The organism is uncultured Desulfosarcina sp. (assembly GCF_963664155.2).
Lineage (GTDB): Bacteria > Desulfobacterota > Desulfobacteria > Desulfobacterales > Desulfosarcinaceae > Desulfosarcina.
The window spans coordinates 57180-114850 of sequence record NZ_CAXXXH010000001.1; the positions used below are offsets into that span (position 1 = coordinate 57180).

The 57671-nt window shown below is 54.0% G+C and carries 58 protein-coding genes (2 of these 58 cut by a window edge); 34 read left to right on the forward strand and 24 right to left on the reverse strand.

Annotated features, from left to right (window positions below; translation table 11 throughout):
* Positions 1-126, reverse strand: the 5' end (the start) of a protein-coding gene (locus ACHZBS_RS00285) for a glycosyltransferase N-terminal domain-containing protein (RefSeq protein WP_319404537.1). The gene continues 1218 nt to the left of window position 1, outside the view; the window shows 126 of its 1344 coding nt (coding positions 1-126); its start codon is at positions 124-126; its stop codon lies beyond the left edge, outside the window.
* Positions 127-146: 20 nt separating this feature from the next.
* Positions 147-2222 carry a penicillin-binding protein activator gene (locus ACHZBS_RS00290; protein WP_319404538.1) on the reverse strand — a complete coding sequence of 692 codons (2076 nt, stop codon included), beginning with the start codon at positions 2220-2222 and terminating at the stop codon, positions 147-149.
* Between the two features lie 273 nt (positions 2223-2495).
* Here ACHZBS_RS00290 and ACHZBS_RS00295 point away from each other — a divergent pair, with 273 nt between their 5' ends.
* The 5 genes from ACHZBS_RS00295 (at position 2496) to ACHZBS_RS00315 (ending at position 6037) form a co-directional block, all read left to right on the forward strand.
* Positions 2496-3038 carry a DUF4124 domain-containing protein gene (locus ACHZBS_RS00295; protein ID WP_319404539.1) on the forward strand — a complete coding sequence of 181 codons (543 nt, stop codon included), beginning with the start codon at positions 2496-2498 and terminating at the stop codon, positions 3036-3038.
* Between the two features lie 177 nt (positions 3039-3215).
* Positions 3216-4499 (forward strand): class II fructose-bisphosphate aldolase, encoded by a 1284-nt coding sequence (locus tag ACHZBS_RS00300; protein ID WP_319404540.1) that lies wholly within the window; start codon positions 3216-3218, stop codon positions 4497-4499.
* A 130-nt stretch (positions 4500-4629) separates the two neighbouring features.
* Positions 4630-5139, forward strand: coding sequence for an NUDIX domain-containing protein (locus ACHZBS_RS00305; protein ID WP_319404541.1), 510 nt, complete (start codon positions 4630-4632; stop codon positions 5137-5139).
* Positions 5140-5242: 103 nt separating this feature from the next.
* Positions 5243-5656 carry a DVU0524 family FlgM-associated protein gene (locus ACHZBS_RS00310; protein ID WP_319404542.1) on the forward strand — a complete coding sequence of 138 codons (414 nt, stop codon included), beginning with the start codon at positions 5243-5245 and terminating at the stop codon, positions 5654-5656.
* A 96-nt stretch (positions 5657-5752) separates the two neighbouring features.
* A complete protein-coding gene (locus ACHZBS_RS00315) occupies positions 5753-6037 on the forward strand; it encodes a hypothetical protein (RefSeq protein ID WP_319404543.1) in 285 nt (94 codons plus the stop codon).
* 101 nt (positions 6038-6138) lie between these two features.
* Here ACHZBS_RS00315 and mazG read toward each other — a convergent pair whose 3' ends face one another.
* Complete coding sequence (mazG, locus tag ACHZBS_RS00320; RefSeq protein ID WP_319404544.1) at positions 6139-6954, reverse strand: nucleoside triphosphate pyrophosphohydrolase; 816 nt, start codon at positions 6952-6954, stop codon at positions 6139-6141.
* Complete coding sequence (locus ACHZBS_RS00325; RefSeq protein ID WP_319404545.1) at positions 6939-7463, reverse strand: CvpA family protein; 525 nt, start codon at positions 7461-7463, stop codon at positions 6939-6941. The genes mazG and ACHZBS_RS00325 overlap by 16 nt, the downstream gene beginning before the upstream one ends.
* A gap of 358 nt (positions 7464-7821) precedes the next feature.
* Between ACHZBS_RS00325 and ACHZBS_RS00330 the strand changes: the two genes are divergently transcribed.
* The 7 genes from ACHZBS_RS00330 (at position 7822) to ACHZBS_RS00360 (ending at position 15804) form a co-directional block, all read left to right on the forward strand.
* Positions 7822-8805 carry a PhoH family protein gene (locus tag ACHZBS_RS00330; protein WP_319404546.1) on the forward strand — a complete coding sequence of 328 codons (984 nt, stop codon included), beginning with the start codon at positions 7822-7824 and terminating at the stop codon, positions 8803-8805.
* Between the two features lie 70 nt (positions 8806-8875).
* Positions 8876-11317, forward strand: coding sequence for an HDIG domain-containing metalloprotein (locus ACHZBS_RS00335; protein WP_319404547.1), 2442 nt, complete (start codon positions 8876-8878; stop codon positions 11315-11317).
* A complete protein-coding gene (ybeY, locus tag ACHZBS_RS00340; RefSeq protein ID WP_319404548.1) occupies positions 11217-11660 on the forward strand; it encodes an rRNA maturation RNase YbeY in 444 nt (147 codons plus the stop codon). The genes ACHZBS_RS00335 and ybeY overlap by 101 nt, the downstream gene beginning before the upstream one ends.
* 2 nt (positions 11661-11662) lie before the next feature.
* A complete protein-coding gene (locus tag ACHZBS_RS00345) occupies positions 11663-12379 on the forward strand; it encodes a pyridoxine 5'-phosphate synthase (RefSeq protein WP_319404549.1) in 717 nt (238 codons plus the stop codon).
* Positions 12380-12408: 29 nt separating this feature from the next.
* Positions 12409-14025 (forward strand): NAD(P)H-hydrate dehydratase, encoded by a 1617-nt coding sequence (locus ACHZBS_RS00350; protein ID WP_319404550.1) that lies wholly within the window; start codon positions 12409-12411, stop codon positions 14023-14025.
* A gap of 2 nt (positions 14026-14027) precedes the next feature.
* Positions 14028-14537: a tRNA (adenosine(37)-N6)-threonylcarbamoyltransferase complex ATPase subunit type 1 TsaE gene (tsaE, locus tag ACHZBS_RS00355; RefSeq protein WP_319404551.1), complete on the forward strand. Its 510-nt coding sequence runs from the start codon at positions 14028-14030 to the stop codon at positions 14535-14537.
* A gap of 46 nt (positions 14538-14583) precedes the next feature.
* Positions 14584-15804: an aspartate kinase gene (locus ACHZBS_RS00360; RefSeq protein ID WP_319404552.1), complete on the forward strand. Its 1221-nt coding sequence runs from the start codon at positions 14584-14586 to the stop codon at positions 15802-15804.
* A 337-nt stretch (positions 15805-16141) separates the two neighbouring features.
* Here ACHZBS_RS00360 and pyrF read toward each other — a convergent pair whose 3' ends face one another.
* On the reverse strand, positions 16142-16873 hold the full coding sequence (pyrF, locus tag ACHZBS_RS00365) for an orotidine-5'-phosphate decarboxylase (RefSeq protein WP_319404553.1): 732 nt from the start codon (positions 16871-16873) through the stop codon (positions 16142-16144).
* Between the two features lie 458 nt (positions 16874-17331).
* Here pyrF and ACHZBS_RS00370 point away from each other — a divergent pair, with 458 nt between their 5' ends.
* Positions 17332-18072, forward strand: coding sequence for an RNA methyltransferase (locus tag ACHZBS_RS00370; RefSeq protein WP_319404554.1), 741 nt, complete (start codon positions 17332-17334; stop codon positions 18070-18072).
* A gap of 12 nt (positions 18073-18084) precedes the next feature.
* Here ACHZBS_RS00370 and ACHZBS_RS00375 read toward each other — a convergent pair whose 3' ends face one another.
* Positions 18085-18276: a hypothetical protein gene (locus tag ACHZBS_RS00375; protein ID WP_319404555.1), complete on the reverse strand. Its 192-nt coding sequence runs from the start codon at positions 18274-18276 to the stop codon at positions 18085-18087.
* Between the two features lie 177 nt (positions 18277-18453).
* Here ACHZBS_RS00375 and ACHZBS_RS00380 point away from each other — a divergent pair, with 177 nt between their 5' ends.
* On the forward strand, positions 18454-18768 hold the full coding sequence (locus ACHZBS_RS00380; RefSeq protein ID WP_319404556.1) for a DUF1232 domain-containing protein: 315 nt from the start codon (positions 18454-18456) through the stop codon (positions 18766-18768).
* Positions 18769-18792: 24 nt separating this feature from the next.
* Here the strand turns inward: ACHZBS_RS00380 and ACHZBS_RS00385 are convergent, their stop codons facing one another.
* Positions 18793-19767, reverse strand: coding sequence for a HEAT repeat domain-containing protein (locus ACHZBS_RS00385; protein ID WP_319404557.1), 975 nt, complete (start codon positions 19765-19767; stop codon positions 18793-18795).
* Positions 19764-20216, reverse strand: coding sequence for an NUDIX hydrolase (locus tag ACHZBS_RS00390; RefSeq protein WP_319404558.1), 453 nt, complete (start codon positions 20214-20216; stop codon positions 19764-19766). The genes ACHZBS_RS00385 and ACHZBS_RS00390 overlap by 4 nt, the downstream gene beginning before the upstream one ends.
* 175 nt (positions 20217-20391) lie before the next feature.
* Here ACHZBS_RS00390 and ACHZBS_RS00395 point away from each other — a divergent pair, with 175 nt between their 5' ends.
* From ACHZBS_RS00395 to ACHZBS_RS00415, 5 genes are all read left to right on the forward strand, one after another.
* Positions 20392-21537 carry an acyl-CoA dehydrogenase family protein gene (locus tag ACHZBS_RS00395; protein WP_319404559.1) on the forward strand — a complete coding sequence of 382 codons (1146 nt, stop codon included), beginning with the start codon at positions 20392-20394 and terminating at the stop codon, positions 21535-21537.
* A gap of 136 nt (positions 21538-21673) precedes the next feature.
* Positions 21674-22444, forward strand: a complete 771-nt coding sequence (locus tag ACHZBS_RS00400) for an electron transfer flavoprotein subunit beta/FixA family protein (protein ID WP_319404560.1) — start codon at positions 21674-21676, stop codon at positions 22442-22444.
* Positions 22445-22535: 91 nt separating this feature from the next.
* Positions 22536-24161 (forward strand): FAD-binding protein, encoded by a 1626-nt coding sequence (locus tag ACHZBS_RS00405; protein ID WP_319404561.1) that lies wholly within the window; start codon positions 22536-22538, stop codon positions 24159-24161.
* 70 nt (positions 24162-24231) lie between these two features.
* Positions 24232-24648 carry an NUDIX hydrolase gene (locus tag ACHZBS_RS00410; RefSeq protein WP_319404562.1) on the forward strand — a complete coding sequence of 139 codons (417 nt, stop codon included), beginning with the start codon at positions 24232-24234 and terminating at the stop codon, positions 24646-24648.
* Positions 24649-24760: 112 nt separating this feature from the next.
* The gene (locus tag ACHZBS_RS00415) at positions 24761-25612 is read left to right on the forward strand and encodes a histidinol-phosphatase (RefSeq protein ID WP_319404563.1); all 852 of its coding nucleotides are present in this window, start codon (positions 24761-24763) and stop codon (positions 25610-25612) included.
* A 49-nt stretch (positions 25613-25661) separates the two neighbouring features.
* Here ACHZBS_RS00415 and ACHZBS_RS00420 read toward each other — a convergent pair whose 3' ends face one another.
* A complete protein-coding gene (locus ACHZBS_RS00420) occupies positions 25662-25973 on the reverse strand; it encodes a hypothetical protein (protein ID WP_319404564.1) in 312 nt (103 codons plus the stop codon).
* A gap of 442 nt (positions 25974-26415) precedes the next feature.
* On the opposite strand from ACHZBS_RS00420, the gene ACHZBS_RS00425 reads away from it, so the two are divergent.
* The 3 genes from ACHZBS_RS00425 (at position 26416) to ACHZBS_RS00435 (ending at position 28054) form a co-directional block, all read left to right on the forward strand.
* Positions 26416-26931 (forward strand): DUF882 domain-containing protein, encoded by a 516-nt coding sequence (locus ACHZBS_RS00425; RefSeq protein WP_319409049.1) that lies wholly within the window; start codon positions 26416-26418, stop codon positions 26929-26931.
* Between the two features lie 430 nt (positions 26932-27361).
* Entirely contained in the window at positions 27362-27712 is a 351-nt protein-coding gene (locus tag ACHZBS_RS00430; RefSeq protein ID WP_319404565.1) for a hypothetical protein, read from the forward strand.
* Positions 27713-27850: 138 nt separating this feature from the next.
* The gene (locus tag ACHZBS_RS00435; protein WP_319404566.1) at positions 27851-28054 is read left to right on the forward strand and encodes a cold shock domain-containing protein; all 204 of its coding nucleotides are present in this window, start codon (positions 27851-27853) and stop codon (positions 28052-28054) included.
* 159 nt (positions 28055-28213) lie between these two features.
* Here ACHZBS_RS00435 and trmB read toward each other — a convergent pair whose 3' ends face one another.
* From trmB to ACHZBS_RS00450, 3 genes are all read right to left on the reverse strand, one after another.
* Positions 28214-28873 carry a tRNA (guanosine(46)-N7)-methyltransferase TrmB gene (trmB, locus tag ACHZBS_RS00440; RefSeq protein WP_319404567.1) on the reverse strand — a complete coding sequence of 220 codons (660 nt, stop codon included), beginning with the start codon at positions 28871-28873 and terminating at the stop codon, positions 28214-28216.
* A 167-nt stretch (positions 28874-29040) separates the two neighbouring features.
* On the reverse strand, positions 29041-30390 hold the full coding sequence (gdhA, locus tag ACHZBS_RS00445) for an NADP-specific glutamate dehydrogenase (RefSeq protein ID WP_319404568.1): 1350 nt from the start codon (positions 30388-30390) through the stop codon (positions 29041-29043).
* 61 nt (positions 30391-30451) lie between these two features.
* Positions 30452-33433, reverse strand: coding sequence for a PEP/pyruvate-binding domain-containing protein (locus ACHZBS_RS00450; protein ID WP_319404569.1), 2982 nt, complete (start codon positions 33431-33433; stop codon positions 30452-30454).
* 680 nt (positions 33434-34113) lie between these two features.
* On the opposite strand from ACHZBS_RS00450, the gene ACHZBS_RS00455 reads away from it, so the two are divergent.
* Positions 34114-36120: an AsmA family protein gene (locus tag ACHZBS_RS00455; protein WP_319404570.1), complete on the forward strand. Its 2007-nt coding sequence runs from the start codon at positions 34114-34116 to the stop codon at positions 36118-36120.
* Positions 36121-36267: 147 nt separating this feature from the next.
* On the opposite strand, the gene ACHZBS_RS00460 is transcribed toward ACHZBS_RS00455, so the two are convergent.
* Positions 36268-37242 (reverse strand): PHP domain-containing protein, encoded by a 975-nt coding sequence (locus ACHZBS_RS00460; protein WP_319404571.1) that lies wholly within the window; start codon positions 37240-37242, stop codon positions 36268-36270.
* Between the two features lie 577 nt (positions 37243-37819).
* Between ACHZBS_RS00460 and ACHZBS_RS00465 the strand changes: the two genes are divergently transcribed.
* The 8 genes from ACHZBS_RS00465 (at position 37820) to ACHZBS_RS00500 (ending at position 46543) form a co-directional block, all read left to right on the forward strand.
* A complete protein-coding gene (locus ACHZBS_RS00465; RefSeq protein ID WP_319404572.1) occupies positions 37820-39607 on the forward strand; it encodes an AAA family ATPase in 1788 nt (595 codons plus the stop codon).
* Positions 39608-39613: 6 nt separating this feature from the next.
* Positions 39614-40801: a 12,18-didecarboxysiroheme deacetylase gene (gene ahbC / locus ACHZBS_RS00470; RefSeq protein WP_319404573.1), complete on the forward strand. Its 1188-nt coding sequence runs from the start codon at positions 39614-39616 to the stop codon at positions 40799-40801.
* Positions 40802-40898: 97 nt separating this feature from the next.
* A complete protein-coding gene (gene hemB, locus ACHZBS_RS00475) occupies positions 40899-41873 on the forward strand; it encodes a porphobilinogen synthase (RefSeq protein ID WP_319404574.1) in 975 nt (324 codons plus the stop codon).
* A 58-nt stretch (positions 41874-41931) separates the two neighbouring features.
* Positions 41932-43044, forward strand: a complete 1113-nt coding sequence (ahbD, locus tag ACHZBS_RS00480) for a heme b synthase (protein WP_319404575.1) — start codon at positions 41932-41934, stop codon at positions 43042-43044.
* A 183-nt stretch (positions 43045-43227) separates the two neighbouring features.
* Positions 43228-44046 (forward strand): hypothetical protein, encoded by an 819-nt coding sequence (locus ACHZBS_RS00485; RefSeq protein ID WP_319404576.1) that lies wholly within the window; start codon positions 43228-43230, stop codon positions 44044-44046.
* Between the two features lie 20 nt (positions 44047-44066).
* Positions 44067-44444, forward strand: coding sequence for a hypothetical protein (locus ACHZBS_RS00490; RefSeq protein ID WP_319404577.1), 378 nt, complete (start codon positions 44067-44069; stop codon positions 44442-44444).
* Positions 44380-45546 (forward strand): cyclic nucleotide-binding domain-containing protein, encoded by a 1167-nt coding sequence (locus ACHZBS_RS00495; RefSeq protein ID WP_319404578.1) that lies wholly within the window; start codon positions 44380-44382, stop codon positions 45544-45546. Before ACHZBS_RS00490 ends, ACHZBS_RS00495 begins: the two co-directional genes overlap by 65 nt.
* Positions 45547-45568: 22 nt before the next feature.
* The gene (locus ACHZBS_RS00500; protein ID WP_319404579.1) at positions 45569-46543 is read left to right on the forward strand and encodes a P-loop NTPase; all 975 of its coding nucleotides are present in this window, start codon (positions 45569-45571) and stop codon (positions 46541-46543) included.
* 21 nt (positions 46544-46564) lie between these two features.
* Here ACHZBS_RS00500 and ACHZBS_RS00505 read toward each other — a convergent pair whose 3' ends face one another.
* Both ACHZBS_RS00505 and ACHZBS_RS00510 read right to left on the reverse strand, forming a co-directional pair.
* Positions 46565-46921, reverse strand: coding sequence for a PilZ domain-containing protein (locus ACHZBS_RS00505; protein ID WP_319404580.1), 357 nt, complete (start codon positions 46919-46921; stop codon positions 46565-46567).
* Positions 46922-47092: 171 nt separating this feature from the next.
* On the reverse strand, positions 47093-47710 hold the full coding sequence (locus ACHZBS_RS00510; protein ID WP_319404581.1) for a PilZ domain-containing protein: 618 nt from the start codon (positions 47708-47710) through the stop codon (positions 47093-47095).
* Between the two features lie 637 nt (positions 47711-48347).
* Here ACHZBS_RS00510 and ACHZBS_RS00515 point away from each other — a divergent pair.
* The 3 genes from ACHZBS_RS00515 to ACHZBS_RS00525 all read left to right on the forward strand — a co-directional run bounded on the left by ACHZBS_RS00515 (position 48348) and on the right by ACHZBS_RS00525 (position 50055).
* Positions 48348-48752, forward strand: a complete 405-nt coding sequence (locus ACHZBS_RS00515) for a roadblock/LC7 domain-containing protein (RefSeq protein WP_319404582.1) — start codon at positions 48348-48350, stop codon at positions 48750-48752.
* Between the two features lie 62 nt (positions 48753-48814).
* Complete coding sequence (locus ACHZBS_RS00520) at positions 48815-49420, forward strand: GTPase domain-containing protein (RefSeq protein WP_319404583.1); 606 nt, start codon at positions 48815-48817, stop codon at positions 49418-49420.
* Between the two features lie 11 nt (positions 49421-49431).
* On the forward strand, positions 49432-50055 hold the full coding sequence (locus ACHZBS_RS00525) for a hypothetical protein (protein ID WP_319404584.1): 624 nt from the start codon (positions 49432-49434) through the stop codon (positions 50053-50055).
* Between the two features lie 74 nt (positions 50056-50129).
* Here ACHZBS_RS00525 and ACHZBS_RS00530 read toward each other — a convergent pair whose 3' ends face one another.
* The 9 genes from ACHZBS_RS00530 to ACHZBS_RS00570 form a co-directional block, all read right to left on the reverse strand.
* Positions 50130-51176 carry an ABC transporter substrate-binding protein gene (locus tag ACHZBS_RS00530; RefSeq protein WP_319404585.1) on the reverse strand — a complete coding sequence of 349 codons (1047 nt, stop codon included), beginning with the start codon at positions 51174-51176 and terminating at the stop codon, positions 50130-50132.
* Positions 51166-51963: an ABC transporter ATP-binding protein gene (locus ACHZBS_RS00535; protein WP_319404586.1), complete on the reverse strand. Its 798-nt coding sequence runs from the start codon at positions 51961-51963 to the stop codon at positions 51166-51168. The genes ACHZBS_RS00530 and ACHZBS_RS00535 overlap by 11 nt, the downstream gene beginning before the upstream one ends.
* An 11-nt stretch (positions 51964-51974) precedes the next feature.
* The gene (locus tag ACHZBS_RS00540; protein ID WP_319404587.1) at positions 51975-52766 is read right to left on the reverse strand and encodes an ABC transporter permease; all 792 of its coding nucleotides are present in this window, start codon (positions 52764-52766) and stop codon (positions 51975-51977) included.
* A gap of 21 nt (positions 52767-52787) precedes the next feature.
* Positions 52788-53549, reverse strand: coding sequence for a sulfite exporter TauE/SafE family protein (locus ACHZBS_RS00545; protein WP_319404588.1), 762 nt, complete (start codon positions 53547-53549; stop codon positions 52788-52790).
* Positions 53537-54169, reverse strand: coding sequence for a HAMP domain-containing protein (locus ACHZBS_RS00550; protein ID WP_319404589.1), 633 nt, complete (start codon positions 54167-54169; stop codon positions 53537-53539). Before ACHZBS_RS00550 ends, ACHZBS_RS00545 begins: the two co-directional genes overlap by 13 nt.
* Complete coding sequence (locus ACHZBS_RS00555) at positions 54166-55119, reverse strand: AAA family ATPase (protein WP_319404590.1); 954 nt, start codon at positions 55117-55119, stop codon at positions 54166-54168. Before ACHZBS_RS00555 ends, ACHZBS_RS00550 begins: the two co-directional genes overlap by 4 nt.
* A 69-nt stretch (positions 55120-55188) precedes the next feature.
* Complete coding sequence (locus ACHZBS_RS00560; protein ID WP_319404591.1) at positions 55189-56376, reverse strand: response regulator; 1188 nt, start codon at positions 56374-56376, stop codon at positions 55189-55191.
* Positions 56328-56660: a DUF4388 domain-containing protein gene (locus ACHZBS_RS00565; protein WP_319404592.1), complete on the reverse strand. Its 333-nt coding sequence runs from the start codon at positions 56658-56660 to the stop codon at positions 56328-56330. Before ACHZBS_RS00565 ends, ACHZBS_RS00560 begins: the two co-directional genes overlap by 49 nt.
* Before the next feature lie 132 nt (positions 56661-56792).
* Positions 56793-57671: the final stretch of an Hpt domain-containing protein gene (locus ACHZBS_RS00570; protein ID WP_319404593.1), read on the reverse strand. Its footprint extends 2694 nt past the window's final position; 879 of the gene's 3573 nt are visible here — the last part of the coding sequence; the start codon falls outside the window, past its right edge; its stop codon occupies positions 56793-56795.

Sequence of the window (57671 nt, forward strand, 5' to 3'; positions counted from 1 at the left end):
TCCCATCCGCTGGGCGAGTGCCGCCTTTCGTTCCGGGTCTTTCTTCTCATGGCACCAGATCGCAGGAAGGACGACCAGGGAAAGCCCGGATGCTAAAAAATTATAAGCGAAGTGAAAAATATTCATGGCCGCAGGCGGAACCAGGCTTACTGACTTTCATTGGCGGGTTCTGGATCATGGGTTGGCGTGGCCTCTACAAAACGCCCCCGATTAATTCGAAGCATGTGCAGGGTTTTCTCCACCTCACCGTTTTGCGCGAAGCCGGTCCGGCCGGAAACGCCTTTGAAATCATTGATCTGCAGCAGGGCCTGTTTCAAGTCTCGCCGTGAGTCGGTGGCGGTTTGCCGCATCGTCTGAAAAGCCATCATGGCGGTATCGTAGGCGACTGCCTCGATGATGCCCGGGACCCTGCCGTATGCACTCTGGAAAGCCGCCACAAATTTTTGGACCGTTTCAGACTGGCTTTCGGCAAAAAAGCCGTCGGCGATCAGCGTATCCTTCATGTATTCGCCGGACATTTCCAAAAGTGTTCTGGAGTTCCACAGATTGGTGCCAAGCAGATACACATCGCGGACATCGTAATAGACCAGTTGCGGTATGATCAACCCCGCTTTTTTGGGCGCATCGGGAATAAATACCGCATCAAAATCGACAAGGGGATGCCATTGATCATCCTTGTCCGGATTGCGCCGGCCGAGATCCTCAATGGCCTTCCGATCCAGAGGAATGCCGCTGATCCGCTCCACTGGGTCAGCAATCACATCTCTTCCGGATCGCTCGGAATCCTCCATGAGGGGTAGCCGCGACGTCTGAATCCGGGGCAGGCCGGTTACCGCTAAATCGTTGGGGACATCATAAAAAATACCAGCCAATTTTTTAATGGGTTTGGCAAAATCCGTGCCTTCGGGGTCATACATCTCAACCGCGTTGACCACGCCCCCATATTCAATCACCTGGTCCCAGAACAGGTTCATGTAGCGCCGACCGTAATTTTCATCGGGGTATAACACGGCAAACCGTTTGGCACCCAGTTCGTCCATGGCAAATGATACCAGCGACCGCACCTGCATCTGCGGGGTGATGAAATTCCTGAATACGTATGTGCCGATATCCGGAATCCCATCCCGCTGGGTAAAAACGAGAATCGGGATCCCCCGGGCCTGTGCGCTTTCGGCGGCGGCTTCGGCGGTGGACATGGGCCCCAGGATGACCCCGACCTTTTGTTGATCGAGTTGATCCACCGCCTTCACGGCCACACCGGGATCGGACCGGGAATCCTTGACAATGATGTTGAATGGAATTCCTCCGCCCATCTCACCGGACTGGCTCAACGCCAGTTCGATGCCGTTTAAGGCCCGTTGGCCGAATATGGCATAGGAACCGGAAAGGGGCAGCAGGCAGCCGACGGTAAAGGGGGTAAAACGGGCGCGTTCCGTCAGGGAATGGATCATATCTGACGCATCCTGGTAGTCCGGGTGCTCGGGAAACCGTGCCACAAAGGCCTGGAAAACATCCAGGGCCTCGTCATAATTTTCATCCAGAATGAAAGCCATGCCGAGGCGGTAGAGCAGCAGGCCCATGAGGCGTCGATCCGTGACCTGAGAGATCAACTGCTGGAGGTCGTCTGCACTGAGCTGTTCGGCTGTCTTTTTTAATTGGGTCCAAGCGATTTCCACATCCGCACCGGAGGCCGTGTTCCACGCCCGATAGTAGGATCGGGCAGCCTCCAGATGCGAACCCATTGCCTCATAAGCCTTTGCAACAATCATAAAAAACGGCATCCGTCGAAGTGTGGGATCGGTCCGCTCGATAAAGGCAAGACCGCGGGTGATAACCGATTCAAAATTGCCGCCGTCGAATAGGATATTCAAGATTTCCATCACGGCGCCCGAAACCAGCGCACTTTCCGGGAATTCACGGTTCAGCCGCGAGAACACATCCATGGCATCTTCATCGCGGCCGGCAAGCCGGTATATCTTTCCTATTTTGAACAGGGCATCATCAGCGAAAGGGTCATCATAGGCCTCACGCAAAAACGTGTTATAACCATCCAGGGCCTCGGTGTATAGACCCTTTTCAAAGGCTCGCTCGGCGTTCTGAAAATCGGCATTGCCCGGCATTGCAGGAACCGGTCTGGGGGTGGCTATCGGCAGTGGTTTAGGCGCACAACCCGAATTGACAACGACTAAAAACAGAATCATCGTTCGAATGATCCAAGTCATTTTGTAATCTTTCTGTGAAGTTCTCCGCTGAAGGAATCCGTACATAGCGGTTCCTGATAAACCTGAGGCCGCAGTGCGGCATCGCTCAATCTACACAAGCCGATTTCATTGTCAAACAATAGTTCATCCCGCATCGGATTGTCCATGGATTGTTTTTGCCGCCGCGGTCGGCGCTTGACATCTCCCCGCCAACGACATTATAGTTGGTCATTCAGATGGTTACCATTCACCGTGGATATGTTTCACCTTCATCTCACAACAAAGGTCCTTTCCATGAAAAATCCAATTTTGGCATTTCTTCTGATCACCGCCCTGTTACTCGCAGCACCGGTGTACGCTGAAATCTACAAATACATCGATGAAAATGGTCAAAAACGCTGGACGGACGATATGAGCCAGGTTCCCAAGCAACAGCGACCCTCGGCCCAACGTATTGAGACTGAAAAAGAAAAGCCGGCCGACGCAATCGCCGCAGAATCGGAAAAAGCCCAGCCGGCGTCCACACCCGAAACCGAAGACGCGATTCCAAATACTGCTGAAGCCGGCCAAGCCGCTGAACTGGATCGGGATGCACTTGAAAGGGAAAAAGCAGACATAGACACCCAATACCAGCAACTGATAGAGGAACGAAAACAGCTGGAACAAATGCAGGCCGAGGATCTTAGTGCCGCTGCCCGGGCAGACCTGAATGAACGAATCTCCGCATACAACAGTAAGATGGACCAGTACGATAAACAGTTGAATACATTTAACGAAAAAGCAAGCGCCTATAATCAGAAAATAATTTCACAGAAGCAGCCAGCGCCGAGCGAATAGGCGACCGTAACCGTTACCGACACGTCGCCGCGACACAAAAAGGGAGCCCGTGACTGAATTCTATTGGTTTGGGGCTCTTGATTCCGTCAGTAAATGCTGACCCTAATCTCACTGCAAATTATTTACCACCAATCATAACCATCGCTATCACGACGAATGCGCGTGAGGAGGAAAAACATGACAACATCATCCAGTGAATTGGTAAAAGCGATTTCAGTGGGCCGTCCCCCCAATATCCAGAAACGGTTTCCCAATTCAAAGGCGCTGCTGGTCAGTGGAAAATTCATCGACCTGGGAATGATCAAAAAGAAAAACGCCATTTGCATGGCAGCCAACGGCAGGAATGCCTTTGTAATCAGAGGTGCGCTAAAAGCCGCCCAACGGGCAAATTCGGCACTGATCATAGAGATTGCCCGTTCCGAGGGGGGCGCCAGCGCCTATTGCGCGGTCAACTACTGGAATATGGCCCGAATTGTGGATGCCACGTGCAATGAACTGGGTATTACCGTTCCTGTGGCCCTGCATGCCGATCACTACGGCATTAAGAGCAAGGACGATATCCCGGATGCCAAGATCGAAATCCCCACGATGTTCGAAGCCGGCATCACCTCCATTGCCATTGACGCCTCCCACCTCCCGGACGACCAGAACCTGTTGGCCAATCTGGAGTTGAAGCCGTTTATTCCCGACTGGTCCGGATTGGAGACCGAGATTGGTGAAATCAAGGGGAAATTAGGACTGTCAACCCGGGCAGAGGCCCTTTTCCTGATTCAGGGACTCAACGCACACGGCATATTCCCCAACTGGATCGCTTTGAACAACGGAACCGTCCACGGCATCGAAGCCAGCGGCCAGGGAATCCAGGTGGCTCTCACCCAGGAGATCCACGATGCGCTGGCGGTTTACCATGTATCGGGTGCACAACACGGCACTTCCGGTAACAGTTCACAGCGGCTCAGGGAAATCGCCAATCGCACCAACACCACCAAAGCCAACGTCGCCACAGCCCTGCAAATGATCTCATGGGGACTTGAGGTCAATGATGACGGCAATGCCGCATTGGATGACAATGGCAATTTTATCAAGGTTGTCGATCAAGGTGTCTCCGAAGCCATGTGGGCAAAGATGGTGGCCTATGCAAATGAAAAGGGATGGAAGGGCGGCAACTATAAAAAGCTGAACCTGCCTTTTGAAAACAAGTTGCTGGGACTTCCCCGGGAAATCCGGGAAAGAATGGAACAACGGGTGGAATCGTTCGTTTTCAACATGCTCGTCAACGTATTCAATGCCCGCGACACGGCCGATTTGACCATTGAAGCGATTCTCGAAGCCAACAACTTCGATCCGGGACCCAAAGCGAAGCGGATTGAATCTCCGGAAGAATGGACAACGGAAAAAATCATCCGGAAGGCCGCTTTAATTGAAAGCAGCCAAGGTCCCGAAGGGGAGTTTGACGACTGATTGAGGTTGTGCACAGCTATTGTGCCGCGGAATAATGACCCCATTCAACAAACCACTGACACGTGTGTTGCCGGCGTCAGTGGTTTGTTTGTTTCAGCCTCACCCGCCCGTCAATAAATGCCGTGATCAAATGGAAAAAGAAACCCAAAAATACTGCCATTTTTGTGCATTGCCCCTTGAAAGCCGAAATATTGATGGAAGGATGCGCTTATACTGCCCCGGGTGCCGAAGGCCCATCTATGAGAACCCGGTACCGGCAGCCTGCGTGGTGCTTGTCGATGACCACAAGCGGCTCCTGCTCGTAAAACGGAGTGTGGCCCCCAAAAAGGGCATGTGGTGTCTGCCCGGCGGATTTGTGGAGTGCGGTGAAACCCCGGAACGGGCGGCCATTCGTGAACTCCATGAAGAAACCGGCCTGACGGGCCGGATAAACACCCTAATCGGCGTCACGACGAGTCCCGGCACCCTCTATACATCCATCCTGCTGATCGGATACCTGGTGACCTGTTTTTCAGGCTCACCGATGGCCGGTGACGATGCATCCGATGTCAATTTCTTTGATAACGACAAGTTGCCCGAAATCGCATTTGAAAGTCACCAATCATTTATTCGTCTTTATTATTCGTTACTTACCTCGTAATCCAAACCGCATCGCATTTTTCTGACCGAAACCGGAAAAACTTTTTTATTTTTTCCTAAAGGTTTTTTCAGGACCTGCCGATAAGGTTATCGGAGGAACCCTTATGTATATTCAAAGCTATCAAATCCATAACGTCTTGAATGTCTACCGAAGGCAGCTTAGTCAGGTGAAATCGGATCACCTGCAGCAGGTAGGCACCCACGACGCCAAATCTGACGCGGTGACGATTTCAAAAGAAGGAAAAAACCAGACGATAATGGAAAAAGTGGCCGCCAGCGTGCTCAAGAAGATTACCAATGTTGACCCCGGTTCAGATTTTGGCCAGGAGATGATCAAGCAGATTCAAAACACTGAAAAAGATCTGCATGGGGCCCAAAAGGATAATGCGTTTGTTTTTAACACCATCGTTGGCGACAATCAAAAGGAAACCCGATCCATCGCCATCGACAACTCGCAGGGGTTGATGAACCAGCTCGATGAACTGGCCAAAGCGGCGATTCACCGTAAAGCTGAATAAACCGGGTAAAAGGACCGGCCGGATACTGGTGTTGCGGAAAGGGCAAAATCACCGGAAACGGCAAACACATTTGTAGAAAACAAAGGGGGTGTTGCCATGTTAGATACAATTGGCGAATCAGCCGTCAGAACGACGACGCGTACGGAAAACAATCTGGTTGTGGAAAATAGGGATATCGCTCTTAAAAAGGTCGAAAAGGCCGTGGAAGAGAGACCCATCGAGAGCGCTCAAGAAAGTGCGAAACCTGAATCCGATGCGGAGAAAAAAACCGGTGGTTACAATGCGGATGATGAAGGCGTTTATTTTGAAAAATACGATAAACACGGGAATGTTGTATTTAGAACGCCGCCGGAACAAAAACCTATAGACGAACGCGTTTAACGGGTAAATTCCACGATGTCTGAAAGCCGGCTGCATAGCCGGCTTTTCGTGCTGTCAATAGCGTGGTCTGCCTGCAGACAATGGAAATATCGGCGTGGCCATCAGCCCACTTTATTTTTGGCCTCATCCCAGAGATTGTGCATTTCCCGCAAGGGAAGGCTGTCGATGTCCAGACCCGCTTCGATGGCCTTTTCTTCCATATAATGGAAGCGTTTTTCAAATTTATGAATAGATCGAATCAATGCGGTTTCCGGATGAATACGGGCAAACCGGGCGACATTGACCATTGAAAACAGGATGTCCCCGAATTCCATAGCCGCTCTGTCGCTTCCGGATTCCCCTTCAGGATGATTGACCTCCGTCGAAAACTCTCCCCACTCTTCCATGGTTTTGGCCATCACACCTGAAATGTCATCCCAGTCAAAACCAGTTTTGGCCGCCCGTTCGGAAACCATCGAGGCCCTAAGCAGGGCGGGCAGGCTCTGGGGGATCGAACTGAGGACCGAATGCCGCCCCGCGCCGCCCTTTTCTTCAAGCTTGATCTTATCCCAGTTCTGACTGACCTTTTCAGGGGTTTTTGCGGTAACATCCCCAAAAACATGGGGGTGTCGGCGAATCATCTTTTCTACATTTTTTTCAACTACGTCCATAAGGCCAAACGTCCCCGATTCGCTAAACAGATTGATGACAAAAAGAAGCTGGAAAAGCACATCTCCAGCCTCTTCGCAAACTGCATCCGCGTCTTTTGAAATTATGGCATCCACCAGTTCATAAACCTCTTCGACCAGGTAGCGTGCCATGGTTTCCGGTGTCTGTTTTTTATCCCACGGGCAGCCATTTTCACCTCTCAGGGTTTCAATCAACGCCTCGAGGCGCTCGATGGACCTTGAAGGGCCTGTTTTTACCGGGTCTGCCAAGATTTCTTCAATTCCTTTAATTTTATTATGAAATTTTCTTTCATTTCCTTTGAAATCACCGTTGCCATCACTTCAGAAACGGTTGACACATGCGGAGACAGCGTCGCATTTTTAATAATTCTCGCACCTTTGGGTAAAAAGGCGGTCAGGACAATAAATATCACGCAGATGACCAGTCCGCCTTTAAGCAACCCGAACAGGGCACCGCAGACCCGGTCCACCCATCCCAGGTAGGCGATATTGAGTAGATACTTAATGACAACGGCAAGAATTCCCACAAGAATCACCACAACTGAGAAAACGGCCATGTAGCTTACAATATTAAGATAAGCGGCATCGGAGATCCACGGCGAAATCAATTTGGCCACAGGAGGATAATAGGTATACGCGGCATAGAATCCACCCAGAACGCCGACGATTGAAGAGACCTCTCTGACCAGACCACGAAAAATACCACGAATCAACCCATAGGTCAGAATCGTGATAATCAAAATATCAAAAGGATTCATGAGTGTCCCTTAAATGCAGCCACACTGTTGCCCGGAGATAGCACCTGCCTTTGGGGTAAAAAGAATCGATTCGCATCGCAGGCATCCTCCGAAATAAGTAAAAATATCAATAAAAACAGATATTTTATAATTTTTTTAAATTGGTAACGTTAACAGAGCGGAATTTCCCAGTCAAGCACTTTCACCGGGGTAATTCAGGGGAATTTGGCGTTTGCATTCCCCTGAAAAGTCGGATATTTCAATGCCGACAAGGTTAGTAACTAAACCGGCCCGGCCAACAGTTTGACAAATGAACGGGGTCGATTCATACTGATCGGCGTCGAATCTCACCAACGATAGGGGAAACATCACAAACTTTATGGATGACTGCACACAGAGTAAACAAACCCGCCTGACCTTTTCCGATATTGAACTGGCTCGGCAGTTATTTGGTGAGCAGGATGGTCATCTCAAGCGCCTTGCGGATCTGTTAGCCGTTCATATTCATGCCCGAGGCAACACGGTGCATCTTAAAGGCGACGATGTAGCCGTCGATCTTTCGCGGCGGGTGTTGGAGCAACTTTATGGACTGCTGAAGGAAAAGTACCCGGTCTATCCCAATGATATTGACTATGCCTTACGCATATTGAAAGAAAACCACACCGCAGACCTGAAAAAGATATTTCTGGACACCGTTTACATCACCTCCAAAAAACGGGCTATTACCCCCAGAAACCAGAACCAGAAGGCCTACATTGAAGCGATCCGCAACTATGATATCGTCCTTGGTATCGGCCCTGCCGGTACGGGAAAAACTTACCTGGCCATGGCCATGGCCGTATCCGCACTCTCCAAAGGCACGGTCAGCCGGATCATCCTGACCCGGCCGGCTGTGGAAGCCGGCGAATCGTTGGGCTTCCTGCCGGGAGACCTGACCGACAAGGTCGATCCCTATCTCAGGCCGCTGTATGATGCGCTTCATGACATGATGCGATTTGAAAAAGTGGCCGCACTGATGCAAAACGGGGTGATCGAAGTCGCGCCTCTGGCCTTTATGAGGGGAAGAACGCTCAACGAAGCGTTTATCATCCTGGATGAAGCCCAAAACACCACCACAGAACAGATGAAAATGTTCCTAACCCGGATCGGTTTTAATTCCAAGGCTGTGGTTACGGGAGATATCACCCAGATCGACCTCCCTGCCGGCAAGTCTTCAGGGCTTGTTGAGGCCAAAGCGATTTTAACACCCATAACCGGCATACAGTTTATCCACTTTTCCAAGCAGGATGTCGTTCGTCACCGGTTGGTCCAGGATATCATCAACGCCTATGAGATACTGGAAGCCAGCCGCATAAAAAAATAAGCGTAGCGATCGATCCAATCGATGGTTCCGTCGGCAAATGGGTTAACCGACAGCACCAAGTGACCAGAAAATGATTCGTGACCGGAAAAAAAAATCCGTCGACCGTTTTTTCAACCTGAACCCCCATATCCGTTGGGCATTGCTGGTGCTCATCGTTGTCGTCTTCACAACCGGTTTGTACCCCAGCCTTGTTATCAAAAAACGTCACTATAATATCGGTGACGTCGTTAAAACCGATATCAAGGCCACCGAAGATTTTATTATTGAAGACCATGCCGCCACCGAAGCCCTTCGCCGCCAGGCAGTAGACAATGTGGTCCCCGTCTATGACCTCAATCCGAAGATCCTTAAAGGCACGGTTACCCGCCTGAACGATGCCTTCGAGCAACTGCGGTTGATATACGAGCAGGAAACCAAAAAACTGGAAACGGAATCGCGGACCTCGCCCGTCCTTCCGTCGACGCCAGCCGAGGCGCCGGTTAAACCCGCCGATGTCCCGGACCTTCCGCAGGTATCGCTTGCAGAGCGAATGCTGGCCAAGAAAAATCTACTGGAAAAAGCAATCGGCATCGAAATCAGCAGCGGGGCGTTTTCCATCCTCACCGAAAATGGGTTCGCAAAAGACATCCCCAGACTCTTGACCACCATTATTACCCAGGTCCTCTCCACCGGTGTGGCCGCGAACAAAGAGATCCTGCTGAAGGAATCGGACAGGGGTATCACTCTGCGCAATGTGGAGACCTTGACAGAAACCCATGTATTGAACCTGAAGCAGTTTTACGGCCCGGATCAGGCCAAAACCATGGTCCGGGTTGTCGCGGACCCGCTGCTTAAAGGGATGAACTATGCCCTGTTAAATCTCATGGTGGATTTTTCCCAACAATTGATCCAGCCCAATGTCACCTTGAACAGCCACGAAACGGAAGCTCGCAAAGAAGTCGCCGCCCAGCAGATCAAACCGGTCCTTTACATGATTAAAAAAGGGGAAATGCTGCTTCGGGAAGGTGAGCGGGTCACCCCCCTGCAGCTTCGCAAACTCGTGGCAATGGAAGCTCAGGCCGATGCCCACCAGGTACCTCTTGCCGGGTCCGGCGCCGTGGCTCTGCTGACCGCTATATTGATCATTCAATACCACGTCCGGCTCAAACGGCGGATGGAATTTGCCAACACCGGCAACAAGGACCTGCTCTTTCTCTCGTGCATCATGGTGTCATTTATCATCGTGGTGAAAATTTCCACCACCCTTCCTGATGCATGGTTTCTCGGCCTGCCCCTATCCCGCCCGGCATCTGCAGTGGGCTTCGGCATCCCCCTTGCCGCCGGCGCCATGATCGTCTGTCTGTTCATGGGCCGGGAAACCGCTCTGATCTTTGCCCTGGCCCTGGCGCTATGCACATCCATGCTGCTTCAAGGAGGCCTGGAGACGTTCATCTATTTCATCTTGAGCTGCACCATGGCATCCTGGTGGCTTCAGGATTGCCGGGAGAGAAAAATCATCATCAAGACCGGCGCCAAACTGGGACTACTCAATGCCTTTCTGGCTGTTGTCATTGATGTTTACCTGGGTACCGCCTCATGGGCTGTGCTGCCCTTTGACGTGACCGTGGCCTTTTTAGGAGGAATCGGTGCCGGAATCATCACCGCGGGCATGGCACCGGTGGTGGAAATGGTGTTTCACTACACCACCGACATCACCCTGCTGGAACTGGCTAACCTGGACCGGCCCATCCTGCGCCGGCTGATGCTGGAGGCGCCGGGTACCTACCACCACTCCATGATTGTCGGATCGCTGGTGGAAGCAGCCGCCGCCGAAATTGGTGCCAACCCCATCCTTGCCAAAGTGTGCGGGTACTATCATGACATCGGCAAGTTGAAACAGCCCCTTTATTTCATTGAAAATCAATCGGACGGCAGGAACAAACACGACAAGCTGGCCCCGTCCATGTCTGCCCTGATCCTGATCGCCCACGTAAAAAACGGTGTTGAAATCGCCCGTGAGCACAAACTGGGGCAAGTGATTATCGACACCACCCAGCAGCACCACGGTACCAGCCTGATCAGTTATTTTTATGAAAAAGCGAAATCCGTTAAAGGAGAGGATGCGGTCAACATCGACGATTTCAGATATCCAGGACCACGTCCCCAGACCCGTGAGGCCGGCCTGGTCATGCTGGCGGATGTCGTGGAAGCGGCTTCACGCACCCTTGAAAACCCGACCCCGTCACGAATTCAGGGACTGGTGCAGAACCTGATCAACAAAATTTTTTCCGATGGCCAATTGGACTATTGTGAACTGACTTTAAAGGACCTTCACCGGATCGCCAGAAGCTTCAACAAGATCTTGAATGGCATCCACCACCACCGGGTAGAATACCAGGACAGCGCCTATATGACTTCCGGAAAGGCAAAAAATGGAAGTGCTGATCGAAAACCGGCAAAACCGCCACAGGCTGCCAAAGCAAAAGATTCAGAGGACAGCCAGGCGCATTTTAAACGCCTTGGGCTATCCTGATGCCCAACTGTCCATTCTGATCGTTGATGACGATCAAATTGCGGAATTAAACGCGGCCTATTTGGATCACCCAGGCCCAACCAACGTCATCTCCTTTCCCATGCAGGAGGGCCCGTTCTCCGGCATTACCCCGGACCTTCTGGGCGATGTGGTGATTTCTGCGGACACGGCCCATTTGGAAGCCATTGAAGCCGGCATGGAAATGGCGGAGCGTTTCAACCAACTATTGATTCATGGAATTCTTCATCTGACAGGCTACGATCACGTCAATTCGGAGGAAGAGGCGGCAATGATGGAACAGAAGAGCAACGAACTCATTGAACTGATTCGCAAGGAGGATTGAACATGGCCGGTCTGGCAGTGAATATCGATCATATCGCCACGTTGAGGGAAGCCAGAAAAACGAACTATCCGGATCCGATTGCAGCCGCCGTAATAGCTGAACTGGCTGGAGCCGACGGCATCGTCTGCCATTTGCGGGAAGACCGGCGGCATGTTCAGGACCGCGATGTCCGGCTGCTTCGCAAGGTGGTCCAATCCAAGCTGATCCTGGAGATGGCAGCCACCTCGGAGATGGTGGGTATTGCCCTGGATGTGCGGCCCGATTTAGTTACCCTGGTTCCCGAAACCCGCGAGGAGGTCACCACCGAAGGCGGGATGGACCTGATTGTTCACAACAACATTGGCGAGACCATTGGCGCCCTGCAGAATAATGGTATCCCCGTGAGCATCTTCATCGATCCGGAGCCGGAGCAGATCAAGCTGGCTCACCAGGCCGGTGCAAACATGATCGAAATCCATACCGGGGTATTCTGTGAAGCCACCGGCAGCGCCAAACGCAGGCAGGCCTTCGCGAAGATCGTGGATGCCGCCAAACTGGCCAAAAAGCTCAAACTGGGCGTCAATGCCGGTCATGGCCTATGCTACCAGACCATCAAGGTCTTTACAGGGTTGTCGGAAATCGATGAGTACAGCATTGGCCACAGCATTGTTTCACGAGCCGCCCTGGTAGGAATGGACCGGGCGGTAAGGGAAATGCGCGAAATGATCAACCACCTTTAGAAGCTTCGCAGAAGCATCAGGGAGAAAAAATGTATCTGGTCACTGCAGATGAAATGCAGCGGATGGATCGAGCAACCATCGAATCGTTCGGTATTCCGGGCCGCGTATTGATGGAAAATGCCGGCCGGGGGGCGACGGATTTTTTTCTGGAAGCGGTTTACCGAGACCATCCCGGCAACGTGGGCATTGCCGCCGGTCGCGGTAACAACGGCGGCGACGGATTTGTCATGGCTCGGTATCTTCGCCAGAAAGGCATCCCGGCAACCGTGTTCCTGCTTTCGGAAAGGGACCGGATCAAAGGGGATGCCGCTGCCAACCTGAAACTGCTGGACGCCATGGGCGTGCCGGTGGTGGAATTGGTCGAGACTGCGGCATTGGAATCCCGACAGTCGCTGATGCGCCACCAACACACATGGATCGATGCAATCCTGGGGACGGGTCTCACATCGGAGGTAAGGGGATTTTTCAGAACGGCAATCGATTTCATTAACCAGCAGCGCCGACCTGTTTTTGCCGTGGATATCGCCTCGGGTCTCAACGCAGACACCGGGCAGGTCTGCGGCGTCTGTATCGAGGCCGCCGCCACCGCCACCTTTGGTTTTCCCAAGATCGGCCACCTGTGCTATCCGGGAAGAATCCTCACCGGTCGGTTGAACATCATCGATATCGGCATCCCCCCGCACGTTGCCGCGACGATAAGCTGCCGGCAGCGGCTCATCACGCCGGGCACATTGAAAAAAGAAATACCTCAACGGTCGGCAGCGGCCCACAAAGGTCACACCGGCCATCTGTTGATCCTTGCCGGTTCTCCCGGAAAAACAGGGGCCGCCGCCATGACCGCCATGGCAGCCATGCGCGCGGGCGCGGGATTGGTGACGCTGGGGATACCAAAATCGCTGAACCCGGTGCTGGAAACCATGGTCACGGAAGCCATGACCGTCGGAATGCCTGAAACAGCGGAAGGTGCCCTGAATGAATCGGCCCACGAAGCCGTCATCTCTCTGATTAAGGGAAAGCACTGCCTGGCCATAGGACCGGGGTTAGGGATCCACGGATCGACGGGCCGGTTGGTGAAGCGATTGATCCAGGAAAGCCCGGTTCCCATGGTTATCGACGCGGACGGCCTTAACCTGATCGCCGAAGATCCAACCGTGCTTTCCAAACGACGGTCTCCCATCGTACTCACACCCCACCCCGGAGAGATGGCCCGGCTCAGCGGCCATTCACCCGCTGACATCCAAAAAGACCGTGTCGGCCACGCACGATCCTTTGCCGAACGCCATCAGGTACACATCGCGCTCAAGGGGGCGGCCACGGTGGTCGCCCGGCCAGACGGAACCGTATTCGTCAATTCCACCGGCAACCCGGGTATGGCCGCCGGCGGGATGGGAGATGTACTCACCGGTCTGATTGCCGGTCTGATTACCCAGGGGATGGAAGCCGGCGCTGCCGCCCAAACCGGGGTGTATCTCCATGGATTGGCTGCAGACCGGCTGGCCCAAAATAAGGCGCCGGTTGGCTATTTGGCCAGTGAAGTAATGAATGCCCTTCCTGAGGCGATGGACGAACTTCTCACCGGTGGAGACAACCTTCACTGGCCCAAATGGGATCACCTGTTCAACCCGACAGACCCTATCAGGAAATGATGGTGACCCCCGCAAGCCAAACTGACGGGAACGTCCGAAAGGTTGAAACCCAGGCACGCGACGAAACCGTCGCTCTGGGCCACACGCTGGGCCGACGATTGAATCACGGTCTTGTCATTTTATTGTTCGGTGATCTGGGCAGCGGAAAAACGGCTTTTGCCCAGGGTCTTGCCCGAGGGCTGGAGGTTCCCGCATCCTTCGTCGTTACCAGCCCCACATATACCCTGGTCAACGAATACCCCGGCAGGCTGCCTTTTTATCATGTGGACCTCTACCGCTTGCCGGAACCTGCGGACCCGGATGAAATCGGGCTTCTCGATCTTTTCGGCGAAGACGGCATCGTCGCGGTCGAATGGGCCCAGCGGCTTCACCCGGCAGACCGGCCGACCTGCCGTCTGGAGCTGTTCTTTACCGTCACCGGCGATACCGTCCGGTCAATCCGTATAATTGCATATGGACTTGACCCATCGGATCTGCTAAAGGACATCGACATTTGCTCATTCCCTCCATAGAGACTTGATATTGATACCGATTGTTAACCGGTGAAGGTGAAAAATTATGGCATTGATCGTTCAGAAATTCGGCGGCACGTCGGTAGCCGACACCCAGAGAATCCGCAACGTCGCCAATCGTGTGGTAAAAACCCATGATCAGGGAAACGATGTGGTGGTAATCCTGTCCGCCATGGCCGGAGTAACCGATCGCCTTATCGGTCTGGCCAACGAAGCGACGGAAATACCGGACCGGCGTGAGCTGGATGTGCTGCTGGCCACCGGCGAGCAGACAACCGCTGCGCTGCTGGCCATGATGCTTAAAGGCATGGGCTACCCGGCACAGTCACTTCTGGGGCACCAGGCCGAAGTGGTCACTGACTGCGAATACGGTAACGCCCGCATCCTTGAAATCGGGACCAACCGGATCAAGCGCCTGCTGGCGGACAGGAACATCGTCGTTGTGGCCGGCTTCCAAGGGACCGACATCAAGGGCAACATCACCACGCTGGGCCGCGGCGGGTCGGATACGTCGGCGGTGGCCATCGCTGCCGCATTGAACGCCGATGTTTGTGAGATTTATACGGATGTGGACGGCATTTACACGGCGGATCCGAATATCTGCCCGCGGGCGAGGAAAATAAAAGAGATCTCATACGATGAGATGCTGAACATGGCCAGCCTCGGTGCAAAAGTTCTGCAGATCCGCTCGGTGGGATTTGCCAAGAAGTACAATATCCCTGTGCATGTCCGATCATCATTTTCAGAGGAGGAAGGCACCATGGTTGTACAGGAAGATTCCGTCATGGAGCAGCTGGTTGTTTCCGGAGTAACCCATGATCTTAGCCAGGCCCGCATTACCCTGAAAAAGGTTCCGGACCAGCCTGGAATCGCGGCAAAGATATTCTCACCCATCGCCGAAGCCGGCATTCTGGTGGACATGATCATCCAGAACACCCGTGCCGCCGGTCAGACGGACCTGACCTTCACCGTACCCAAGGCGGATTATAAACGGGCCTTGGAGATGCAGCAGCGATTGGCGGAAAAAATCGGGACGGAGGATGTGCTTGGCGATCCCAACATTGCCAAGGTATCCGTCATCGGTGTGGGCATGAAAAACCATTCCGGTGTGGCCTCGCTGATGTTCAATGCCCTGGCCCGGGAGAACATCAACATCATCATGATCAGCACCTCCGAGATCCGCATCTCCTGCGTCATCGAAGAGAAGTACGCCGAACTGGCGGTCAGGGTCCTGCATACGGCCTTCGGACTGGACAGAGAAGATTAGCAGCCAACACGCAACCGGAACAACAGCGACTGAATGAAGCGCTTCTCACCCGATCAGATCCGTTTTGTTATCGTGGCCTGCACCGTGGTGCTGGCTATTGCCTTGTGGCGGTATTCAGCTGTTTAGGCAGAAGGCCGTTTTCCCGAATGGTCAGTTACGCCCGTAGTGCAACCTGGCCGACAGACTATATTTGGACGCACACCCACGACTGTTCATTCAGAAATGTTGGCTTGTGGCCCAGATCGAGGCCGCAGGTTTTTAGAAACCGCAGGCGTAGCAGCGCTACGTCGAGGATTTCCAAAATACGAGAACACAGAGCCGGGCTGCAAAATGACATTTATGGGTGGACAGTCAATGCCTCCTGAATCTCCGCAGCTATGGCCCGTGCAGCTGCCCGGGGATCAGCAGCATCCCGTATAGGCCTGCCGATAACCAGATAATCGGAACCCCGGAGAATGGCCATGGCCGGCGTGACGATTCGTGACTGGTCGTCAGCTATGACCCCACCGTCAACCGGGCGGATGCCGGGCGTCACCGCCTGGAAGCCATCGCCAAAAACCGCCTTGATGCCTTGGACTTCCCGGCCGGAGCAGACAATTCCGCCGCAGCCGGCGTCCCTGGCCATAGCCGCCTTTTTCATCACCAACTGCTGAAGATCCTTTGAATACGGCTCCCGGTAGCCTGCCTCGGCCACATCGGCCGGAGAAACGCTGGTCAGCACGGTGACCCCGAGCACATTGACGCGTCCTCCGGCCCCTTCCACGGCGGCCTCGAGCATCGCCCGGCTCTCCCCGCAGTGGACCGTAGCGAAAAAAACACCCAACTCGGCCACCTGGGCCATGGCCCGCTTGACGGTAATCGGGATATCGTGAAGCTTCAAGTCCAGAAACACCTTTGCGCTGCCCGTCTGCAGAATCCAGCGGACCAGTTCCGGTCCCGATCGGATGAACAGTTCAAGGCCGACCTTGAACATGCCCACATCGTCTGCAAGACAGGAAACCAGCGTCTTGGCCGCCTCGGGACTGGGTACATCGAGGGGAAAAACAATATAATCTTTGGCTGCTTTCATACTTTTTCCTTAGGCCCGCCCCCGTTGCAGGATTATGGCTGGGGATGGTGCCCGCGCCACCTTAACGATCAACCCGCCTGCACCATCTTCACCGCAGCTCATTTATTAGTCGCCTGACGAGTTTTTAAAATTCGGCAGGTGATCATCTGATTCCCAGACAATTAATGTATTTTTGGTTAGTGTTCATTACCTGAAAATCGCCAAACGTTAAAGGCTTTGTTGCCCAATCCGGCAAAAGCTGTCCATGCACAGCGAACGACCAGCCGTGGAGAGATTGTCATCCTCTTCCCGGGCAGCCCCACCTCTCCAGCTTTTTCCGGGTTCATGTGGCGTTGACACGCGGCCGTGAACTATGCCATTTTCATCGCCAGCTTTTTGACGAATCGTCGAAAACGAGCCGGTGAAAAAAATAGCCGTTTGCGGCCGTGGAGTCGGCTTTCGTATCATCGAGGAACGGAATGGATAATATCAGCATTGTTCTCGTGGAACCCCAGGGGCCGATCAATGTGGGGTCGGTGTGCCGCTGCATGATGAATTTCGGCTGCTCAGACCTTCGTCTGGTAACCCCCTGCTGCGCATACCGGTCACTGGAGGCCCGGCGGATGGCACTTAAGGCGGAATCGATGTTAAGCCGTGCGCCGGTTTTCCCGAACCTGCAACGGGCTCTGGCCGACTGCCACCTGGCCTTCGGCACCACCCGCCGGTTCGGAAAATATCGTGAGGATTTTTTAACCCCGGAACAGGGGGCCGCTCATGCGCTGTCTCAATCGCCAAACAGCCGGGTAGCCTTCGTATTCGGTCGGGAAGATCGGGGCCTTCACACCAGCGAACTGGACCTGTGCCAGTTTTTCGTGACCATTCCCACCGACAACGCCTATCCCTCCATGAATCTGTCGCATGCGGTCTCTCTGTTGCTTTACGAACTTCGCAAAGGGACAATGGATGTCGCCAGGGTTTCCAATGACGACCAGATACCGGCACAGGCCGTCGATGTGGAGAATATGTTTCAGCACATGCGCCGGACACTGCTGGCGGCCGAGTACCTGGACCCCCAGAACCCGGACCATGTCCTGCGGACGTTTCGGCGGCTGTTCGGCCGAACCGGCCTCAATGACCGGGAGGTACGCATCCTGCAAGGGCTATGGAGCCGGATTGACTGGATCGAAGGGGAACGGAAGCGGCTGTCAGGAAGAACGTAAAAATGGTATCGATCATGCCAGTTTGAAGGCCACCACCACCAGACCCACAACGATACTGATGATAAAGAAAAAGGTTTCATTGTTGCGCATGGCGTCCACCAGGGTTCCCCCGGTGCGTTTCACTTCAGAGTATGCAGACAAAAAGGCCAGGCCCATGATCAGCCAGAAAACCAGAACGGTCAGTATCAGCGTCTGTGTGTTCATCCCTTCGACCTCCTGAAACGGTTTGGATATCAAAAGCCCCATTTAAAAGGAAAGTCGGCCGATTGTCAAAATGAAAAGGGACCCCCGCAATGAAGGGATGAAAGAAGGGAAAACCATGGTTCCGAAACGAAGATCCAACGAATAGAGCGGGACAAAAGCCATTCTTCAGGTGTTCACATGCAAAGCCCCACGTCCTCCAAAATAAACCTGCTCAAACGCATCGCCGAAGACCTGCGCCTGCTGGCGATGCTTATCCGTGATTACGGAAGGGGGCGCTACCGCAACGTTTCCCCGGTTTCAGGCATCATCTTTTTCCTGGCAGTGGCCTACCTGCTGATTCCCGTCGATCTGATCAGCGATTTCATCCCCGGTCTGGGGCAGTTGGACGATGCGGCATTTCTCCTGGCCTGCCTTTATTTTCTTGAAAAGGATCTCTACCGCTATAAGGAGTGGAAGGACAGGCTCCCCCGCGATGAAGGGCATTCGGATTGACCGCCACCCTATTCGTAAAGGGTATCAGTTGAGTTTTTCGATGGCTTCCAAGGCCGCCGATCGAACTTCTTCGTCGTAGTCACCTGCAGCCACGGTCGATAAAAACGGCAGTGCCGCCTTGTTTCCCGACTCTCCCATCACATGAATCAGATCCCCTTTGACCATGTCATCCGCATCCGCAAAAAGCGCCATCAACGGTTCGACAACCCCGACGGCCAGGCCCGGAGCAAGCCCTGCCAGGGTTTCGAATGACACCATGGCCCCCAATCGCACGGACCATCGCGGGTGGACCAGCAGGTCGACAAAGGAGGGGAAAATCTTTCCGCGTTCGGCCATCATCCTGGCCACGCCCTCGGCATCGCCGGCTTCGATCATGCTTCTCAGGGCCTCGGCACCCAGGCCGACCGGATCCCGGTCCAGCATCAGGGTGACCAACTCACCGGCATCCACAGATCCGGTCCAACGGAACTGGTCGTCCAGGATCACCGTGGGTGCGGCAGTGACGCGGTCCTTTTGGGCTGCGTCAGGGAACAGTTCGCCGTCGATGACGGTTACCCGGACTCGGTCGCTGCAACCGGCAAGGCCCAGCAGGATGGATACGGCCGTCGGACAGAAGGGGCAGTGGGGGGTGGTATAAATCTTGACCAAGGCCGGGGCTCGCAGCTGCGCCAGCCGCTGCCGTACGTCCGGGGCGATGCGATCCGCGAACGCGCTGTCATCGCCCAATACGGCCAGAAACGGCTCCAGTTCCCGGTCCAACGGCAGGGCCTGATAGCCCACATGGCTGCCAATGAACAGGGTAGGCAGGGAAACCATCGCATCGCCGTCTTTTTTCGTCCGGACACGGGGTACCAGATCGCCCACCTGGTCGAGAAAAGATTGGAATCTGTCATCCATCGAATGACCGGTTGTCGCATATCGGAGTGTGATGTCGCCATCACCTTCCCTGCCCCATTGCCGTATCCGTTCTTTGTCGTTGTCAGTAATGGCTGTCATCATACCTGTTTTCCAAAATTGAATTTTTCCGCAAGCAGGCGGCGGGTGGCAGGATTCACCGGCAACCGCCCCAACTCCGACTCTTTTATCCACCGGGCATCAGCGGCATCGTCTCCTGCCCGGGGCACACCGCTCACATAGTCGGCAGCCAGATCCACGATCACATAATGAAACCTCACCGCGCCGTGGCTGTCGCGTTCAATGGCATCAAAGACAAGAATCGGATCTCCGGCCCGGATCATCACGCCGGTCTCCTCGAGAATCTCCCGTTCGGCCGCCGCCTGAAGTGTTTCCCCCAGACGCACACTACCGCCGGGGATAGCCCACGTGCCCCGGGAGGGAGAATGGCCTCGCAGAACCAGCAGCACGGCATCGTCCTTGAAAACCACCGCTCCCACGGCCGGTCGGGGCGCGTCAGGATATTTTCGGGATCTCGCAGGCTGATTTTTCATGATCTCTCTGCCGGTGAATGCCATTACGTAAAACCGGTGGTATCACCATTTGCCGGTTCCTTCAATTTGAAATTGGGCTGCCGGACGATGGGGGGTCATTGACGCACCCGGCAAATTCTGATAGCTGCAACAGCGTCCATCAACCCAAGGGTTGTCAACCAGGATCAGACATCTTATGGAAATGCTGCTGGAAGAAAAACATCGCACCCTTCGGCAGTCAGTACGCCGGTTCTGCGATCGGGAGCTTCGACCGATTGCCGCGCAGATCGATCAGGAGGCCCGCTTCCCCTGGGAAGTGATCCAAAAAATGGGTGCGCTGGGCTATTTCGGCATCCAGGTCCCAAAAACGCTGGGCGGCGCCGGCCTGGACGCCGTCAGCTATGCCATCGCCATCGAAGAAATTTCGAGGGTCAGCGCCGCCATCGGCTTGTGCCTCTCCGTCCACAACAGCGTAGCCGTCTACCCCATCATGGCCTTCGGCAGCCAGGCGCAGATCGACCAATGGGTTCCTCCCCTGGCCCGGGGAGAAAAAATCGGTGCTTTCTGCCTCACCGAGCCCAATGCCGGCTCCGATGCCGGCGGAATCGAAGCCACGGCTCGGTCCGATGGGGATACTTACGTGGTCAACGCCAATAAAGTTTTTGTGACCAACGGCGGCATCGCCGACGTCTGCCTGATTTTCTGCCGAACGGATCCGGCGGCAGGACGACGGGGCATCAGCGTGGTGGTGGCCGAGCGGGGTACAGACGGTTTTGTGGTGGGAGACCTGGAAGACCTTTGCGGCATGCGGGCCAACCCGGTTTGCTCCATCCGCCTGAACGACTGCCGGGTGCCCAGAGCAAACCTGCTGGCCAGGGAAGGCATGGGCCTCAAAATAGGCCTGGCCGCGCTGGACACCGGGCGCATGGGCATCGGCGCACAGGCGGTGGGAATTGCCCAGGCGGCTCTGGAAGAAGCGGTACGCTATGCCCGGCAGCGGCAGCAGTTCGGAGTGCCCATCGAACGTCACCAGGCGATCCAGACCATGATCGCCGACATGGCCACCGGGGTGGATGCCGCCCGGCTCATGGTTTATCGGGCTGCAGCACGTAAAGACAGGCGTCTGCCCTTTTCCAGGGAGTCGGCCATGGCCAAGCTGTTCGCCTCCGAAACGGCCACCCGCGTAACGGATATGGCAGTCCAGATCCACGGCGGCTATGGATACAGCAAATCCTACCCCGTAGAGCGCTACTACCGGGATGCACGGGTCACCCGTATCTATGAAGGCACATCAGAGATTCATCGCATGGTCATTGCCAAAAGCGTATTGGATGGCGTTTAACGGGAAAAACCATGACGGAAGCTGAATGGTCCCGTTAAAATGCCAGGCGAGGGATGAAAACAGGCCCTCAATCCAAAGAACTAGCAATTCCGGGATAATCGCTTGTCATCCAGGCGCTACGCATAGGAGAATCCCGTTGCACATCATCGTCTGCATCAAATCCGTGGTTACCGACGCACCCCGGGGGAAAATTGTCCGCAGGGCGGATAAATGTGCCCTCAATCCCTTTGACCGGCCGGCACTGGAGGTGGCCCTTCAATTGAAGGAAAAGCATGGCGGTTCGGTAACCGTTCTGACCATGGGACCGCCCAGCGCCAACGCAACCCTGCGGGAAGCATTGGCCATCGGGGCGCATCGCGCCGTGCTGCTGTGTGATCCGGCCCTGGCCGGATCAGACACCCTGGCGACATCGACGGCGTTAAGCGCCGCAGTGAACTATTTGGCGCCTTTTGACCTGATCCTGTTCGGATCACGGACCCTGGACAGCGACACCGGCCAGGTCGGCCCCCAGACCGCCGTGCGCTTAGATATCCCAATGGTGACCGGCGCTGTCAAGATCGACGGGTTCCCCGGATATCTAACCGTGGAGCGCAAGGTGGACGGGTTCCTGGAAACCTACGAGCTGGACCTGCCCGCGGGACTCACCACCCACCCGGCATCAGCCGCACTACGCGACCCGGCGCTGGGAGGCATTGCCGCGGCTTTCGATGAAATGCCCATTGAGACTCTCTCCATCAGGCAAGTGGGCCTCGATCCGAATCAGGTGGGGGATGCCGGTTCGCCCACGCGAGTGCTTTCCATGAAACCGGTCAAAAAAAACAGGACCTGCCAGTGGATCGAAGGGACGCCGGCAACGCAGGCCGATGCCCTGGTCAGACAGCTGGTAAATGCGGGTTTGATTGGTTGATCCACCCCGGGAACAGGATCAGGCCGTCTGTACAGCGATTACAATCACAATTTTCCTCAAACGGTGAAAGCACAGCATACAAGCAACGATCATGGTCGAGACGACAACCAACGATATCTGGGTATTCGGCGATCTTCGGAACCGCCATCTGCTGGACTTGAGCCTCAAGGTGGTGGCCAAGGCGGCGGGACTGGCCCGCAAAACGGGAGATCGGGTCGTCATGTTCTCGCTGACACCGGCGGAAACCAACCTGTTGACCGGTTCAGAAGACGAGGCGTGTGCGATCCAGGAAACCTTGGAAAAAGAGGCCATCGCCTGGGGAGCGAATGTCATCTATCTGTTAGAAAACGACCGTTTTTCAACGCCGACCCCCCATTTATTTGCCGCTGCCCTGGCCCCGGTATTCAAGGAACAATGCCCCCGGCTGGTGCTGTTTCCCCTCACCGATTTCGGCAGGGACCTGGCCGCCCGGACCGCAGCATCCGCGCGGGCGGGACTGATGGCGGACTGTGTGGACCTTAAACCGGGAGAAGCCGGCACCGTCGTTGGCCTCTGTCCGGCCTGGGGCGGGGAGATCCTGGCCGAAATCACCTATGCTGCCGGACGCGGAACCGGTTTTGCCACCGTTCAACCCCACGGAGAACCCGGTGAAAAGGATACGACGCGCAGCGGCCGGATCGAACGCGTGGCCCTGACGGACGTTCCTGAAGCAAAAGGAGTCCGGATGATTTCCAGCCGACCGGCGCCGAAGACCGGTAACGATGTCGAAAGCGCCCAGACTGTTGTAGTGGGTGGTGCCGGACTGGGAAGCATGGAGAACTTCGGACAGGTTAGGCAATTGGCTGCCGCCTTAGCCGGACAGGCAGCCGCCACACGGCCACCGGTTCTCAACCACTGGATCGCAGAGGATCGACTCATCGGCCAGACGGGAAAAACCGTAAGCCCAAACCTGCTGTTTTCCGTCGGCACCTCGGGGGCAATCCAGTATACCGCCGGCATCATGGGGTCGGGAACCATCGTAGCCATCAATCGGGATCCTGCCGCACCCATCTTTCGGCTGGCGGACATCGGTGTGGTTGCCGACGCTCCGACTTTTCTGCCCATGCTGATCTCGCGAATACGGCAAACGGTCATGCGCCGATTGGCCGACGACATCTGCACGGACATGCCGGTGCAGTTGAAAAAAAGCAGCTTTGGAGAAAAGATCAGGACCCTTCGCGAGGCGCAGGGCTGGTCGCAGGAACAGCTGGCTGAGACGACCGGCCAGACGCCGGAGTTCATTGCCGGTGTGGAGTCCGGTGAAATCTCTCCGCCGGTGGCATTTTTCCTGCGCCTGTCCGGCGCTTACGGCGTGGATCCGGGAACATTTCTGCGAGAGGAAGAAAAAGAGCGGTTCCGGGATCAACGGACCCAGGCCTATGTCAACCGCACCCGCAACTACTCCTATGAGACCCTTACATCCGGTGCAGAACATGACCACTTGAGGGCCTTCATGGTAACCATCGAGCCCCACCACGATCACAAGCCGGTAGCCTACAAGCATGAAGGCGAAGAGTTCATCTTCGTCATGGAAGGCGAATTGGAATTCACCTTAGGCAATCGTGTGCATTCCCTGAAAGAAGGGGAATCCATCCATTTCAATTCCAATATCCCCCACAAGCTAAAAAGCCTGTCCGCGGAAATGACACGATGTCTGGTAATTCTGTACACGATATGAAAACCGGCGTTGGAAACCAGAAACGGCGATCCGAAGATCGCTTTCAACCATACGCAGATCGACGGATGCTATGACTGAGAAAAAAAGACCCTATATCGGAGTGGCCGTCATCGTTGTCCGGGATGGACGGGTGCTGCTGGGCAAACGCAAAAATGCCCACGGTGCCGGCACCTGGCAGTTCCCCGGCGGCCATCTCGAATATGGTGAATCCATAGACGCCTGTGCCCGGCGGGAACTTTTTGAAGAAACGGGTCTGTCCATCGTGAACCTGCGGTTGGGGCCATTCACCAACGACGTCTTTGAGCAGGAGAAAAAACACTACGTAACCCTGTTTGTCATTGCCGATCCAACGCCTGGCGATGCCCGGGTCAACGAGCCGGACAAATGCGAACGCTGGGACTGGTTCCGATGGTCCGAAATGCCTGACCCCCTTTTCCTCCCCATCGTCAATCTGCTCCGGCAACATTTCACGATTACCGGCGGATAGCGCGAACCCTGTTGCGCTATGCCATCGACCGGTTCCCCAAAACGCGTCGATGGTCGATTTTAAATAGCATTTTAGACATCCGATTAGCAAACCACCGAAAGGAGATAAACCGATGAACGTCCCGAATCCGGTGTCGGTTCACGGAGGACACAGCGGCCAGTTCTGCGGCCATGCCAAAGATTCTCTCGAAGAGATTGTCAAGGCATATATCGATCACGGGTTCCTCTGGGTGGGCATCACCGAACACATGCCACCGGTGTCGGATGCCTTTGTATATCCTGAAGAGAAAAGTGCCGGACTGGACGCCAACGCGATCAAGAAACGGTTTGCCGGCTACATGATTACCTGCCGACACCTTCAGGCAAAATATGCCGACGACATTCGGATCTATGTCGGGTTCGAAACGGAATTTTACAGTGGAAGCCTCGACTTTGCCAAAACGTTGATCAACACCTTTTCACCCGACTACGTGGTGGGTTCCGTTCATCATGTCAAAGACATCCCCTTTGACTACAGCCAACGCTGCTATGACGAGGCGGCCGATTGCTGCGGCGGACTGGACGGGCTTTATGCCGCCTATTTCGATCAGCAGTACGAAATGATTCGGGAGTTGAAGCCACGCGTAGTGGGCCACCTGGATATCATTCGCATATACGATCCCGGCTACCGGTCACAACTGGTCAAACCGGTGATCTGGGAAAAAATCGTCAGGAATCTCAAATTGGTCAGGCAGTTGAACCTGATCCTGGATTTTAATCTGCGCCCGCTGTCAAGAGGTGAAACCGAGCCCTATCTGTCGGCGCCAATCCTGCAAAAGGCGAATGAAATGGGCATCGACATCGTTCCGGGCGATGATTCCCACGGAGTGGATACGATCGGGGCATACATGTTCAACGCAATCGACATGCTGAAAGCAGCCGGAGTCTGCACGACCTGGCGAAAACCCGCCGATGAACCTCAGTAGCAAGTGACCGTCCACAAATGGCGGGCTGCAGGGAGACCCGAAAAGCAGGTCATCCGCCCTCTGAAACATCCTTTTCAGTAGCCGCTTCCCGAGGCGCGGAAAACCCTTTTTCATCAAATGAAAAGGGGGCGTCCGTCATTTCAGGCCTGCTTGTCGGGAATTTGATTTCGGGAAACAGTTTTCGGGTTTCCTCTGTACCATTCAACTCAAAGGGCTCCAGAAAAGATCGATTGCCAATCGTCCGTCTGTCCCTGCTTCGCCGTCGTTCCGGCTGATGATTGGCGGAGGGGATCCAACGCCGGTCGATTCCGGTTCTGCGGGAGATTGTGGTGCTGGGGGTATTGGGTTTATCCTTTTTCATGATCTGTCCTGTTCGTGCGTTGGATCATCCATGCCGCTGTCAATCTGTTTTAATTGCCACACACCGTTCCCCGGCTTTCGGTGGGGATCGAATGAATGGTCACAGACTGCTCATCATATCTTATCGGCTGAATTGACCCGAACTTTATTTCCTCGCAAATGGATCAGACATCAGGCTTCCCACCGGGCAGCGTGGATGGCACCCGCTTTCGTACAACCCACTTGACAGGCAAATTGTTTTTTCCTAAACTTTTTATGCGTTATTACCCTACTGCCGATTGAACCGTCAAAATAAAAAAATCGCGATAGACCGTTTCCCGGAGGGACTGGATGAAACCATCACTTGCCGGAAATATTCAAAAAGCAGACTTTTATAAACGCAGAGGATCTTGAGGATGAGCGACATCTCCTCTTTTTGTACCCACCGCAGGACTTTTTTAAAAATGGGTGTGTCAGCGTTCCTGACAACCGTCTTCGCACACCCGGTGCTCGCCGCTGCAAATTCCAAAAGCCGGAATCACCACGTATTGTCCTTTTATAATATTCACACCGGGGAGACCTTAACAACCTGCTACCGGTCAGGCGGGAAATTAATCCACCGTGCAGTAAATCGGATCAGTCATATCATGCGCGACCACCGCACCGGAGAGATCAAGCCGGTGGACTCCAACCTTTTGGATCTGCTCCATCGCATCGTGATGGAGGGGAAACCCCGCTCTCCCCTCAGCATCATTTCCGGCTTCCGGTCCCCGAGCACGAATGCAGCGCTGAGAAAAGTCACTACAGGCGTTGCCCCAAATAGCCTGCACATGGAAGGCCGTGCCATCGACATCCGTATCCCCGGATACCAGACCACCGCACTTCGCCAACTGGCTGTAAATCTCCACTGCGGCGGTGTCGGCTACTATCCCGAATCGGATTTCGTTCATCTGGATACCGGACCCGTGAAGGTCTGGTAGCACCGATTCCCTGCCTGCCATGTTGTAAACCGTATTATCCATCCGCTGTAAAGGAGTGTTGTTCTCATTCAAGAATCGCCGTGCCAACCCCTATGCCGATCATTTTTTAGTGATATTCTGGGAGCTTGACATTTGACAACCGATCCATTATGGTTATTCTCATGGTGCGTTGCAGCGCCTGCACCTCCTGTTCTCGGAGATACCTTCGGGAGGCTTTTGATTCACCCGCGATTATTCTCAGTTCGGCAACGCCGCAAGGGCCGGGGATCAACCGGCATTTAGGCTATCGGAAACAAGGAAAATCAACCGAGCTGCTGCTCACGTGATTCGTTGAGTTGTTTGCCTGCAGAGCAGTGACTCGTACTTTCTCAATATAAATCGTTGTAGGAGGAAAGTGATTGTACACCCCTTTACATGGAGGACTCCGGCTATGAAAAAATTTTCCAAAGATCTAAAAACCGTCGCCAGACAGTTAAATACGTTAGCTAAGAAAACCGAAACCATGGCAAAGGCGTTTGAAAAAACACCGACTGCCCCTGCCCCGAAGAAAAAAGCGGTACCGGCCGCGAAAAAAAAGGCAGCGCCAAAGGGAAAAGCCCTCACCCCCACGGATCAGGTGCTCACCATCATGAAACGATTTAAAAAAGGTATCTCAGTGGAGGCATTGAGAGGCAAATCCGGTTTTACCGAAAAACAGATCAGCAATATTGTCCATCGCGCCTGTAAAAAAGGTAAAATGAAACGGGCGGGACGGGGAATTTACTCGGTATACGATCTGTAATTCAAGGGTTGTAGGTATAAGTCAGTCTGATTGGACCGGCATTCAAGCCTTGGTTCATTGGGTTGTCATGCGTGTATTCCAGGCATCTCACCGGTGACGCTTGATTCAACATGTTTACTTTTTAAGGAGGCTGCAGAAATGGCAAACGGTGTGGTAAAATGGTTCAGTGACAAAAAAGGGTTTGGTTTCATCGAACAGGAAGAAGGTCAGGGCGATATCTTCGTTCATTTTTCTTCTATTCAGGCCGAGGGGTTCAAAACCCTTGCAGAAGGAGATCGGGTAACCTTCGACGTAGAGCAAACCAACCGTGGCCCCGCTGCCGCCAATGTAATAAAAATTTAGCCAACAGAGAGAACCATCAAGTGATAAACGGCGTCCTGAAACACAGGGTGCCGTTTTTTTGTAGAATGAAAATGGCAGGATCACCACTCCCGGTGGGGTATCCGTTCGTGATCCTTTCTCACTGCTTAACGGTCCTTTGAGATGAATGAGGGTAACGCGTCAGTTTAATGTGAATACCATGTATTTGATGCTCGCCCCCCGGGAACGTGCAGCTGCTTCGTAAGCGGAGACCACCCCCTGGGGATTTATCGAGCCGGAATCGGTCCGATGAATATTATCCGACGCCGCAACCACCCGCCCGCCCCATCGGTCAACAGATTCACAGGTGTAATGGTAGAGCAGATCACTGTCAGTTTTCAGATGCACGGTGCCGCCGGGCAGGAGCAGGTTTGCGTATGCGTCTAAAAAAGGGGAGGCGGACAGCCGACACTTAATCGCCCGAGTTTTTAGGTGCGGGTCAGGAAAGGTCAGCCAGATCTCTCGTATCGAGTCTTTTACAAAAAACTCCCTGATGCGCTCAACCCGCGCACGCAGGAAGTGAACATTCTCAAGGCCATCGGCAATCGCCTTCTCTGCGCCGACACACAAGCGATGACTCTTGCAGTCGATCCCCACATAAAATTGGTGAGGATTGGCGACGGCGAATGCAAGACTATGCTCTCCTTTGCCGCAGCCCAGTTCGAGAACCTTTTCCATGCTCTCAAAACGCTCCTCGTACCAGGGATATGATATAGGCGGAAGCGATTTACCGAACACGGAAAATGTCACATTGGGCAAATGCTTGACCCGTTCGTACTTTTGAAGTTTATTCTTGGGCATGGTGACAATATTCACCTTGCAATTGAAGCGGCAAGGGCCGATCTTTCCTTCGTCTACGATGGTCAACCTATCGAAATGCGCTCTGGGGGAATCCGGTGAACCGCCAACGGCGCGACTGCCCTGGCAGTCGCGCCGTTGTTTTTGGAAGGGATGGCCAGGGGTAAGTCCTACACCACACCCTGGTCGATCATGGCGTCCACTACCTTGACGAAGCCGGCGATGTTGGCCCCGTTCATGTAGTTGCCCGGGGTGCCATATTGCTCGGCCGCATTCAAACAGGTCTGGTGGATGCTCTTCATGATCATCTGCAGCCGGTTGTCCACCTCTTCGCGGGTCCAGGAGAGGCGCATGCTGTTCTGGGTCATCTCCAGGCCCGACACCGATACCCCGCCTGCATTGGCCGCCTTGCCCGGACCGTAGAGCAGTTTGTTCTCGATGAAGATATCTATGCCCTCGGGCACCGTTGGCATGTTGGCCCCCTCGCACACCACCGCAATGCCGTTGCCCACCAGATGCTTCGCATCGGCGGCGTTGATCTCGTTCTGGGTGGCCGACGGAAAGGCGCAGTCGGCCTTGTGGTTCCACAGCGGGTTGAAGGCCTGGTCCGGCGTCACCTCGGTATACACGGCTGACGGATATTTTTCCGTATACGCCTTCACCCGGCCCCGGCGCACGTTCTTCAGGTTCATCAGAAAGGCCAGCTTCTCCCGATCGATGCCTGCCTCGTCATAGATGTATCCCGACGAATCCGAGCAGGTCACCGGTTTGGCCTCAAGGTCCAGCAGCTTCTCGATGGTGTACTGGGCCACGTTGCCCGAGCCGGATACCAGGCAGGTCTTGCCCGCCAGCGTCTCCCCACGCGTGGCCAGCATCTCGGCGGCAAAGTAGACCGAGCCGTAACCCGTGGCCTCGGGCCGGATAAGGCTGCCGCCCCAGTTGAGGCTCTTGCCAGTGAGCACGCCGGTGAACTCGTTTCTCAGTTTCTTGTACATGCCGAACAGGTAACCGATCTCCCGGGCGCCTACGCCGATATCGCCCGCCGGTACATCCGTGTCGGGACCGATATGGCGGAACAGCTCGGCCATGAAGCTCTGGCAGAAACGCATCACCTCGAGATCCGACTTGCCCTTGGGGTTGAAGTCGGACCCACCCTTGCCGCCGCCCATGGGCAACGTGGTCAGGGCGTTCTTGAAGACCTGCTCGAAAGCCAGAAACTTGAGGATGCCGAGATTCACCGAGGGGTGAAAGCGCAGCCCGCCCTTGTAGGGGCCGATGGCGCTGTTCATCTCGATGCGAAATCCCCGGTTGACCTGCACCTCGCCCTGGTCATCCACCCAGGGCACCCGGAACAGGATCACCCGCTCGGGTTCCACCAGGCGCTCTAAAATCTTGGCCGCCCGGTATTCGGGGTTGCGGTCCATCACCGGCTTGATGGAGGCCATCACCTCCATGACCGCCTGGTGGAACTCGCGCTGTCCGGGGTCCTTGTCTTTTACCAGTTGAAGAATATCCGACATGTTTCACTCCTCCCTAATAGATTTATTTGACGCCCCTGCGTGGAACGGAGACGCCTTCCAATTAATGTGTACCGATGTCGTTGCCTTTTAGAATCACACACTGGGATCGCCGGCCGTCAACCTTAAGCGTCACCGGCGCCTGAAGCCGCGCATGGGCAACAAAGGTGGCATCGTTCAACCGCGGCAGTGCGGTCAACCAGTCCCAGTCTATCCTGCCGCCGTCAGCGCTGGCAACGGTAATGTAGTTGATTCCCAACGTAGTGATGTTGTGGAAAAAATGCGACCCCTGCGACGGTTCGGCAACCAGTTTATCTGATTCCGTCTCGATCATGGCACCGACTCCCGAAATGTCGGCCCATGAAACGGGAATGCCCAGCCACCGGTCTGCCGATCCCCATCGTCCCGGACCGATAAGCAGGTATTTCCGGTCCTCTTTGACCAAGCCGGCGTTGATCCTGGCAATCTCCATGGCAATCTCCCTGGTCTTACCCGGGTCGAAGGCCTCCGGCTTTACCATAATAATGTCGGCCATGTCCTGCTTCATGGCATTGCCCAATGCCTTGCCGGAAAAACAGAAAGCGTTCTCGATTTCTTCCGGCGATATAGTCACCTGTTCCAGTTCGGCCCGGGCCGTCATGGGCCGGAGTTGAAGAAAGGCGAATTGTGGCAGATGGTGGCCTTCGGCGGTCAGGTTGACGGAGAACTCCATCTCCACCGGGCAACCCATCCCCTGCTCTCCCAGTTCGAGCATATCCTTGAGAATATCGGCCAGGGGAAACTCCCGGTATTTGAGGATGTGGGCAAAAGTAAGGACCCGCTGACCCGGGATATGAACGGTATCGCGAATGCGATGCTCATCCGGTACGTATGTGCTGGCAAGAAACTGCATGGGCAGTTCGTTTTCGGCCTCGGTCACCTCACGGTGCCACAGGTTCGCACCATCATTGGTTCCCAGGTAATGGCAGGATCTTTCCATTTTCAGCGCATAAAAATGGCGTTGGGCGTTTTCAAGGATATCTTCCACCGTCGAGCGCTGGGGAAGCAGCTGGGGGTGGGCCGGTGAAAACCGGAGCGTTTTTTCGCCTTCGACCACGGTTTTCCCCAATCCCATGGCAATGGTGACGATGCCCTCTTCGGGTTTCATCCGGGCGAATGGATAGTAATTGTGGGACTGGGCAACCCCGGAGATAGCGGGGTAAAAGCTGTCACCATACTGTGATCCCACCAGTTTTTGGATGATCACGGCCATCTGTTCTTCTTCCGTCCGGTGGCCCACCCGTTTTGAAAATGCCTTGGGGCCTTTGTAGTAGGTCGAGGCATAAACCAGCTTGATGGCATGAATCAGATGCTTTAAACGCAGTTCCAGATCAGGACAGTCATTGGTGATCATGTAGGTGCGGTAAAGTCCGGCATAGGCTCTGAACTGGGCGTCCTCCAGCAGGCTGGAGGACCGGACGGCCAGTGGATAGGTTACCTGGCTCAGGTAGTCCCGCAGTTTCTCTTCGATCCAGCCGGGGAATCGACTGGTGAGGAAAAGGTCGGCGATCTTCTCATCCGGCAGGTCGGTTTTGGACAGGTAGCGCAGTTGGTTGTCCTCTACAAAAGACTCGAACCCGTCGGTGGTGATCACCAGGGTCTGGGGAACGATAATATCCACCCCCTTGTAGGTGACACAGAAATCCGGGTTCTGACGAAGCAGGGTGGCGACGAACGCCAAGCCCCGTGCTTTTCCCCCCAAAGAACCTTTGCCTATTTTGAAAAATTCGGTATCGAAATCCGCGTCCGCCGGATCGAAATCGGCAACAACCCCCTTCTGGCGGCGTTTACGCCGGTCGGCAATGATTTCCACCAGGTGGCGACGGTGGCTCTCCACATCCGAAAAGTCATCGTCGCTGATGGGGCGGACTTCTGCGGCCAAGGCCATCTCGGTGCGAGCGAACAGCCAGCGGGAAAAGTCGTTGCGGTTGCAATGGTACCTGAAGGACGCCTCCGGAATGGAAAGCATATGGCTTTCCAGCGCCTTCAGGTTGGAGGCACGACCGATTTCCGTTCCGTCGGGCAACCGAAAAACGAAATCACCGAATCCCAGTCGTTCCTTGAAAAACCGGCGCACATCCTGGTGCAGCGTGTCTGAATTCTTGTCCACAAAGGCGGCGGGAATGGAAGCCGCCTTCAGGGCATTGGCCGGTTCTGAGCTGGTAAGCAGCAGCGGAATATCGAACCGCCGCTCCCGTACGTGCTTGAGAAAATCCACCCCGGCATTTCCGTTCAAAATGCCGTTTCGGGAAAAGCGCACATCGGAGATAACCCCGAGCACGTTGGCTTCGAAGCGCTCGTAAAGGGCCAGGGCTTCCTCGTAGTTTCCGGCAACCAGAATTTTCGGGCGTGCCCGCATGGTTACCAGCCGGTGCTCTTCGTTAAGGGTTCCTTCCATCACTGCCTGGGTCTGGCCGACCAGTTCCCGGTAAAGAATAGGCAGCAGCGAAGACAGATAATAGGGCGAATCCTCTACAAACAGAATCACCCGGATGCCCGCCGACTCGGTATCCTTCTCCACATTCATCCGGTCTTCGGTACTTTTGGTCAACGCCACCAGGATATCTGTATTACCGGACCAGACAAAGGTTCGGTCGATACCCGGGGCATTGTCCGGCTCCTTGATTTCCGGTGAAGGGATCGTGTCGTGGGTAAGCAGGATAACCGGCAGGTCGGGTGCCTTTTTCTTTATTTTATGGCCCAACGCGGCCGCACCCATGTCAGACAACCGCGGCATGGTGATAACCATGTCGAACGGTTTGTTATCGAGGGCGGCAAGGGCCTGTTCGGCAGAAGAGACCCATGTCAGACGCGGCGGCTGGCTTAGGTTGAGGCCTCGATACTCGTTGACGATACGCTCCGAAAGCCGGCAGTCCTCTTCCATGATCCAAGCGTCATAGGGGGTGGATACCAGCAGAATATTGCGCACCTTGCGGGCCATCAGTTCGTGGAAAAGCTTGAACCGGGAATCGGACTCGTTGAAAAAGGGTCGGGTGTTCAATGCCATGGATCATTTACCTTCCACGCGGAATCAGGGTCCGCAGGTGGAGTCCGCTTGACCTGTTCCGGTCATGCAACAACTGCCGGCTGGAGGTGAAGGCACGCTGCGATGTCAAGACTCTTATCATCGTCATCTCATACCGGAAATCAAGGCAAAAGAAAACCGTCGGATCGTTTTGAAAATCACAATAGCGATTGTTTGCGCACCACCGGTCTGACAAACTATCCGATATGCTGCAAAAATAATGGTAATGATCTCCCCTCATGATCGCTTCGTGTAAAAATCGAAGATGCATATTCCGGCGGTGGATCAAGCCCAGTCTACTTCCGGACGGGGTCGTGTTCATTGCACCGGGAAAGCAGATCTTGCACAAAGCAGATGTCTCTTGATATTATCCGGACAAGCATTTACCCGGCCCTCCCCTTTCATGCCGCCGCCGGGCTTTACATCTATTCAGGCATACTTAAGTTTCAGACACTGAAGGGGTCGGGAAGCAACGCAACCAATCCAGGCAACGGATGGGGCTGGTGGTTCAGACGGACGTCGCCGCAGAACAGATGGCAAACATCATCCTTTAATTTCTCCCGTATGACACGGCCCGTACTTACGCAACCGTATTAGGGGAAATGCAGATAAACGCCTGACGAACACAACCCAGATCCAGGTCAATAAAGAGGAGGCTCGACATGAACAAAGCCGTGAAATGGATGCTTGTTATTGCCGGTTCACTGGTGGCGCTGATCGTCATCGCAGTAGCCGTTCTGCCAATGGTTATCGACGTCGAAAAATACAAACCCCAGATCGAGCAGCAGGTCATCAAGGCCACCGGTCGACCTTTTAAGCTGGGCGGCGATCTGAAACCATCCTTTTTTCCCTGGATCGGTGTCCGGCTGTCTGACCTGCACCTGGGAAACCCTTCCGGTTTCAAGGAAAAAGATTTTGTTTCTGTGGAATCTTTTGAAGTCCGCGTCAAACTTCTGCCCCTGCTGTCACGCAACATAGAAGTCAAACGTTTCGTGATGAACAAACCGGTAATTGTGTTGGAGAAACGAAAGGACGGCAAAGGCGGCTGGGAAGACCTGGGGCAGCCCGCGGGAAAATCACCGGGGCAGGCTAAAGAAAAGCCGGCACCCGCATCAACCGGAGAGCTGCCCATCAAAGGGCTGCTGGTGGGAGAATTTTCCATTACCAACGGAATGATCGTATGGATAGACGAGGCTGGCGGCGTACGCAAAGAGGTCAAGGATATCGATCTGGTCATGACGGACGTCTCTTTTGACAAACCTATCGGGGTTGCGTTCTCGGCGCTGGCGGATCAAAAGCCAGTTAAACTTAACGGCTCAATCGGGCCGCTGGGTGCTCAGCCAGGCAAAATACCGGTGCCCCTGGAACTGGCCATTCGACTTTTCAATGAACTGGATGTCAAGCTGACCGGCCGTATCGACCCATCCGTGACCCCGGCGAAATTTGATCTGGCCGTGAATGTGGCCGAATTTTCTCCTCGTAAGATAATGGACCAGCTGGGCCGGAAACTGCCCCTTGAAACAGCAGACGACAAGGTGCTTGACGCCGTCGCCGTGTCACTCAAACTCAAGGGCACCCCGGAAAACGTGGTCGTGTCCGAAGGCAAATTGAAACTGGACGACTCCCAGGCCACTTTTTCCGTCCAGGCCAGTGAGTTCGACAAACCCAATCTCAAGGTTGACCTGACGCTGGATCGTATCGATCTGGACCGCTACCTGCCGCCTCCTGCCAAAGACAAGGCCGGTGCTGACACCTCAAAGCAAACACCGACAGATGCGGCTTCGCAAAAAACCGATTACACCCCCCTTCGCCGTCTGGTGATGGATGCACGCTTCAAGGCCGGTGAATTGAAAGTCAAAAAAGCCAGCATGCAGAACCTTGAGGTCAGGGTCAGGGCCCGCAACGGTATCATCCAGATGGATCCCCTGAAAGTGGACCTGTACAAGGGAAATATTGCCGGCACCGGGACGGTCAATGTTCAGAAGGACAAACCCGCAACGGCCATGGAGGTGGCGATTAACGGCATTCAGGCCGGCCAGTTGATCAAGGATGTGATGGCCAAAGAACTGATCGAAGGCGCTCTGGCCGCCGAAATCGGCCTGAATTTTACCGGCGACGCCCCCGATCTGATTCGTCATACCCTCAGTGGCAAGGGCGATCTGCGGTTCAACGATGGTGCCATTGTCGGCATTGACCTGGCGTCCATGGTGCGCAATGTGCAAACTGCCTTTGGCCTGGCCCAAACCCCCTCGGAAAAACCGCGGACCGACTTCGCGGAACTGCAGGTACCGTTTACGATCACCAGCGGGCTGTTTAAAACCGATGCCTCCAGACTGGCCTCACCCCTGATTCGTGTGCTGGCAACCGGCAGCGCCGACCTGGCCAAAGAGACTCTTAATTTTCGCGTTGAACCCAAATTTGTGGCCACGATCCAGGGACAGGGCGACACCACGGCCCAGCGCTCGGGGATCATCGTACCGGTGATGGTGTCGGGCAGCTTTGCATCGCCGACATTCAAGCCGGATCTTCAAAGCATACTGGGGCAGCAGCTTGACCAGCCCTTGCCGGACAAAGAGACCCTGAAAAAAATGGTGCCTTCAAAAGAAGAAACAAATAAATTGTTGCAGGATGGCGTGAAAGGCCTCCTGAAGGGGTTGGGAAACCAGTAACCTTAGAAAGGGTGTTGAAAAACGTCATGAACGCAGGCCAGACAAGGCAAAATTCGGCGAAAAAGAGGAATTTATGGGTGATAAATGAGCATTTTGAACCGAATTTTAACGCCGTAGGGCCAAGCGCAATAGTTTTTCAACATCCTGTTAGGTGATCAAGGAGAACAAGATCAACGGCAGGGCGTTGTAGTTGATCTTCAGGAAGGTCATCCCGGCAACGAAATAGAATGCCTTTCTCAAATGTCTGTCGTTGATCCGTTGCCAGATTTGCTCAGCGGCTTTGCGGGTACGGAAGCGGATCACACTTTTTCCGAAACGGATATTTTTTTCCACCATGTCGGGATAGTTGTTGATACTGTTTTTCAGTTTGGCGCCATTGGACTGGATTTTTTTCAACAGTTTCGATTCGGTCCCCATCACCTTGGCCTCTTTGCGGTTCACGGCATCCAAAAAGGCTTTTCGGCTGCGACCACAAGCGGCATAGGTCACCACACTGCCCATTTCCTGAAGGCTGTGTCCATCGCTGCCGCCGGTAATGGCACGGTTCAGGTTAAAGCCCAGCAGGGCACTTTTCAGGTTCCAGCGCTTCAGGTTTTCTGAATTGATCACTTCCACCCCATCGGCCATCCGGAGCAGTCGGTCCAGCTGTACATCCGAAAAACTGTGGTTACAGATGCCGGTGAAGGCGGCCGAGTAAGGATGCGGAAAAATAACGACACTGTTGTATTTCCTGGCACGCCGAACGATGGATTCCACATCCAGGTCGATCGATGACATCACAGTCGGTCCCCTATGGGGTTTGACATCGTCGGCGAAAAAAGCCTTGAGGTCATCGATCCGATAAAAATAGACCAGTACGTGGGTCCCTTCCCGGGAGGTAACTTCGATGCCGGGAATGCTGAACACATCGCCGTGGCCGTCGAGTTCCACGGCCCCGTCAATGGCGTTGTGGTCGGTGATGGCAATACCGATCCCCAACTGGCGGGCCCGTTGGGCAATGTCAGTCACCGTATCGGCACCGTCTGAAAAACGGGAATGGAAATGAAGATCAACCACTGTATTGCAACGGGTCAACGCAGTCAGATTGGGAGCTTCAAATTGGATTCGATTAAAATTGTCCATATATCCTGTTCGACCACCGGGTTCTATTTACAAGTGAAAGATCCAACTGATAAAATTAATCTAACTAAATCCTGTGTCAACAATTATTTTCAGTTTGGCCTGTCAGCAGCATTTTACCCGGCGCCTGCTGAAACATCCGCCAACCTTTATTATCGGCAGTTGATCAGAGTTCTAAAGCCCCTTTTACAGACTGCCTCCATCCATAAATTACTTTTTTACGTGACTTCAAGGTGGGCCGCCATGATTTAAGGCTTCACCATCACCGGCTATTTCTGCGGTTCACACCTGTCATCCGCTTTGAACCCACCCAGATTCATTCATCTGCAGACGGGATACCCGTAGGCAACGATTTTTCTGTAGACCGTTTCCCCTTGGATAAACTTGAATTTTCAGGACCAGGTGCTTATTATCACGCAGTGATAGAGACGACTTGGTAAAATGCCCAACGTATAAGGTTGTTCGGCATGCATAACCGCTGTGACGGTCGATACCTACGCCTCACTGCTTGGACATGGTAAGCCTTGACGTTAAAGTTCTTTCAAAGCCGTCAAAACGTAAACCAATTTACGAGTGTATCATGAGCGAATACAGCGAAAAAATTCCCGACCCCAAAGAATTAGAGAAAGAACTCAGTGATTTTCTGGCCAAAAAATTCGGTAGCAGCGTGAAACTGGCAACCCCCATTGTCATGCCCCAGACCGCTAAAAGCGATGAGGTTGAGGCGCCACCGAAAAACCGGAAAACGATTAATTTTGATCTAAAGCCCCAGGATCTGGTTGCCTATCTGGATCAGTATATTGTCAAGCAGACGGCAGCCAAAGACACGCTGGCCACAAAAATTTGTACCCATTTCAACCGGATCAAGCATGTTCAAAGCGCCCCCGACGACTTTGTGGACATGGTCGGTATTATCAAGAACAACGTGCTGATGCTTGGCTCTACCGGTGTGGGAAAAACCTATATGGTGCGGCTCATCGCCAAAAAAATAGGCGTTCCCTTTGTCAAAGGAGATGCTACCAAATTCAGTGAGACGGGATATGTCGGCGGTGATGTGGAGGATCTGGTTCGCGACCTGGTTAAAGAGGCTGACGGAGATATCGAACTGGCCCAATATGGCATTGTCTATATCGATGAAATCGACAAAATTGCCTCCAGCCACAATTTGATCGGCGCGGACGTTTCCCGAACCGGTGTCCAGCGGGCGCTTCTTAAACCCATGGAAGAGACCGAAGTGGATCTTAAAGTCCCCCACGATCCGGTATCCATGCTGCAGGAGATCGACCGGTTCAGAAAAACCGGCAAAAAAGAAAAAAGCAGTATCAACACCAAGCACATTTTGTTTATCATGAGCGGCGCCTTTTCCGGCCTGGACAAAATTATTTCCCGGCGCATCGCCGACCAGAAAATCGGTTTCGGAGCCTCGATTTCCGACCCGTCCAAGGATGGGGACATTTTGACCAAGTTAAAATCAGAGGATCTCGTCGAATACGGATTTGAATCCGAGTTTGTCGGTCGACTACCCGTTCGCACCATATTCGAACGACTGACCGAGTCGGATCTCTGCGACATCCTAAAAAATCCCAACAACCCCATCATTCTGGGCAAAAAACTGGATTTTGCCGCTTACGGCATCGATGTCAAGTTTCAGGCCGAAGCCCTGGAAGAACTGGCCCGGCGGGCCTATGACGAAAACACCGGCGCACGCGGATTGGTCAGCGCCGTAGAGAGCGCCTTGTTGCCTTTTGAAAAAACCCTGCCCTCAACCACCATCACCCGGTTTGCCGCCACCCGCCAAGTGATTGATCGACCGCACGAAAGCCTGGACGACCTGCTTGAGCGGCCCGAAGACGAGACATTCACACAGGCATTCAACCAACTGGCGGGAGAAGAGATTCAACGCATCGTAGAATATGTGACGGCGAACCGGAAAACCTTTGGTGACAAATACGGTATCCAACTGACCGATTCACGCATTGAACTGGCCGCCAACGCCTACTGCCGCCTAGTGACCGACATTGAAAAAGTGCTTAAAAAAATTAAATCTTATTATGAAGAAACCAAAAGCATAGAGCTTTACTTTATCAAAAATCATGGTATTAACATTGTCTTGGAAGAAGAGGCCATCGATCACATCATCGGGCAATGCTTCAGCGCCCGAGGCACCCCGGAAAATTATTACCGGAAGTTGACCGCTGATTTCGAACATGGTCTGAAGCTGGTTCGTGAGAAGACAGGACGAACCCGCTTTTTTATCACCCGGGAAGCGCTGGAAAAACCGGACGACTACATCGCTGACCTTCTCCGGAAAACCGGCGACGATCACCTCCACCTCTCCCCGAAACCCGAAAATCTGCTGAGAGACTGACCCCCTATGATCGGAATATCCAAGCTTTACTGCGGAACCGTTGAGCCCTCCGATGCCCTGCGTTATGGGCGTCATTCATCCAGCCTGCCCTCTCACCTGCTGCAGTTCTCCAAGGATAAACGGCCGGTGGTGGTCTGGAATGTGACCCGGAAATGCAACCTGAAGTGTGTTCACTGCTATGCCCAGGCCACGGAAGAATCCGTTGCCAACGAGCTTTCCACGGACGAAGGCAAGGCGCTGATCGATGATTTGGCCCGGTTCGGCGCCCCGGTCATGCTGTTCTCCGGTGGTGAGCCTATGGTCAGAAAAGATCTTCCCGAACTGGCCGCCTATGCCGTCGAAAAAGGCATGCGCGCGGTAATTTCCACCAACGGCACCCTGATCACCGCCGGCCTGGCCAAAACACTCAAATCCATCGGTCTCTCCTACGTAGGCATCAGTCTGGACGGTATGCAGGGGATCAACGATAAGTTCAGGGGTGTCCCCGGCGCCTATGACAAGGCCCTGGAGGGCATCCGCAACTGCCAGGAAGCGGGCATCAAAGTGGGATTGCGCTTCACCATCAATAAATTCAATGTGGGTGACATCCCGGCCATTTTCGATCTGCTCGAGGAGATGGATATCCCCCGGATCTGCTTTTACCACCTGGTCTACGCCGGCCGGGGATCCAAGATGGTGGAAGAAGACCTCAGCCTGGAAGGCACCCGCAAGGCAGTGGACCTGATCATCGATCGCACCAAGGCGCTCCACGCCAAAGGCATCGCCAAGGAAGTGCTTACGGTGGACAACCACGCCGACGGGCCCTATCTCTACCTGCGACTGCTCAAGGAAGACCCCGAAAGGGCCGCTGAAGTTCTTGAACTGCTTAAAATGAACGAGGGCAACAACTCGGGCCGGGGCATCGGCTGCGTCAGCTGGGACGGCGAGGTGTATGCCGACCAGTTCTGGCGCCACCACAGCTTCGGCAACGTGCGCCAGCGCCCATTTTCCCAGATCTGGACCCAGCCGGAAGACGACCTTCTGCTAAAGCTCAAGGAAAAAAAGATCCACGTGAAGGGCCGCTGTTCCACGTGCGCGTGGCTGGATGTCTGCGGCGGCAATTTCCGGGTGCGCGCAGAGGCGATCCACGACGATGTGTGGGCTCCGGATCCGGCCTGCTATCTCACCGATGAGGAGATTGCCCAAACCATATAACCACCTACCGCAATAGAGACAATATGTGTTGATCCGCAACCGCACGCGCGGCCGCCCGGATTCATTTCACCTTACCCGACCACCACCAGGAGCTGACATGCTGTTTCCTGATTACCGTCCTCGTAGAATGCGCCAGAATGAAGCGTTTCGCAAAATGGTCCGCGAAACGGCCCTTTCCGTCAACGATCTGATATTGCCGCTGTTCGCCATTGACGGGAAAGGGGTGAAAAACCCCATAGAGTCAATGCCCGGACACCACCAGCTCTCCATCGACAACCTGGTCAAGGTGGCCAGGCAGGCCTTCGACCTGGGTATCCCGGCAATCATTCTTTTCGGCATTCCGTCGAAAAAGGACCCGCTGGGCACTCAGGCCTACGCCAAGGACGGTATCATTCAGCGAACCGTCAAGGCCGTGAAAAACAAGGTTCCTGAACTGGTGGTCATCACCGATGTCTGCCTGTGTGAATACACGGATCACGGCCACTGCGGGTTTGTGGATGGCCATACTGTGGATAACGATGCCTCATTGGACCTTCTGGCCAGGACCGCCCTGTCTCATGCCAAGGCGGGCGCCGACATGGTGGCCCCTTCTGACATGATGGACGGCCGGGTGGCTGAAATCCGGTCCATCCTGGATGAAAACGATTTTTCTCAAATTCCAATCATGTCCTATGCAGCCAAATACTGTTCTGCCTTTTACGGCCCCTTCCGCCAGGCGGCACAGAGTGCACCGACGTTCGGTGACCGCCGCACCTACCAGATGGATCCGGCCAATGCCAGGGAGGCCATCCGCGAAGCTACCATGGACGTGGAGGAAGGGGCCGATATCATCATGGTAAAACCGGCCTTGCCTTACCTGGACATCATTTGCCGGCTCCGTGACGAAGTGGATCTGCCAATGGCGGCATACAATGTCAGCGGCGAGTATGCCATGATCAAGGCTGCCGAAAAAATGGGCTGGATCGATGGCCAGAAGGTCATGATGGAATCTCTTACCGCCATCAAGCGGGCCGGTGCCGACATGATCCTGACCTACTTTGCCATGGAGGCCGCCGCCCTGATCAACGGGTAACGGTGATTTTTTGCCATCACCCTTGTTAAACAGTGCCGTCAAAGGATAGATGCGACTGATGAATCCTCATCCCCACACCGAAAAAGGAAATCCGCCCCACGGTCACGGCAAGGGTAGCACGCTTCGCCTAGTGGCCTGGGAGACGACCCGGAACTGCAACCTCTCGTGCGTTCACTGCCGTGCCGCCGCCACTAAAGGCCCCTACGAGGGAGAGTTGAATACCGACCAGGGGTTCAAATTACTGGATGAAATCGCTGAAGCGGGAAAGCCTATCATCATCCTTACCGGCGGTGAACCCCTGCTCCGGGATGACATCTTCGACCTCGCCAAGCATGGAGACCATCTGGGGTTGAGGATGGTGATGGCCCCCAACGGGACCCTGATCACTCCGGCGGTAGCCGAAAAAATGGCGGCCTCCGGCATTCGGCGGATCAGCGCCAGCATTGACGGCGCCACCAAAGCGTTCCATGACAAATTCCGTGGCGTTGACGGGGCCTTCAATGCCGCCATCCGCGGCATCGAATATGTTAAGGCCGCGGGAATCGAATTTCAGATCAACACCACCATTACCAAAAGCAACCTGGATCAGATTCCCCGGATTCTCGAACTGGCCGAACGGCTGGGCGCGGCAGCCCATCATATTTTTCTCCTGGTACCCACCGGCAGGGGAAAATATATCGTGGATCAGGCCATCGACGCTAAAGAATACGAAACCACTCTGAACTGGTTTTATGACCAACGCGAAAAAACACCACTGCAACTCAAAGCCACCTGTGCGCCCCACTACTACCGGATATTGCGTCAGCGGGCGAAAGCAGAGGGAAAAACCATCTCCTTTGAAACCCATGGACTCGATGCCGTAACCCGGGGCTGCCTGGCCGGCACGGGGTTCTGTTTCATTTCCCACACCGGTATCGTGCAACCCTGCGGCTATACGGATGTCAAATGTGGAGACATCACCAAATCCACCTTCGGCGAGGTCTGGAACCAGTCACCGGTGTTTCTGAAACTTCGGGACTTCAAACAACTGGAAGGGAAATGCGGTGTCTGTGAATACCGGGCGGTCTGCGGTGGATGCCGGGCCAGGGCTTTTGAAGCCACCGGCAACTACATGGCTGAGGAGCCGTTGTGCGCCTTTCAGCCGGAGAAAGCTTCTCCTCCTCCTGATTAAGCGGATCATCTTCTTTTTCGACCCGGTCACTCCACGAGCGTCAACATTGATTGGGAAGCCCCACCACGGGCCTTGACATCAAGCTGTTTTTCTTCTAATTTTTTCAGACAAAAGTCCGCCCGACAAACCGTTTTTAAACCTGACCGGGAAAGCATCCGATCTCGACCACCCTGCAGCATAACGATGACTGAGTTCAAAAAAGGAGCTGTGCTGAAAGCGACGCCGCTACTGATCATGATCCTTTCCATGCTCTTTGCGCCTACCCTGCGGGCGGAAGCAACGGTTATCAAGGACCTACGCTTTGGCGACAATAAAGGGTACGTGCGCATGGTGCTGGAATTTAACCGGCCCCTGATCTTGCCCCCGTCGTTTTCCATCAACCGCGACACCCTGCAGGTCGTCCTGACAGGGGTCGTCAACGACCCGTCCGCCCTTCAAAACGGAGAACACCTCGGCAACATCGTCAGCGTCGAGGTTTCCAAAACGTTGGACGCCACACGTATTGATGTACGCTTTTCCTTCGTGCCGGCAGATGTCAAAACCTTCTCACTCACCGGTCCTCACCGGTTCATCATCGATGCTTACCGTCCCCTTTCTCCGGCCGGCGCCGAACTGCCCGTTGGAAAAGCGCGCCAGATTGGATTGATTGATGAAGCCATGTCTTCACCGGAACCTTGCAGCAAACCGGAAAAACCGATATCGGATGGAAAGTCGCCGGCCATCGACAATGCATCCATCAAGGACTACGACTCCGCTTCTCCACATTACGGCAACGCGGGTGATTCTCACCGGAACCGGTTCCAGCAGCAATTGATCGCCGCCCTGATCGGGGTTACGTCAATCATCGTTGTCCTGCTTTTTTTTCTGCTGTGGATGGGTAGCCGCCGAAAAAAACCGATAACGCCATCCTGGACAGGCGAGCTTCCATCAACAAAGGATCGGAATATCGAAAACATTGATTCGATGATCGTCAACCATCTGAAAAGCCATGACTACCGATGAAAAAGCAGACCAGGTACACCATGTCACAAGAGAAAGGCGATACGTTCACGGTCGGCCTGTCGGAGGCCGAAAAGAATGACCTTGAAAAAATGATCGGCGAATTCCGCCGGTTCCGTCCGAATGATGCCCGCCGGGAGGCCGAAGAGCCAATCCAGGGCCAGGTGGACAGCCTCGCCCGGAAACTGGCCGATTTGACCGAAATGGTTTTAACGGCCGACCGTCAGATGGCAACCCTGATGGAGGTCATCCGACTGTCACACCAAAAAAGCGAATTGCTGAACCAACGCCTGGACGCTGTCATTGCGGCACTTAAAAAAGGACGATGCTCTGACAATGAATGGAACCAAACAGTACACGAACCCGGACCAGGAAAGTATCATCGAACAGATCCTCGATGACCAAATCGATATCAATTCGGAGGAGGAGTTTGAAAACCTTCTTGAAGTCTTTCCCGACAATCCGGATCTGTATCGCAAGTTTGCAGACCTGTTGGCCGGAAGAAAGCATTTGGATGCGGCGCTGTTGGCTTACCACAAAGCGGCCACGCTCTACCTGGACGCCGGTATGGTGCTCCAGTCCATTGTGGCTAAGATTCTAGAGTGGAGTATCGTCAAGCCTTCCCATCGCGAAGGACTCGAGTTCCACGCCATGGTCCGACGCAAGGGAGGCGGCGATATGCCGTCACAGGTCCTTTTTTCCCAACTAAACTACGAGGAGGTGGTGGCCCTGATGCTTCGCCTGACCCGTGTTCGTCTGTCACCTGGCGAGGCGGTATACGACACCGGTCAGGTGTCTACGGGCATATATTTCATTGTATCGGGTGAATTGACCGAAACACTGCCGCAAGCAAACGGCGCTGAACCACCCTCCGCCATTACGCTGGCGGAAAACGACATCTTCGGGGACATTTTCCCCCTGGAAGAGGAATCGCGCTGCCTCGCACGCATCACGGCAACCACCGCCGTGGAACTGGTTAAGATTTCAAAGCCTGTGCTCAAGGCCACCTGCTACCGCTATCCGCGAATCCGCGAACTCCTCGAACGATTGAGCCGGATCCGAAAGCCCCAGGGCAGCGACCGAGTCTGGCAGACGGTTCGCAGATCCTGTCGGTACTGCCTGCCTGCGGACGTCAGAATCGAATTTACCCCGGAGGATACTATCCATAAGCGGGAGGTTTACGGCACTACCAGAGACCTTTCAACCGGCGGTATTGGTGTTGTCCTGAAAAATGATACCGCCCGCTCCGATATTGAAGCGTTGCTCAAACAAAAAACGACCCTAACCATCCTTGAAGGGAATCGAGCGGTGCTCGACGGGTTGAACGGCATGGTGACCTGGCAGAAAACGGTCGGCAGGACAAACCACCCGACACACATTGTCGGCATCCGGTTCGATGCGATGGCTGAAGAAACGGTAATGGCCCTGAATGCATTTTGTACCATATCCAACGACGAACAGGACATGATCTGGAATCTGTGGAATCATCTGGTGCGACACTGACTTTTAAGGGATAAAAAAACAGATGCAAAAACAGCACACTGAAAAAGAGCGGGGCCAATCACCGCAAATCTGGGCGGTCGGTGGCGGTAAAGGGGGCATTGGCAAGAGCGTTCTCAGCATTTTGATTTCCATGGCACTGGCCGAAAAAGGCAAAGATACAGTGGTCATCGACGGAGATTTGGGCGGAGCCAATCTTCACACCTTCATGGGCATCCGTACACCCAGCAGAACCTTGAATGATTTCATCAGCCGCCACTATGCGACATTGGATGACGTCTGCATGGGCACAGAGCAAAAGGGTCTTCGAATCATCTGCGGCGCCAGCGAGGTGCTGACCCTTGCCAATCTTCAATTTGCCCAGAAAACGAAAATCCTTCAGGCCATCTCCAAAATCGATGCCGACCATGTCATCCTGGACCTGGGAGCCGGCACCGGATTCAATACCCTTGACTTTTTCCTATCCGCCCACCGTCAGATTGTGGTGATGACTCCCCAGCCCGTAGCGATTCAAAATGCGTATGCCTTCATCAGAAACGCTGTTTATCGCACCTTGAGCCGGCTGACGAGCCGCCGCCCCTCTCTGGGAGGTCTGGTAAAAGCCGCCATGGACCCCAGAAACGACATGCGGGTAAGAACAGTGAGGACTCTGCTCGACCGGGTAGCCGCAAACGGGGAGCCGGCGGATGCAACCGAAATGGAAACCCACCTGAAGCGGATTCGCCCCACGCTGATCACCAATATGGCCAGGGAACCGCGGGATAAAAATGCCGGGCGAATTATCCAGATGGTGTCGCAAAAGCATCTGATGATTCAAGCATACAACGGGGGCGGCATCTATTTCGATCCTCAGATCAATGCCATGGTTTCGGCCATGGAACCGCTCACGCGGGTAGACCGCGAATGCAATGCCATCCAGTCCGCGTTGGCCATCGTGTCGCATCTGGAAAGCTCCGGGAAAGGTAATGATGAGGAAGAGGAATCCGGCAAATGGGGATAAACCGTCTTCCGGGGGCAAGGGTCAACGAAGGGGCAAGGTGTCACGGAAGGTTTCGAAACAGTTTTTTATGGCCTCAAAATTTCTGGGAACAAGATCTACAAAATGACATCCCACGCCCCGTTTATTGACATTGGCGATTTTCGCCTTCAGAAGGACCGCTTTTTCCTCGGTGGGAAACTTAATCGCAAGGCTGACCAGGCGCCCCGGATCAAGGCCTGATTTGTCCGCCACCTCCACAAACAGGCCACTCAGGCTCAAATCGGTTACCTTGAGCACATCCTTCAGGTGACCGAAAAGAGCCGTACAGCGAAATTCCAGTCTGGGATGTTGCCGCCGTTCCCGACTGACTTCGAGGTGCTGGCTTCGAACATCAATCATTTCCAGTTAAACTCCTTTGTTAACCCACTCCGCAGATTCACCATAGATAATATAGCACGGTGAGATCCAATTTCAATGGCCCATCTTCAGGAAAAACGGATAAAGTCGACCCCAAGCATCCGTTCCGTCAGGCGGGTGGTACTCGATTCGATGACACCCGGGAAAAAATTTTCAGTCTATAGGAAATCGCGAGCTGACCTGACGATGGAGACGGTCAATCATATTCTTCATGATTTCTATCTGATAACTGGTCAGGGATTCGTATTTGATTCCGATGCCACCATGCTCCAAGCGGACAACACGGCCTTTGAGTTTGAGGGCCAGTTGGTTATTGACCACTGAAAAGCAGATAGAGACGAGCTGATTCATGGTAAAGGGCTCACAGCTTTCCACAAACATCCCACCGGCACTGATATCCATGGCGGAACAGTTGATGGCACGCCCATCAGCGGCCAGATCCAGGGTAATATTGCAAGGAACCCGAGGAAATTCCCGAAGCATTGAAAACCGTTTTTGCTCATACCGGTTCATGAACTTCAGCAGATCCGCTTCGGACAATTGATTGATCAGCAGAAAAAACCGCGCGATGAGCAGCTGCCTGTCTCTGGCAGCGACAACGCCGTCTGAATGGGACTTCGGCATCTCCAGAAGTTTATCGTTATCCTTGAGTTTCAAGTCTTTGAACAGATGCAACAGGGAGATCAGTTGTTCGTCGGTCATTTTGTATATGGCAATGGAAAGACGGGTCAGAATTTTCTTTTTTTCCGCTTGCCAGATGGAATCTTGCATCGGTGTCGTCTCCTGCGTGTGTCGACCACAGATCGCTCCGGGTTCCTACAAGCATGGAAAAATTTTCCCTCAGGGTTGTCCCGATCGACGTATAGGTGTACCCAAGCATACTCAGGACGTGGTGGTATCAAGCCACGGCAAACAAAACGACACCCTGAGGTGGTACTTGGCGAGAATCGTCAGCGATACTGTATCTCTTTTTCAAGTGAAAAATCAAGTCTCTATTCATGGCAATAATGTCGAATCACCAACAGTTACAGGATATTAGCAAAATAGTGGACAAAACGGATATTGAGGCGCCCCCGTCCGGCAGAAAAGTGGGGGTATGGCCTGTATGGGTATGCGGCAATCCAGCGGAAAAAGGCCATACGAAAAAAAGGTACTTAAAATCATAGAAAAAACTTGAAAACTCAAAGCAAAAAAGGGTATTAGACGCACTTGAATCGGTAAACTCGTTTCCGAATGATCGAACCTGCGGCTGCCACTAAAGCGAATCTTTCTGCATCCGCTCTACGGGCAGCGGAATCGCCACCGCAGCGGTGAACTATTGTTTAATTTCCCGCACCCTTTCGGTTCGGGAGTTTTCAAAATGGCTGACAGCCTGGGAAAGCGCTGATTTATCAAGGAGGAAGAGACATTGTCTTATATCCTGGATCAAGAACAACTGGACGGTTTGGAAGAAGCGTTGACGACTGACCTGATGACGCTGGGCATACAATCCGTGATCCTCATCGACATGGCCGGTAATGTCATCGTCAACCTCGATGACGGAAAAGTTCGCCACGATGTCTATTCTCTGGCAGCCTTGGCCGCCGGGAATTTCGGGGCGGTGAGCGCGATGGCCTCCATCATCGGTGAAGAGGAGTTTTCGCTGCTGTTCCACAAAGGCAAGAGCGAGAACATCAATTTCACCAAAATCATGGATGATTTTCTGCTGGTGTCCATTTTCGGAAACGACGTATCACTGGGCTACCTCAGGCTGAAGATCGACGAGGTAATCAAAAAAATCAAAGTGCTGATTGAACAGACGCGATCGACGTAGACAGTCGGCCTGCGCTTTAACGGTCTGGTCCACCCGAACTTATCGACAAGTGAAACGGTAGCATGGCCTTTATCAATACCAAAACCAAAGAAGTTCAGGTCAAACTTGTTTTTGTCGGCCCCGGCAGAGGCGGGAAAACGACCAATCTGGAATATATCTTCAGCCGAATCCGGCACCGTATCGAATCCGACATGGTCAGCATCAAAACCCAGGGCGATCGGACCCTGTTTTTCGATTTTCTGCCGTTCGAACTGGGGGCGATAAAGGGATACAATGTTAAAACCCAACTTTACACGGTTCCCGGCCAGGTCAAATATAACGCCACCCGCAAGCTGGTGCTCAAAGGTGTGGATGGAATTGTCTTTGTCGCTGACTCCATGGTCGACCGAAGGGAAAACAATATTAGTGCGTTGAACAATCTCACGGAAAATCTTAAATTTTACGATATTGACATAGCCGACATCCCCCTTGTGTTCCAATACAATAAGCGGGACCTGGCAACCGAGGGAATTCCCATTCTCGACGTTGAAAGCATGGAAAAAGATCTCAACGCACAGCTCAAGGCCCCCAGTTTCACAGCCAGTGCGCTAAAGGGAGATAATGTGATCCCCACCGTTAAAAAGGCCATTTCGATAACGCTTGTGGGTATTCGAGATAAGCTTCTATAGGAGGTGCCGCCGTGGACAAGAAAGCGAATGATACGTTCGCCTTTGATTTGGAAAACCGTCTCGATGATTTTTTCAGTGATTCATTGCCTCCCCAAAATGAACCGCCTGCGGATGGGCCTCAGACATCAAAACCCGACCTTCCGTTAAAAGATTTGAAATCCACAATCCTGGCCATTGACTGGGAAATCACCGACGATGTCCTCGAAACCTTAATTGGCCAACTTAACGGACTCCTGGAGCGATTTCAAGACGACAAGGTGATCCACACCCTGCTCAAGCTCTTAAAATCACTGGGCAAATATGTCCGTATGCACAAGTCCAATGCCCATCCGGATACCATCAAGCGAATCATGGCGGTCTACTCGGCTTTGGAGGAGGCAGTCACCAACCAGGAAATGGGCCGGGACGTAAAAGAAAAAATGGTAATGGAAGAGGTCAGGCAGTTCCAGCGTTTGAAGGCAAAAATAGTGGCATCCACTCCCCCCTACCTGCCCGGCGCCTTGCAGAAACCGATAAAATCAGGTGAAATGTCCGGCATTGATGCAGTTATCAGCGCCATTGATGAACTGAAATTAATGATGGCGAGGGAACTTGGCGCCATTCGGGAAGAACTTGGGAAGCTGCGCAGGAAGTAGGACTGCGGTCCCGGCTACCGGGTCATAATAAAACCACAATCGTCAAGCCTCCGTGGGGTTCCCGCGGGGGCTTTTCATTTGCTCAAGACGATGCTGTCCAGGTCGTCGATGCCGTCAACGGACGCAGCCAAAGCAAAACGGTCGTCCACCAGACCAGTGATGTCGGCCTGTCGAGCCAGATTATAACGGACCATGAGATCTGCCAGGGTCTGGATTTCCGCTGTCTTCGGAATAAATCGATCATAGACCACCCGCCCCTTTGGGGTTGTCAGGGCGTAGCGAACCAATTCAACGGACTGGTTCCAGTAACCGGAAACGATCCGGGCTGCCTCATCGGGATGGCGTCCGGCCCAGAGTCCGGAACGGGCGGCCATTTCTGCCAGTTTTCGTGCAACGGACGGATCGGCATCAATCCAGCTGTTTTTCACCAGCACGAGATTACAAATAAAGTTGGGCCACAGTGACTCCACATAAGCCACCACGTCGGCATCATCGCTCAGCACGGTCTGGGCGGCAAACGGTTCACCGACAAAATAGGCATCCAGTGCACCCGAGGTCAGCGCCGACGCCATGTCCGGTGGGTTCATCTCGACCACGCGTATTTTTCCGCCAAGGCCCTTTTCCTCGATCATCTTCAGCAGACAGAGGTTGTGGCCGGAATATCGCATGGGTACTGCGATGGTGCGGCCGGATAGATCTTCAAGCCTTTTCGCATTCAGGGTTTTTCTCGCCACCAGGGTACTTTCATGCCTGCTGCCGATCAGTACCACCTTCACGTCGACCCCTTGCTGACGCAGTACCACCGCCAGCGGTGCAATGATGAACGCCGCCTGAATACTGTCGTTTCTCAAGGCTTCGGCCATTTCAGCAAATGAAGAAAACTTCACGGCTTCGAAATGGACACCGGCGCCATGGCGGGTAACGTAGTCCAAAAGCGGTGCCGCCACGTTTGTCACCACCGGCATATATCCCATGCGGACGACCTTCTGGCTCACCTGCCGGTAGTTCAACCGGTAATGAAGCCACGAGATCAACACCAGCCAGAAAAGGAAAAAAAGTCCCAGTTTCATGCGCAGCGTCAAGGGACGGGAACCGGCCAGTGGTTTTAGGCTAAACCGCATAATTGACCCCCATCATCAGGAACAACTCACTTCTCAACAAACTCAATTCAGGGGATTTCTCAAAATCGCGGGGTCGGGGAAAGTCCAGTGTTCGATCCATGATCACCCGGGTCGGACTGTCCCCTAAAATAACGATCCGGTCACCCATGATCAATGCGTCATCGATGTTATGGGTCACCAGCAGGATCGTCTTTTGAATGAAGGCATGCATATTGACCACTTCTTCACGCATCTTCATATGCGTGAGAAAGTCAAGCCCGCTGAAAGGCTCATCCATGATCATGATATCCGGATTCACGGCAAGGGCGCGGGCCAGTTCCGCCCGGCGCTGCATCCCGCCGGACAGCTGCCGGGGATAGTGCTGCTCAAAGCCATCCAGTTCAACCATCTCGATAAATTCCGATACATGCTCCTGCCTGTCCCGGCGGTTTTTCAGATGACGGAGTCCCAGGCCGACATTCTCGGCAACGGTCATCCATGGGAACAGGCCGCTGTGCTGAAACACGAAAATGTGGTCGGCCGAAGGCCCCCTGACCGTTTTCCCGTTAATCTGCACACGGCCATCGGAAGGCGCCTCGAACCCGGCAATGATTCTGAGCAGCGTTGATTTACCGCAGCCTGACGGCCCCAGAAAACACACCATTTCACCATCCATGATATTCAGATTGATATCAAAAAGGACGGTCACCCGGTCCCCTTGGCGCAGCAACGGGTCATCATCGCTGCGGGGATCCTTGCGGCGATTGGCGTAGGTTTTGTTAAGTCTTTCGATGGCAATGCGGCCCACCGCGCTACTCCTTAATGAGTCATTTTGCGCCAACTGGCGGCTTCCAGGGCGCCCAGTTGGCGCATCAGGTAATCCAGGATCAGTCCTACCAGGCCAATGGCGATCATTCCATCCATGACGTAATCCATGCGAAGGGCATTTCTCGAATCCAAGATCAAAAACCCCAGGCCGGATTGCACCGCAATCATCTCGGCAGCCACAACGACCAGCCAGGAAATGGTCACCGTCATCCGCAAGGCCGTCACGACCTCCGGGATAATGGCGGGGATCACCAGTCGGGTAATGATCTCGGTCCGGGAGAAATTGAAGTTGGCCGCCACATGAAAATAAGTGGGATTTATACCATCAACGGCAATGGTGGTGGAAACCACTAAGGAGAAGAAACTGGACAGAAAAATAAGGAAGATGGCCGGCGGATCGCCGATGCCGAACCAAAGCATGGCCAGGGGGATCCAGGCCAACGGCGATATGGGCCGCAAAAATTGAATCAGCGGATTGACCAGGGCCCTGGTGGCCTTCATCATACCCAGGGCGATGCCCAGGGGGATACCCAAAGCGGCGGCCAGGTAAAACCCCACGGTAACCCTGAACAGGCTGGCCACGGTATGCCTGATAAGGGTGCCGTCGGCCATCAGTTCCCCCATGCTCACCAGCACCACCACAGGACCCGGAAACACCTCCCGGCTCCAGCCGCTGAAACGGGCCAATACGTCCCAAACCAGCAGCAGGGCGAAAAAGCCCAGAAACGGCATCAGGTAGGCATAGGGTTGTTTCTCCCCTTTTTTCCGAACCGTTGTGCTCAAGCCAGGTCACAATCCTTGGGATTAATAGCTGTTGTAGATCAAATGAATGCCGATGAGCGTAAGCAGGAATATAAAAACCTCTTTGAGCATTCTTTCATTGATCTTCTCGGTAAACCACGGGCCGATCTGTCCCCCGATGATAACGCCGGGCACGGCCCAGGCCAGGGCCATCAGATCGGCCGATGACCCTAATATCACATGGAACGCAGAACCGGCAACACAGGTACCGAAAATGGTGACAATACTGGTAGCGACGGCGACACGCATTCGCAACTTCAGCTGACTGCGCATGAGAGGAACCAGCCACTCGCCGATGCTCACGCTGAGCATACCGCTGGCCACGGCCATTACCGACACGATCCACCCATAACGACGGGCTTGTTTTACCGGCACTCGGTCCTGGCCCGTATCGGTGTATTTCTGGGTCGCCGACACGAAAATAAAGGCCGTGGTCAGCGTCAGTACCCCCAAGGCCAACTCCAGGTTGGCCGATGACAGCAACCGGGTTAGCAGCGCGCCCAGGCCGAGTCCGGGAAGAGCCAGCAGCAGGAAAAAGCCGGATAGGCGAAGGTCCGTCGCTTTCTTTTTGATGTAAGCGCTGCTGCCCGATCCCATGCCTGCCGTTTGCACCAGCAACGAGGTGACCACCGCCGTCTCCGGCGGAAGCTTTAAAAAAATAATAAAAAAGGGCATCCACAGAATGCCGCCGCCGATGCCGACCGCCGATGCCAGCGAAGCGATGATCACCCCTGCCGGGAAAGCCAGAAGATTCAGCCCGGCCATGGCTGGTTTTCCACCGAATAGAGTTTGAAAAAATCAATGACCTGGCCAAGCATGGTCAGTTCGGATTCAAGGCGGGCGAGCTGCTGTTCCATTGCATCCGACTTTCCATGATCCAACTGCTCATCTTTCATCAACCCCATGGTGTTGGTGGTCACTCGATTGGCAGAGTCGCATACCGACCGGGAAAGCATGATGATCTCCTGCAAGTTGGTGGACATGTCGTCGATGGCGGCGGATAACTGGGAAAGTTCGTTTTTGGACTCTACCCCCGTTGTCTGGCTCAGGTCTCCGGCGGATATGGCTTTGGACACCTCCACCATATGCTGCAGGGGTTCAGTGATGGTTTTGATGAACATCGTCAGCACGATGACCACCACCGCCAGGATCACCCCCACCATCATCATGGCCTTGTTGCGGATTTTCACCAGGGGCTCGTAAACCTGATCCTCAGCCAGTTCCCCGCTGGCATACTGTTGGAAATTTCGTGTCAGCTCCAGTTTCAGCGCGGTTGAATGAGTATCCAACACAAACTCGGAAGCCACCAGCAGGGCGGCAAACCCGATTAAAAGAATATAAATAATCATGGTACGCTGGAGCGAATAGCTGTTGGGGGGTGTCATGGCGCTGACGGCACCGAATCATCCAGGTTTGAAATGATCTCCTTGGCCAGTTCAAGATACTGGGTGCCGGCCACACTTTTCTGGCTGTAATGGATGGCCGGCATACTCAGAATCTGGGCATCTTTAAGGGCTCCATCCATCTCAATGACCGTATGGAAGGTCTGACCCTGGTAAAGATCTTTGATTTTGGAAAGTATCAGCTGGGATGAACGGCTGGCCCGATCCATCATGGTGAACAGGATGCGGGACTGAATGTGGGAATTGGAGTTTTTGCGAATCAGCGAAATCAACCGCATCACCTGGTCCACCCCATGGGTGGACAAGTAATCGCACTGGCAGGGAATCAGCACCCGGTTCGACGCGGTAAGGGCATTTAACGTATAAAATTCGATGGAAGGAGGGGTGTCGATCAGAATAAAATCAAATTGATCTTTGACGCTTTTAAGCCGGTCCTTGAGCATGTATTCGAAATGCTGTGCCCCGAAATACAATTTGTTGAGTAGAACCATGTTCCGGCCGGAGGGCAGTAGCCAGAGATTGGGATATTGGGTCGCGATGATGAAATCGTCCAGCGGTTTGCCGAATGCTTTCTGGGCATCATAAAACGTGGGCAGCTGCTTTTGCCCCAAAGAAAGGGTCAGATTGGCCTGGGCATCGAAGTCCACAAGCAATACCTTCTTATCGTGCAGGGCCAGGGAAACCCCAAGGTTCAGGCAAGTGGTGGTTTTGGCGACCCCGCCTTTCCGGTTGCTGATGGTCATTACATGATCGCTGGCGTCATCCCGCCGGGTCTTTTCAAGATCGAGAAACGTGATTTCCTGGACACGGTTAGGTTTGTATGCGGAAAAGAGATGACCGCAAACCGTGCAGCGCGCCACGAAGGATGATTTGTCGGTCGCATCGTCATCGAGATGAAAGCGGGTTCTGCATTTCTGACATACAATGATCATTATTTATTTTCCTCGGGCAAATAGCCATAGAAGGCAGCTTGCCGGCCTGCAGCGCGGCAGCATACCGGGTCAAGGTTTCAGGTCAAACCCGTTTAAAACCGTTTTTATGAGGTCGGCGGGGTTCACCTCTTCATCGCCCAGACCGGCCTCAATCACCTGATCGAGGGGCTCGGCAACCATGCCGGCTGACCGCGTTCGAAGAATAATCCGCCCCCCGTTTTCATGCACGGCCCTTAACCCCGATTGTTCCCCCGTGTTGGCACCGGACAGCAAAACAACCGCCAAGCGTTGCCTGAAAACCGATGCGGCGGTTAACAGGAGCCTGTCCACATGGAGCCCCCCATTTTCAGGGATGTCGGGTGCGATGACCGGTTGTTGGCCATTCAATTTCACCGTGAGGGGACAACCGTGAATGCCCACATAACAGTGCCCTGCAGAAAGCGACATCTCCTGATCGATGGGCGACGCCTGGCATCCGCACCGTTCGAACAGATACCGGGCAAAGGCCTCGCTAAAAGATGGCGGAAGACTCTGAAGGGCCACAACAGCACCATCTCCGTCGGCCATGGCCGGCACCAAACCGGACAGCAGGCTCATCTGCTCCGGGTGTCCACCGGGACCGGAGATCACAATGACCAGACGGCGACACGCACTGTCTTTCAGGCTGCTGGCCGGGTTGACTGCTTTTACCTTAGGGATCCGTGCAATCCTGAAATTGCCGACCTTTGCCGTGGCGGCTATCCTTATCCGTTCGATAATTTTCTGCTGTTGAACAAGGATATCCTGGTTCTTGGTGGGCTTGCTCATAAAATCAACAGCGCCCAGTTCGAGAAAATTGAAAATCGCTTTCGGGGATCCGTCACCGGGGTTGGACGTGATCACCACCGGGCAAGGCTTTTTGATCATGATGTGCTTGATGGTACTGGTGCCGTCCATCACCGGCATATTCACATCCAGCGTCACCAAGTCCGGAGAGAGGTCGTCGATCAGGGAGATCGCCTCTTCGCCGTTGCTGGCCATGCCCACCACCTTGACCCGGTTGCTGGTGGTCAACATGCTGGATAGAATTTTACGCATCATGGGTGAATCATCGACGATGAGCACCCGCAGTCGGTCATCGGCTGCATCTTCGGATTGGCGATGCTCGCTTTCATATTGCTCCGATTCGATTTCGGCTTTCTCATCGACACGCCGGGCCGCCTCCATAATCAGATAATGGTAGTTATTCTGGATGGTCCGTTGCGGAACCGTCGACACTTCGATGGACTCAAAATGGACTCAAAACTACCGGTCTGCCAGCCCAAAATCCGATAAAACGCCTCCTCTCCCACGATGTCCTCGCAGGCGGCATGAACGATCTCGCCGTCAACGATAAAGATCGTACCTATACGCTCGTCCTTGGTCACCCGCATACAGATACTGGAAGCCGACAGACAGCACATCTGAATCAGGTCGTTGAGCTGGATGTTCTTCAGCGTCCCGGCAAATCCACAATCCGCTTCCGGAGGATGATTTAAGGAAGAAGGGTCTTTGGTTCCCATGTTCCGCGTGTCAGTCCATTTCTAATCACAGTTCGCATCCAAACTCGAGATCGTTGCCGTCAATGCCGTGGGATTCGCCTTACCGCTCGGTATCATGTTGAATACGAAATGAAATTAATTTTCGTTGAGCGATCACAGCACGGCAGCGGCCAGTCTTCTTTCGGATTCCCGGTCCTTGGCCATAACCACCAGTTCATCCACATTGAGGATCAGTGAAATACTTCCGTCACCCAAAATGGTCGCCCCGGAAAATCCGCTGTTTTCCTGCAGGTAATCCTCCAGGGGTTTGATCACCACCTCCTGCCGTCCAAGCAGCTTATCCACAATAAAGCCAATTCGACCGTTAGCGGCTTTGACCACCACTACGAAAAACCGGCCATCCGATTTGGCCGGTGTCTGGGCCGGCATGTTCAGCAGGTCGGTCAGCCTGACCAGCGACAGGGGCTCATCATGCAGATGCATCATCTCGCTGCCGTCCACGGTAAAAATCTCTCCCCGGTCCAGCCGAAAGGTCTCCTGTACAGCGCTCAGGGGCACCGTGATGTGACTGCCGCCGCATTGAATCATCAGGGCCGGTATGATAGCCAGGGTCAGCGGGATTTTAATCCTGATGCGGGTGCCTACATCCTGTCGGGTATCGACAATCAGGGTCCCATTGATCTTTTCGATGTTGCGTTTGACGACATCCATGCCGACCCCGCGTCCGGAGGTATGGGTTACCTGATCGGTGGTGGAGAAACCGGGTAGCATGATCATGTCGATCAGCGCCTGCTGATCCATCCGCTCCAGGGTCTCCCGGTCGGCCAGCTGTTTTTCGACGGCTTTTTGGCGGATACGTGAAAGATCAATGCCTTTCCCGTCATCGGTCACCTCGATGATTACGTTGCTGCCTTCATGGTAAGCCTCCAGCAGAAGCACACCACTTTCCGGTTTTCCTTTTCGCTTTCTGTCGTCACGGGATTCGATGCCGTGATCCACGGCGTTTCGAATGATATGGATCATGGGATCGGC

Bases quoted from the DNA above. Each gene is read 5' to 3' on its own strand.
- ACHZBS_RS00315 (WP_319404543.1), top strand. From the start codon at position 5,753: ATGTTAGATACAATTGGCGAATCAGCCGTCAGAACGACGACGCGTACG.
- ACHZBS_RS00350 (WP_319404550.1), top strand. From the start codon at position 12,409: ATGTATCTGGTCACTGCAGATGAAATGCAGCGGATGGATCGAGCAACC.
- ACHZBS_RS00410 (WP_319404562.1), top strand. From the start codon at position 24,232: ATGACTGAGAAAAAAAGACCCTATATCGGAGTGGCCGTCATCGTTGTC.
- ACHZBS_RS00520 (WP_319404583.1), top strand. From the start codon at position 48,815: ATGGCCTTTATCAATACCAAAACCAAAGAAGTTCAGGTCAAACTTGTT.
- ACHZBS_RS00495 (WP_319404578.1), top strand. From the start codon at position 44,380: ATGAATGGAACCAAACAGTACACGAACCCGGACCAGGAAAGTATCATC.
- ACHZBS_RS00360 (WP_319404552.1), top strand. From the start codon at position 14,584: ATGGCATTGATCGTTCAGAAATTCGGCGGCACGTCGGTAGCCGACACC.
- ACHZBS_RS00375 (WP_319404555.1), bottom strand. From the start codon at position 18,276: ATGAACACACAGACGCTGATACTGACCGTTCTGGTTTTCTGGCTGATC.
- ACHZBS_RS00405 (WP_319404561.1), top strand. From the start codon at position 22,536: ATGGTCGAGACGACAACCAACGATATCTGGGTATTCGGCGATCTTCGG.
- ACHZBS_RS00510 (WP_319404581.1), bottom strand. From the start codon at position 47,710: ATGCAAGATTCCATCTGGCAAGCGGAAAAAAAGAAAATTCTGACCCGT.
- ACHZBS_RS00305 (WP_319404541.1), top strand. From the start codon at position 4,630: ATGGAAAAAGAAACCCAAAAATACTGCCATTTTTGTGCATTGCCCCTT.
- ACHZBS_RS00370 (WP_319404554.1), top strand. From the start codon at position 17,332: ATGGATAATATCAGCATTGTTCTCGTGGAACCCCAGGGGCCGATCAAT.
- ACHZBS_RS00550 (WP_319404589.1), bottom strand. From the start codon at position 54,169: ATGACACCCCCCAACAGCTATTCGCTCCAGCGTACCATGATTATTTAT.
- ACHZBS_RS00390 (WP_319404558.1), bottom strand. From the start codon at position 20,216: ATGAAAAATCAGCCTGCGAGATCCCGAAAATATCCTGACGCGCCCCGA.
- ACHZBS_RS00425 (WP_319409049.1), top strand. From the start codon at position 26,416: ATGGGTGTGTCAGCGTTCCTGACAACCGTCTTCGCACACCCGGTGCTC.
- ACHZBS_RS00290 (WP_319404538.1), bottom strand. From the start codon at position 2,222: ATGACTTGGATCATTCGAACGATGATTCTGTTTTTAGTCGTTGTCAAT.
- ACHZBS_RS00330 (WP_319404546.1), top strand. From the start codon at position 7,822: ATGGATGACTGCACACAGAGTAAACAAACCCGCCTGACCTTTTCCGAT.
- ACHZBS_RS00345 (WP_319404549.1), top strand. From the start codon at position 11,663: ATGGCCGGTCTGGCAGTGAATATCGATCATATCGCCACGTTGAGGGAA.
- ACHZBS_RS00310 (WP_319404542.1), top strand. From the start codon at position 5,243: ATGTATATTCAAAGCTATCAAATCCATAACGTCTTGAATGTCTACCGA.
- ACHZBS_RS00295 (WP_319404539.1), top strand. From the start codon at position 2,496: ATGAAAAATCCAATTTTGGCATTTCTTCTGATCACCGCCCTGTTACTC.
- ACHZBS_RS00460 (WP_319404571.1), bottom strand. From the start codon at position 37,242: ATGGACAATTTTAATCGAATCCAATTTGAAGCTCCCAATCTGACTGCG.
- trmB (WP_319404567.1), bottom strand. From the start codon at position 28,873: ATGCCCAAGAATAAACTTCAAAAGTACGAACGGGTCAAGCATTTGCCC.
- ybeY (WP_319404548.1), top strand. From the start codon at position 11,217: ATGGAAGTGCTGATCGAAAACCGGCAAAACCGCCACAGGCTGCCAAAG.
- ACHZBS_RS00545 (WP_319404588.1), bottom strand. From the start codon at position 53,549: ATGGCCGGGCTGAATCTTCTGGCTTTCCCGGCAGGGGTGATCATCGCT.
- ACHZBS_RS00555 (WP_319404590.1), bottom strand. From the start codon at position 55,119: ATGATCATTGTATGTCAGAAATGCAGAACCCGCTTTCATCTCGATGAC.
- ACHZBS_RS00500 (WP_319404579.1), top strand. From the start codon at position 45,569: ATGCAAAAACAGCACACTGAAAAAGAGCGGGGCCAATCACCGCAAATC.
- ACHZBS_RS00455 (WP_319404570.1), top strand. From the start codon at position 34,114: ATGAACAAAGCCGTGAAATGGATGCTTGTTATTGCCGGTTCACTGGTG.
- ACHZBS_RS00335 (WP_319404547.1), top strand. From the start codon at position 8,876: ATGATTCGTGACCGGAAAAAAAAATCCGTCGACCGTTTTTTCAACCTG.
- ACHZBS_RS00415 (WP_319404563.1), top strand. From the start codon at position 24,761: ATGAACGTCCCGAATCCGGTGTCGGTTCACGGAGGACACAGCGGCCAG.
- ahbD (WP_319404575.1), top strand. From the start codon at position 41,932: ATGAATCCTCATCCCCACACCGAAAAAGGAAATCCGCCCCACGGTCAC.
- ACHZBS_RS00430 (WP_319404565.1), top strand. From the start codon at position 27,362: ATGAAAAAATTTTCCAAAGATCTAAAAACCGTCGCCAGACAGTTAAAT.
- ACHZBS_RS00435 (WP_319404566.1), top strand. From the start codon at position 27,851: ATGGCAAACGGTGTGGTAAAATGGTTCAGTGACAAAAAAGGGTTTGGT.
- ACHZBS_RS00380 (WP_319404556.1), top strand. From the start codon at position 18,454: ATGCAAAGCCCCACGTCCTCCAAAATAAACCTGCTCAAACGCATCGCC.
- pyrF (WP_319404553.1), bottom strand. From the start codon at position 16,873: ATGAAAGCAGCCAAAGATTATATTGTTTTTCCCCTCGATGTACCCAGT.
- hemB (WP_319404574.1), top strand. From the start codon at position 40,899: ATGCTGTTTCCTGATTACCGTCCTCGTAGAATGCGCCAGAATGAAGCG.
- ACHZBS_RS00300 (WP_319404540.1), top strand. From the start codon at position 3,216: ATGACAACATCATCCAGTGAATTGGTAAAAGCGATTTCAGTGGGCCGT.
- ACHZBS_RS00420 (WP_319404564.1), bottom strand. From the start codon at position 25,973: ATGAAAAAGGATAAACCCAATACCCCCAGCACCACAATCTCCCGCAGA.
- ACHZBS_RS00465 (WP_319404572.1), top strand. From the start codon at position 37,820: ATGAGCGAATACAGCGAAAAAATTCCCGACCCCAAAGAATTAGAGAAA.
- ACHZBS_RS00485 (WP_319404576.1), top strand. From the start codon at position 43,228: ATGACTGAGTTCAAAAAAGGAGCTGTGCTGAAAGCGACGCCGCTACTG.
- ACHZBS_RS00325 (WP_319404545.1), bottom strand. From the start codon at position 7,463: ATGAATCCTTTTGATATTTTGATTATCACGATTCTGACCTATGGGTTG.
- ahbC (WP_319404573.1), top strand. From the start codon at position 39,614: ATGATCGGAATATCCAAGCTTTACTGCGGAACCGTTGAGCCCTCCGAT.
- ACHZBS_RS00385 (WP_319404557.1), bottom strand. From the start codon at position 19,767: ATGATGACAGCCATTACTGACAACGACAAAGAACGGATACGGCAATGG.
- ACHZBS_RS00450 (WP_319404569.1), bottom strand. From the start codon at position 33,433: ATGGCATTGAACACCCGACCCTTTTTCAACGAGTCCGATTCCCGGTTC.
- gdhA (WP_319404568.1), bottom strand. From the start codon at position 30,390: ATGTCGGATATTCTTCAACTGGTAAAAGACAAGGACCCCGGACAGCGC.
- ACHZBS_RS00565 (WP_319404592.1), bottom strand. From the start codon at position 56,660: ATGGGAACCAAAGACCCTTCTTCCTTAAATCATCCTCCGGAAGCGGAT.
- ACHZBS_RS00490 (WP_319404577.1), top strand. From the start codon at position 44,067: ATGTCACAAGAGAAAGGCGATACGTTCACGGTCGGCCTGTCGGAGGCC.
- ACHZBS_RS00530 (WP_319404585.1), bottom strand. From the start codon at position 51,176: ATGCGGTTTAGCCTAAAACCACTGGCCGGTTCCCGTCCCTTGACGCTG.
- ACHZBS_RS00395 (WP_319404559.1), top strand. From the start codon at position 20,392: ATGGAAATGCTGCTGGAAGAAAAACATCGCACCCTTCGGCAGTCAGTA.
- ACHZBS_RS00505 (WP_319404580.1), bottom strand. From the start codon at position 46,921: ATGATTGATGTTCGAAGCCAGCACCTCGAAGTCAGTCGGGAACGGCGG.